The organism is Staphylococcus cohnii subsp. cohnii (genome assembly GCF_002902365.1).
GTDB lineage: Bacteria > Bacillota > Bacilli > Staphylococcales > Staphylococcaceae > Staphylococcus > Staphylococcus cohnii.
Genome location: NZ_PPQC01000024.1, coordinates 1 through 57,671, shown reverse-complemented (window position 1 = coordinate 57,671; position 57,671 = coordinate 1). Strand labels below are relative to the sequence as shown.

Annotated in this window: 62 protein-coding genes and 2 pseudogenes (1 of these 64 running past the window's edge); 44 read left to right on the top strand and 20 right to left on the bottom strand. The window is 32.5% G+C overall.

Going from position 1 to position 57,671, the window contains the following annotated elements:
- Positions 1-358, top strand: a pseudogene (locus tag CD032_RS04330) (TRAP transporter large permease); its annotated part reaches 542 nt to the left of the window's first position; the annotation flags it as partial.
- Here the strand turns inward: CD032_RS04330 and CD032_RS04325 are convergent.
- A pseudogene (locus CD032_RS04325) lies at positions 340-726 on the bottom strand (elongation factor G-binding protein); the annotation flags it as partial. The pseudogenes CD032_RS04330 and CD032_RS04325 sit on opposite strands and share 19 nt — an antisense overlap.
- Positions 727-1,131: 405 nt before the next feature.
- Between CD032_RS04325 and CD032_RS04320 the strand changes: the two are divergent.
- Both CD032_RS04320 and CD032_RS04315 read left to right on the top strand, forming a co-directional pair.
- Positions 1,132-2,088 (top strand): NAD-dependent epimerase/dehydratase family protein, encoded by a 957-nt coding sequence (locus CD032_RS04320; RefSeq protein ID WP_103211211.1) that lies wholly within the window; start codon positions 1,132-1,134, stop codon positions 2,086-2,088.
- A gap of 524 nt (positions 2,089-2,612) precedes the next feature.
- A complete protein-coding gene (locus CD032_RS04315; protein WP_019467887.1) occupies positions 2,613-3,689 on the top strand; it encodes a branched-chain amino acid aminotransferase in 1,077 nt (358 codons plus the stop codon).
- 136 nt (positions 3,690-3,825) lie between these two features.
- Here CD032_RS04315 and CD032_RS04310 read toward each other — a convergent pair whose 3' ends face one another.
- Positions 3,826-4,341, bottom strand: a complete 516-nt coding sequence (locus CD032_RS04310) for a cupin domain-containing protein (protein WP_307725471.1) — start codon at positions 4,339-4,341, stop codon at positions 3,826-3,828.
- 164 nt (positions 4,342-4,505) lie between these two features.
- Between CD032_RS04310 and CD032_RS04305 the strand changes: the two genes are divergently transcribed.
- Together CD032_RS04305 and CD032_RS04300 are read left to right on the top strand one after the other, a co-directional pair.
- Positions 4,506-5,192 carry an HAD family hydrolase gene (locus CD032_RS04305; RefSeq protein WP_019467889.1) on the top strand — a complete coding sequence of 229 codons (687 nt, stop codon included), beginning with the start codon at positions 4,506-4,508 and terminating at the stop codon, positions 5,190-5,192.
- Positions 5,193-5,409: 217 nt separating this feature from the next.
- Positions 5,410-5,799, top strand: coding sequence for a UCP033725 family protein (locus CD032_RS04300; RefSeq protein WP_019467890.1), 390 nt, complete (start codon positions 5,410-5,412; stop codon positions 5,797-5,799).
- A gap of 200 nt (positions 5,800-5,999) precedes the next feature.
- Here the strand turns inward: CD032_RS04300 and CD032_RS04295 are convergent, their stop codons facing one another.
- Together CD032_RS04295 and CD032_RS04290 are read right to left on the bottom strand one after the other, a co-directional pair.
- Positions 6,000-6,662 carry a deoxynucleoside kinase gene (locus tag CD032_RS04295; protein WP_019468228.1) on the bottom strand — a complete coding sequence of 221 codons (663 nt, stop codon included), beginning with the start codon at positions 6,660-6,662 and terminating at the stop codon, positions 6,000-6,002.
- A complete protein-coding gene (locus CD032_RS04290) occupies positions 6,655-7,272 on the bottom strand; it encodes a deoxynucleoside kinase (protein WP_103211209.1) in 618 nt (205 codons plus the stop codon). Before CD032_RS04290 ends, CD032_RS04295 begins: the two co-directional genes overlap by 8 nt.
- Positions 7,273-7,336: 64 nt before the next feature.
- Here CD032_RS04290 and tadA point away from each other — a divergent pair, with 64 nt between their 5' ends.
- The 3 genes from tadA to CD032_RS04275 all read left to right on the top strand — a co-directional run bounded on the left by tadA (position 7,337) and on the right by CD032_RS04275 (position 9,384).
- Positions 7,337-7,846 (top strand): tRNA adenosine(34) deaminase TadA, encoded by a 510-nt coding sequence (tadA, locus tag CD032_RS04285; RefSeq protein WP_019468226.1) that lies wholly within the window; start codon positions 7,337-7,339, stop codon positions 7,844-7,846.
- Between the two features lie 80 nt (positions 7,847-7,926).
- Positions 7,927-8,799, top strand: coding sequence for a Cof-type HAD-IIB family hydrolase (locus CD032_RS04280; RefSeq protein ID WP_103211208.1), 873 nt, complete (start codon positions 7,927-7,929; stop codon positions 8,797-8,799).
- Between the two features lie 18 nt (positions 8,800-8,817).
- On the top strand, positions 8,818-9,384 hold the full coding sequence (locus tag CD032_RS04275; RefSeq protein ID WP_103211207.1) for an NADPH-dependent FMN reductase: 567 nt from the start codon (positions 8,818-8,820) through the stop codon (positions 9,382-9,384).
- Positions 9,385-9,520: 136 nt separating this feature from the next.
- On the opposite strand, the gene CD032_RS04270 is transcribed toward CD032_RS04275, so the two are convergent.
- From CD032_RS04270 to CD032_RS04250, 5 genes are all read right to left on the bottom strand, one after another.
- Positions 9,521-9,859: a transcriptional regulator, SarA/Rot family gene (locus tag CD032_RS04270; RefSeq protein ID WP_019468223.1), complete on the bottom strand. Its 339-nt coding sequence runs from the start codon at positions 9,857-9,859 to the stop codon at positions 9,521-9,523.
- A 29-nt stretch (positions 9,860-9,888) separates the two neighbouring features.
- On the bottom strand, positions 9,889-10,602 hold the full coding sequence (locus tag CD032_RS04265; protein WP_126116899.1) for a helix-turn-helix transcriptional regulator: 714 nt from the start codon (positions 10,600-10,602) through the stop codon (positions 9,889-9,891).
- A gap of 485 nt (positions 10,603-11,087) precedes the next feature.
- A complete protein-coding gene (gene folE2 / locus CD032_RS04260) occupies positions 11,088-11,966 on the bottom strand; it encodes a GTP cyclohydrolase FolE2 (protein WP_019468221.1) in 879 nt (292 codons plus the stop codon).
- A 14-nt stretch (positions 11,967-11,980) separates the two neighbouring features.
- A complete protein-coding gene (bshB2, locus tag CD032_RS04255; protein WP_019468220.1) occupies positions 11,981-12,646 on the bottom strand; it encodes a bacillithiol biosynthesis deacetylase BshB2 in 666 nt (221 codons plus the stop codon).
- A gap of 12 nt (positions 12,647-12,658) precedes the next feature.
- A complete protein-coding gene (locus CD032_RS04250) occupies positions 12,659-13,018 on the bottom strand; it encodes a YojF family protein (RefSeq protein WP_019468219.1) in 360 nt (119 codons plus the stop codon).
- Positions 13,019-13,376: 358 nt separating this feature from the next.
- Here CD032_RS04250 and nagB point away from each other — a divergent pair, with 358 nt between their 5' ends.
- From nagB to CD032_RS04205, 9 genes are all read left to right on the top strand, one after another.
- A complete protein-coding gene (gene nagB / locus CD032_RS04245; RefSeq protein WP_019468218.1) occupies positions 13,377-14,105 on the top strand; it encodes a glucosamine-6-phosphate deaminase in 729 nt (242 codons plus the stop codon).
- 115 nt (positions 14,106-14,220) lie between these two features.
- Complete coding sequence (gene hxlA / locus CD032_RS04240; protein ID WP_019468217.1) at positions 14,221-14,853, top strand: 3-hexulose-6-phosphate synthase; 633 nt, start codon at positions 14,221-14,223, stop codon at positions 14,851-14,853.
- Between the two features lies 1 nt (position 14,854).
- Entirely contained in the window at positions 14,855-15,403 is a 549-nt protein-coding gene (gene hxlB / locus CD032_RS04235; protein ID WP_019468216.1) for a 6-phospho-3-hexuloisomerase, read from the top strand.
- A 590-nt stretch (positions 15,404-15,993) separates the two neighbouring features.
- Positions 15,994-17,358, top strand: a complete 1,365-nt coding sequence (locus tag CD032_RS04230) for an AMP-binding protein (protein WP_064263499.1) — start codon at positions 15,994-15,996, stop codon at positions 17,356-17,358.
- The gene (locus CD032_RS04225) at positions 17,359-18,501 is read left to right on the top strand and encodes a thiolase family protein (protein WP_019468214.1); all 1,143 of its coding nucleotides are present in this window, start codon (positions 17,359-17,361) and stop codon (positions 18,499-18,501) included.
- The gene (locus tag CD032_RS04220; RefSeq protein WP_103211206.1) at positions 18,473-18,844 is read left to right on the top strand and encodes a VraC family protein; all 372 of its coding nucleotides are present in this window, start codon (positions 18,473-18,475) and stop codon (positions 18,842-18,844) included. The genes CD032_RS04225 and CD032_RS04220 overlap by 29 nt, the downstream gene beginning before the upstream one ends.
- Position 18,845: 1 nt before the next feature.
- Complete coding sequence (locus CD032_RS04215) at positions 18,846-19,109, top strand: hypothetical protein (RefSeq protein WP_019468212.1); 264 nt, start codon at positions 18,846-18,848, stop codon at positions 19,107-19,109.
- Between the two features lie 190 nt (positions 19,110-19,299).
- Positions 19,300-20,712 carry an MFS transporter gene (locus CD032_RS04210; RefSeq protein WP_019468211.1) on the top strand — a complete coding sequence of 471 codons (1,413 nt, stop codon included), beginning with the start codon at positions 19,300-19,302 and terminating at the stop codon, positions 20,710-20,712.
- 306 nt (positions 20,713-21,018) lie between these two features.
- Complete coding sequence (locus CD032_RS04205) at positions 21,019-21,459, top strand: ASCH domain-containing protein (RefSeq protein ID WP_019468210.1); 441 nt, start codon at positions 21,019-21,021, stop codon at positions 21,457-21,459.
- Positions 21,460-21,706: 247 nt separating this feature from the next.
- Here the strand turns inward: CD032_RS04205 and vraX are convergent, their stop codons facing one another.
- Positions 21,707-21,877 carry a C1q-binding complement inhibitor VraX gene (gene vraX, locus CD032_RS13060; protein ID WP_019468209.1) on the bottom strand — a complete coding sequence of 57 codons (171 nt, stop codon included), beginning with the start codon at positions 21,875-21,877 and terminating at the stop codon, positions 21,707-21,709.
- 284 nt (positions 21,878-22,161) lie between these two features.
- On the opposite strand from vraX, the gene isaB reads away from it, so the two are divergent.
- Positions 22,162-22,689: an immunodominant staphylococcal antigen IsaB family protein gene (gene isaB / locus CD032_RS04200; RefSeq protein WP_019468208.1), complete on the top strand. Its 528-nt coding sequence runs from the start codon at positions 22,162-22,164 to the stop codon at positions 22,687-22,689.
- Between the two features lie 81 nt (positions 22,690-22,770).
- Here the strand turns inward: isaB and thiD are convergent, their stop codons facing one another.
- Positions 22,771-23,601, bottom strand: coding sequence for a bifunctional hydroxymethylpyrimidine kinase/phosphomethylpyrimidine kinase (gene thiD / locus CD032_RS04195; protein WP_040030110.1), 831 nt, complete (start codon positions 23,599-23,601; stop codon positions 22,771-22,773).
- A gap of 255 nt (positions 23,602-23,856) precedes the next feature.
- Between thiD and CD032_RS04190 the strand changes: the two genes are divergently transcribed.
- From CD032_RS04190 to CD032_RS04175, 4 genes are all read left to right on the top strand, one after another.
- Complete coding sequence (locus CD032_RS04190) at positions 23,857-24,513, top strand: uracil-DNA glycosylase (RefSeq protein ID WP_019468206.1); 657 nt, start codon at positions 23,857-23,859, stop codon at positions 24,511-24,513.
- A gap of 5 nt (positions 24,514-24,518) precedes the next feature.
- The gene (locus tag CD032_RS04185) at positions 24,519-24,890 is read left to right on the top strand and encodes a DUF5327 family protein (protein ID WP_019468205.1); all 372 of its coding nucleotides are present in this window, start codon (positions 24,519-24,521) and stop codon (positions 24,888-24,890) included.
- 24 nt (positions 24,891-24,914) lie between these two features.
- Entirely contained in the window at positions 24,915-25,277 is a 363-nt protein-coding gene (locus CD032_RS04180) for a DUF423 domain-containing protein (protein ID WP_019468204.1), read from the top strand.
- A 63-nt stretch (positions 25,278-25,340) separates the two neighbouring features.
- The gene (locus CD032_RS04175) at positions 25,341-26,831 is read left to right on the top strand and encodes an APC family permease (protein WP_103211205.1); all 1,491 of its coding nucleotides are present in this window, start codon (positions 25,341-25,343) and stop codon (positions 26,829-26,831) included.
- Positions 26,832-27,029: 198 nt separating this feature from the next.
- On the opposite strand, the gene CD032_RS04170 is transcribed toward CD032_RS04175, so the two are convergent.
- From CD032_RS04170 to hemQ, 3 genes are all read right to left on the bottom strand, one after another.
- The gene (locus CD032_RS04170; protein WP_103211204.1) at positions 27,030-27,482 is read right to left on the bottom strand and encodes a threonine/serine exporter family protein; all 453 of its coding nucleotides are present in this window, start codon (positions 27,480-27,482) and stop codon (positions 27,030-27,032) included.
- An 11-nt stretch (positions 27,483-27,493) separates the two neighbouring features.
- The gene (locus CD032_RS04165) at positions 27,494-28,267 is read right to left on the bottom strand and encodes a threonine/serine exporter family protein (protein WP_019468201.1); all 774 of its coding nucleotides are present in this window, start codon (positions 28,265-28,267) and stop codon (positions 27,494-27,496) included.
- 846 nt (positions 28,268-29,113) lie between these two features.
- Positions 29,114-29,863, bottom strand: a complete 750-nt coding sequence (hemQ, locus tag CD032_RS04160) for a hydrogen peroxide-dependent heme synthase (protein WP_019468200.1) — start codon at positions 29,861-29,863, stop codon at positions 29,114-29,116.
- A 172-nt stretch (positions 29,864-30,035) separates the two neighbouring features.
- Between hemQ and pta the strand changes: the two genes are divergently transcribed.
- From pta to CD032_RS04130, 6 genes are all read left to right on the top strand, one after another.
- The gene (pta, locus tag CD032_RS04155) at positions 30,036-31,022 is read left to right on the top strand and encodes a phosphate acetyltransferase (RefSeq protein WP_040030111.1); all 987 of its coding nucleotides are present in this window, start codon (positions 30,036-30,038) and stop codon (positions 31,020-31,022) included.
- Positions 31,022-31,861 carry a lipoate--protein ligase family protein gene (locus CD032_RS04150; protein ID WP_026034756.1) on the top strand — a complete coding sequence of 280 codons (840 nt, stop codon included), beginning with the start codon at positions 31,022-31,024 and terminating at the stop codon, positions 31,859-31,861. The genes pta and CD032_RS04150 overlap by 1 nt, the downstream gene beginning before the upstream one ends.
- 544 nt (positions 31,862-32,405) lie before the next feature.
- Positions 32,406-33,329 carry a mevalonate kinase gene (gene mvk, locus CD032_RS04145; protein WP_103211203.1) on the top strand — a complete coding sequence of 308 codons (924 nt, stop codon included), beginning with the start codon at positions 32,406-32,408 and terminating at the stop codon, positions 33,327-33,329.
- Between the two features lie 4 nt (positions 33,330-33,333).
- Positions 33,334-34,317, top strand: a complete 984-nt coding sequence (gene mvaD, locus CD032_RS04140; RefSeq protein ID WP_019468196.1) for a diphosphomevalonate decarboxylase — start codon at positions 33,334-33,336, stop codon at positions 34,315-34,317.
- A 12-nt stretch (positions 34,318-34,329) separates the two neighbouring features.
- A complete protein-coding gene (locus CD032_RS04135) occupies positions 34,330-35,406 on the top strand; it encodes a phosphomevalonate kinase (RefSeq protein WP_019468195.1) in 1,077 nt (358 codons plus the stop codon).
- Between the two features lie 439 nt (positions 35,407-35,845).
- Complete coding sequence (locus tag CD032_RS04130; protein ID WP_026034755.1) at positions 35,846-36,184, top strand: YuzB family protein; 339 nt, start codon at positions 35,846-35,848, stop codon at positions 36,182-36,184.
- A 171-nt stretch (positions 36,185-36,355) separates the two neighbouring features.
- On the opposite strand, the gene CD032_RS04125 is transcribed toward CD032_RS04130, so the two are convergent.
- Genes CD032_RS04125 through CD032_RS04115 form a run of 3 tightly spaced genes read right to left on the bottom strand, consistent with a single transcriptional unit; the run spans position 36,356 to position 40,050 of the window.
- Entirely contained in the window at positions 36,356-37,138 is a 783-nt protein-coding gene (locus CD032_RS04125) for a glucose 1-dehydrogenase (RefSeq protein WP_103211202.1), read from the bottom strand.
- A 19-nt stretch (positions 37,139-37,157) separates the two neighbouring features.
- The gene (locus CD032_RS04120) at positions 37,158-38,405 is read right to left on the bottom strand and encodes an MFS transporter (protein WP_019468192.1); all 1,248 of its coding nucleotides are present in this window, start codon (positions 38,403-38,405) and stop codon (positions 37,158-37,160) included.
- A gap of 49 nt (positions 38,406-38,454) precedes the next feature.
- Positions 38,455-40,050: a xylulokinase gene (locus CD032_RS04115; RefSeq protein ID WP_019468191.1), complete on the bottom strand. Its 1,596-nt coding sequence runs from the start codon at positions 40,048-40,050 to the stop codon at positions 38,455-38,457.
- Between the two features lie 275 nt (positions 40,051-40,325).
- Between CD032_RS04115 and CD032_RS04110 the strand changes: the two genes are divergently transcribed.
- The 16 genes from CD032_RS04110 to CD032_RS04035 all read left to right on the top strand — a co-directional run bounded on the left by CD032_RS04110 (position 40,326) and on the right by CD032_RS04035 (position 55,758).
- Positions 40,326-41,306: a ketoacyl-ACP synthase III gene (locus tag CD032_RS04110; RefSeq protein ID WP_040030114.1), complete on the top strand. Its 981-nt coding sequence runs from the start codon at positions 40,326-40,328 to the stop codon at positions 41,304-41,306.
- A 496-nt stretch (positions 41,307-41,802) separates the two neighbouring features.
- Positions 41,803-42,738, top strand: a complete 936-nt coding sequence (locus CD032_RS04105; protein WP_103211201.1) for an aldo/keto reductase — start codon at positions 41,803-41,805, stop codon at positions 42,736-42,738.
- Between the two features lie 470 nt (positions 42,739-43,208).
- Positions 43,209-43,748 (top strand): flavodoxin family protein, encoded by a 540-nt coding sequence (locus CD032_RS04100; RefSeq protein WP_019468435.1) that lies wholly within the window; start codon positions 43,209-43,211, stop codon positions 43,746-43,748.
- 132 nt (positions 43,749-43,880) lie between these two features.
- Entirely contained in the window at positions 43,881-44,360 is a 480-nt protein-coding gene (locus tag CD032_RS04095) for a GNAT family N-acetyltransferase (RefSeq protein ID WP_040029964.1), read from the top strand.
- Positions 44,361-44,377: 17 nt separating this feature from the next.
- Positions 44,378-45,694, top strand: coding sequence for an HD domain-containing protein (locus CD032_RS04090; RefSeq protein ID WP_172459304.1), 1,317 nt, complete (start codon positions 44,378-44,380; stop codon positions 45,692-45,694).
- Between the two features lie 117 nt (positions 45,695-45,811).
- Entirely contained in the window at positions 45,812-46,324 is a 513-nt protein-coding gene (locus tag CD032_RS04085; RefSeq protein ID WP_103211200.1) for a YwhD family protein, read from the top strand.
- Between the two features lie 299 nt (positions 46,325-46,623).
- Complete coding sequence (locus CD032_RS04080) at positions 46,624-47,037, top strand: YwiB family protein (protein WP_019468431.1); 414 nt, start codon at positions 46,624-46,626, stop codon at positions 47,035-47,037.
- Positions 47,038-48,705, top strand: coding sequence for an arginine--tRNA ligase (gene argS, locus CD032_RS04075; protein ID WP_019468430.1), 1,668 nt, complete (start codon positions 47,038-47,040; stop codon positions 48,703-48,705).
- A gap of 153 nt (positions 48,706-48,858) precedes the next feature.
- Positions 48,859-49,494 (top strand): endonuclease III domain-containing protein, encoded by a 636-nt coding sequence (locus tag CD032_RS04070; protein ID WP_103211199.1) that lies wholly within the window; start codon positions 48,859-48,861, stop codon positions 49,492-49,494.
- A gap of 76 nt (positions 49,495-49,570) precedes the next feature.
- Entirely contained in the window at positions 49,571-50,455 is an 885-nt protein-coding gene (locus CD032_RS04065) for an ABC transporter substrate-binding protein (protein ID WP_103211198.1), read from the top strand.
- 223 nt (positions 50,456-50,678) lie between these two features.
- On the top strand, positions 50,679-51,629 hold the full coding sequence (locus CD032_RS04060) for a FecCD family ABC transporter permease (protein ID WP_019468427.1): 951 nt from the start codon (positions 50,679-50,681) through the stop codon (positions 51,627-51,629).
- 102 nt (positions 51,630-51,731) lie between these two features.
- Entirely contained in the window at positions 51,732-52,430 is a 699-nt protein-coding gene (locus CD032_RS04055) for an HAD family hydrolase (protein WP_019468426.1), read from the top strand.
- A 3-nt stretch (positions 52,431-52,433) separates the two neighbouring features.
- The gene (locus tag CD032_RS04050) at positions 52,434-53,231 is read left to right on the top strand and encodes an alpha/beta fold hydrolase (RefSeq protein ID WP_019468425.1); all 798 of its coding nucleotides are present in this window, start codon (positions 52,434-52,436) and stop codon (positions 53,229-53,231) included.
- A 148-nt stretch (positions 53,232-53,379) separates the two neighbouring features.
- Positions 53,380-53,886, top strand: coding sequence for an SA0570 family protein (locus tag CD032_RS04045; RefSeq protein ID WP_019468424.1), 507 nt, complete (start codon positions 53,380-53,382; stop codon positions 53,884-53,886).
- 140 nt (positions 53,887-54,026) lie between these two features.
- Positions 54,027-54,737, top strand: coding sequence for a hypothetical protein (locus CD032_RS04040; protein ID WP_019468423.1), 711 nt, complete (start codon positions 54,027-54,029; stop codon positions 54,735-54,737).
- A gap of 217 nt (positions 54,738-54,954) precedes the next feature.
- On the top strand, positions 54,955-55,758 hold the full coding sequence (locus CD032_RS04035) for an alpha/beta fold hydrolase (RefSeq protein WP_019468422.1): 804 nt from the start codon (positions 54,955-54,957) through the stop codon (positions 55,756-55,758).
- Between the two features lie 117 nt (positions 55,759-55,875).
- Here the strand turns inward: CD032_RS04035 and sarA are convergent, their stop codons facing one another.
- The 3 genes from sarA to CD032_RS04020 all read right to left on the bottom strand — a co-directional run bounded on the left by sarA (position 55,876) and on the right by CD032_RS04020 (position 57,535).
- Positions 55,876-56,250 carry a global transcriptional regulator SarA gene (gene sarA, locus CD032_RS04030; RefSeq protein WP_019468421.1) on the bottom strand — a complete coding sequence of 125 codons (375 nt, stop codon included), beginning with the start codon at positions 56,248-56,250 and terminating at the stop codon, positions 55,876-55,878.
- 361 nt (positions 56,251-56,611) lie between these two features.
- Positions 56,612-57,076 carry an efflux RND transporter periplasmic adaptor subunit gene (locus CD032_RS04025; RefSeq protein ID WP_064264157.1) on the bottom strand — a complete coding sequence of 155 codons (465 nt, stop codon included), beginning with the start codon at positions 57,074-57,076 and terminating at the stop codon, positions 56,612-56,614.
- Between the two features lie 189 nt (positions 57,077-57,265).
- Entirely contained in the window at positions 57,266-57,535 is a 270-nt protein-coding gene (locus CD032_RS04020) for a hypothetical protein (protein ID WP_019468419.1), read from the bottom strand.
- Positions 57,536-57,671 lie beyond the last annotated feature (136 nt).

The window sequence follows — 57,671 nt, the reverse complement described above, 5'->3', positions numbered from 1 at the left end:
TATTGCTTGTATGATTGTTGCTTATGTAATGGCGAAAAAACAAGGTTATAAAGTATCAGAGAAAATAAGTTGGAAAGATAGATTATTCTTAACATTGGATGCCTTACCAAGTTTGTTTTTAATTGTAGTGGTTATCGGAGGTATTGTCGGAGGTATCTTTACAGCAACAGAAGGTGCAGCAGTCGCAGTTTTATATTCTGTAGTGCTTTCGTTGATTTATAAAAGTTTAAAAATCAAACAATTATCCAACGTTATCAAAGAAACAGCTGAAATTAGCGGTATGATTTTATTCTTAATCACTGCTTCGGCATTATTTTCACTTGTGATGAGTTATACCGGTTTACCAGAAGCGATATCGTTCCATCCAATATAAGTACTTTCCAAAAGAATTTCATCACTAATAAGTGGTGATTTAAGCTTTTTGATTTTACGAAAAGTTTTTTCAATCTGCTTCTTTGAAGGATGTTCAAATGGTCTGACATATGTTTGTAAAGTTGCTAATATCTTATCTACTTGAGTTTTAGAAATGCGTATATTCATTAATTTATCAATAGCTTCAATCAGCGTATCGTCTGTTTGATGAAATTGTTGATAAATGTCTTCTTTGGTTGTTTCTTTTATAGAAGTAATTGTATTTAAGTCATTTACAGATTTATAAGTATTCAGTAAATGTGCGATGCGTTCTTTGATATAGTTAAATTGATATGGATAAAGTTGTTTTTCCAATTTTTTAAATTCCTTTCACATTATAATTCTTAAAAGCAAAAGATGCTTTGTGAAAAGAAATTTTAAACAAAGCATCATACTATAGATAGTAATTGCTTTGTATTAATAATGAAGCATTGTTATGCAAAATATCATCATCTCCACGTAATGTATTTGTTTGATTTATATCAAATTCATAAGGAAATGTCAAAAGCAACATATGATAAAGTTTTCTCATGAATTGAGATAAAAACTTAACAATAATCAGTTTTTATCTATAATATCATTAAATTATAACAAATTGATTTATGTACACTCGTGGTATACAAAAAAGCGCTTTTATAGTACAATATTTATAAATTCTAGATGTTTGTCCACTACAAAAATACATTACATTTTCTGTAATAAACAAGGGAGTTTTTGATTATGAAAAAGATAATGATTACAGGTGCTTTAGGTCAAATTGGTACGGAGCTCGTCGTAAAATGTAGAGGGTTATATGGAAACGACAATGTGCTTGCTACAGATATTAGAGAGCCAGAAGCTGGTTCAGCTATTGCTGATGGCTCATTTGAAATTTTAGATGTTACAGATAAAAACAAAATGACGGAAATCCTTGAGTCCTTCAAACCGGATACTTTAATGCATATGGCCGCACTATTATCTGCAACGGCCGAAAAAAATCCGCAATTTGCATGGGATTTAAATATGGGTGGTCTTTTAAATGCTTTAGAAGTAGCTCGAGAATATGATTTACAGTTCTTTACACCAAGTTCAATTGGCGCATTTGGACCATCAACACCGAAAGTAAACACACCACAAGTTACGATTCAACGACCAACTTCTATGTATGGTGTTAACAAGGTTGCTGGTGAATTATTATGTCAATATTATTTTGATAAATTTGGTGTAGATACAAGAAGTGTTAGATTCCCTGGATTAATATCACATATTAAAGAGCCTGGTGGCGGTACAACAGATTATGCTGTAGATATTTATTTTAAAGCAGTTCGTGAAGGACAGTATACAAGCTATATTGCTAAAGATACATTTATGGATATGATGTATATGGAAGATGCGGTTGATGCAATTATCAAGCTAATGGAAGCAGATGGTGTGAAATTAATTAATCGTAATGCTTATAATTTGAGTGCAATGAGCATTGAACCAGAAATGGTCAAAGCGGCAATTCAAGAACATTACCCAGATTTTAAATTAAATTATGAAGTTGACCCAGACAGACAAGGTATTGCAGATAGTTGGCCAAATAGTATCGACACTAGTTGTGCTAGAGCAGAATGGGACTTTAATCCTAAATATGATTTGGCTAAAATGACAGAAGTGATGCTTAAAGAAATTTCGGAAAAAGATAAAGTTAGATAATTATTTTTGCAATGAATGATGAAGCAGTTATTAACACATAATAAACATTTCAAAATAAAAGCGCTAATCCATTTTGGTTAGCGCTTTTTGATACTTAAATTTTTACAATTTTGATTGGATATGCTTGTCTAGAGTTTGCTTTACATATTTTAAATCTATAATCTTTCACTTTCTTATTTCTGTAAAAGGTAGCACTGTGACAATTTAATGCAATTGATAAGCCTTAATCTTAAAAACAAGCCTACTTTCGCATTGTTCAATACATATGATCAATGAAAACTGTAAACTTAATTTTTATTAATAAATTACGGTATATAAATGCGAATGTTTAAAATACATGGACATTTTTACTTTAATCAGAGCCATTTATGTACTATTTTTTTATATGATGATACCCTTGATTTAATAAGTGTAGCTTAAAGATGTTGTTATTTTTTAAATTTTTTGAAAATTATTGAACGAAACTATTCTGATTGGTATAATTTAATGTATTACCTATTAATAGAACATTGGAGGAAACAGTCATGTCAGAAAAAATTAAATTGATACAGCGTGAAAGCCTAAAAGAAAAACCGGATCCAAGTAATTTAGGATTTGGAGAATATTTCACAGATTATATGCTCAGTTTCGATTATGATATTGATCAAGGATGGCATGATTTGAAAATTGTGCCTTATGGACCAATTGAACTTTCTCCAGCAGCCCAAGCGTTACATTATGGACAAGCAGTATTTGAAGGATTGAAAGCCTACAAACATGATGGTGAGGTAGATTTATTCCGCCCATCTGAAAATTTTAAACGTATTAATAATTCATTGGCACGTCTAGATATGCCTAAAGTTGATGAAGATACCTTGTTAGAAGGTTTAAAACAATTAGTAGATATCGAACGTGATTGGGTGCCAGAAGGGGAAGGTCAATCATTATACATAAGACCCTATGTATTTGCTACAGAAGGTATTTTAGGCGTACGACCTTCATATTCATATAAATTATTAATCATTCTATCACCTTCAGGTTCATATTACGGCGGTGACTCTTTAAATCCTACAAAAATTTATGTGGAAGATGAATATGTACGTGCAGTCCGTGGCGGCGTTGGTCATGCAAAAGTCGCTGGTAACTATGCAGCTAGCCTTTTAGCACAAACAAATGCTTCGGCACAAGGCTATGATCAAGTATTATGGCTAGATGGCGTAGAGCAGAAATATGTTGAAGAAGTCGGCAGTATGAATATCTTCTTTGTAGAAAATGGTAAAGTGGTTACACCAGAATTAAATGGTAGTATTTTACCAGGTATTACACGAAAAACAGTCATTGAATTAGCGCAAAACCTAGGTTATGAGGTAGAAGAACGTCGTGTATCTATCGATGAGCTGATTGAAGCACATCATAATGGAACATTAACTGAAGTCTTCGGTACTGGAACAGCAGCGGTTATTTCGCCAGTTGGTCAATTGAAATACGGCGATACTGAAATCGTTATCAATAATAATGAAACAGGGGAAGTAACTCAAAATTTATATGATAACTATGTTGGTATTCAAAGTGGTAAACTTGATGATCCGAACGGCTGGAGAGTAGTCGTACCAAGATATTAACTTCTATTAAAAATCGATAGCAATAGATATTACAATAAAAGGAGCAAGTCAGAAATCTAATTTAACAAAGATTTCAGCGTCTTGCTCCTTCTTTTTTGTTTGAAAACTATCAGCAGTAGGGCAGTGATGGTTTAACTTATTGCCAATATTGATATAGTGGGCCATCCTTGCCATATATTGGGTCTGTGTCAGGTAAGCTTGTGTTTTTGATGTTCTCTAAATTTTGCGGCCATTCCTCAGGTTTCCCTGTACAAAAATCATAATCATTACCATTTGGATAAGCACCTATGACTGCAAAAGCATGATGGCTATGAACAAGTTTATGGCCAAAACCAGCTGGTATGATAATGACATCACCCTGTTGTATATCTACAGTAGGACCAAGTTTACCACCTAGTTGTACGGTGGCCTTTCCTGAAACAACAATAAGTACTTCATGTGTATTGCTGTGATAATGATGTATTGGAAATATGCCGCCACGCCAAGCATTTGACCAATTGTTCTTAGATAAAATATCTAGAGGGCTTTCTTTTTGCTTGATTACATTTTTATATAGCAGTAATGCATATCTGGAGTTATTGGGAATCGAATCATCACTGTCGCAAGAAATGGTTTCTATTTGAATATTATGATTAGGTGCCAATATTTTCACCTCTTTTGTGGTATTACTATACGTCATAGCCTAAATATTAGTTTTTAAACAGTGTTCATAGTCAGTGTGTTAGTTGAGTTATTTGTTTTAAGAACGATTTTTATATTAAGATTAAGTAGTAAATTGAGTGATACATATTGTTTAACATAGGAGCTGTTGTAAACATGGAATGGATATTATTTGATAAAGACGGTACAATCATATACTTTGATCGCAGTTGGATGAAAATAGGACTGCAACTCGTTGATGACTTTATGGAAACATATAAGGATTCGATTGCTAATATAGATGAAAGCTACGCGTATTTAGGTATCATAGATGGTGAAATTCAACCAGGTACAATTATGGCGTCAGGAGCATTGGATGAAATGATTGAGGCATTTTGTAAAATTGCCAATCAAGATGTAACAAGTTGGGCACAACAAAGAAGTCAAACACTTGTTGATAATAGGGTGCCAGAAAATGTTTTAGTTGAAGGTATCAGCGAAACATTAGATACGTTAAAACAAAGAGGTTACAAATTAGGTATTGTGACAAGTGATTCTAAAAAAGGGGTAGAGCAATTTTTGGAATACACACAATTCGACCATTATTTCGATATTGTAATTTCTACCGAAGCGGATGCCGTTGAAAAACCAAATCCAGAAGTGTTGAATCCGCTTTTTTATAGATATAATGTAGAACCTGAAAATGTAGCAATTATAGGTGATACTGCGAATGATATCCAAACTGGCATCAATGCCAAGTTAGGGTTGAAAGTTGCAGTGTTAACAGGTGTTGGTTTAAAAGATTCTTTTGATCAAGCAGATTATATATTTGAAACTGCAAATAGTGTCGTCGATATATTATAATAATAGAAATGATGCACAAAATATGGGAGTGGAACAGAAATCTAATTATGTTAAATAGATTTTGTCGTCGCACGCCAGTAATGATGACTAGAATTGAAAAAAGTTTGATTTAAAGCGTATTTTCAGTTCAGTCATCTACTGGCAATATGAAATGAGGTTGGTACGAATCCATTATGTTTCAGCCTCTTTTTATATAAAAAGAAAATGGGGTGATTGAATGATTGATGGAAGATATGCAACTTATCGTGGAGAAACATATAAAGTGGTAGAAATTGTAAGTAATGAAGTATTGTTAGTTACTGAGGATGAACGAGCTACAGAACATGGTTTTGAAGCCCAAACATATCGTCACGCTACGCATACATTATATTATAAACATGTAGCCAGAGACGATGTTGATGAACTTTATGAATTATATCAAGAAGCAAGATATAGTGGTGCTATTTTTGATTTATATCAAGACGTAGAGGGTCAATTGTATATTGGAACTGAAGATGAAGATAAAGCAAGTACATTTGGTCTCGACCAAACAGATGAATATTATTATAGTAAATATGTAGATGAAGATGAGATAGAAAAGATTATATATCGTAAACATATTGAATAAAGTCCCACTTCCCAACTTGTTGGGTTAGTGGGACTTATGCATGAGCGACAGCTCAAGTAAATGGGTTAACTTGATGGTGCGTCCAGGAAAAAAAAGATTTCTTTCAAAAGAAATTGTTGTCCTGTATTTTTTCCACATTACAAAATCTGTTTTACACGGTAGTATTCTTGATCTTGCAAATGTTTTAAGCAATAAGCATATTATCGTTGATCTACATTGCGATAAGTTTCAATGATGTGACGGATTTTATCAATGACAGGATTTAAGGATTCTGGATCTGCATGTAAATCATATTCATTAATGTTTACTCTTACAACTGGACACGCATTGAATTCACTAATCCAGTCTTCATAACGTTTGAATAATTTTTGCCAATATTCTGGATCTGTTTCAATTTCCATTTGGCGACCACGTTGTTTGATGCGATCAATCACTTCATCATAATCACATTCTAAATAAATAAGTACATCTGGTTTTGGGAAGTAAGGCGTCATGACCATAGCATTAAATAGTTCAGAGTATGTGTTAAAGTCTTCTGGGCTCATTGTGCCTTGTTCTTCATGCATCTTAGCAAAAATATCTACATCTTCGTATATTGAGCGGTCTTGGATAAAACCACCACCGTATTCAAACATACGCTTTTGTTCTTTGAAACGCTCAGCTAAAAAATATATTTGTAAATGAAAGCTCCATCGTTCAAAATCACTATAAAACTTATCCAAATAAGGATTGTGATCTACATTTTCAAAAGATGTTTTGAAATTTAATCTTTGTGCTAAAGCTTTCGTTAATGTTGATTTTCCAACGCCGACTGTACCAGCGATTGTTATCACAGCATCTTGAGGGATACCGTATTTATTCATCATCTTTTCCTCCAATCAATGGTTGCACTAAATTTAAAATATAATTATAATCATTTTCTTGCTTCATGAAATCTAAATCAGTCGTATCTATTCGAATCACACTTTCACCATCTGCTTTTAATGAACGATAATATGCATTATAATCACGTTTTAAATTAAGTAAGTAGTAGTCTTCTATCTGATGTTCGAAGCTACGATTGCGTAATGCGATGCGCTTTTTCAATACTTCTAAATCTGCATCTAGAAAGATAATCGCATTTGGCATTTCCAAATCTTCAGTTAAAATATCGTAAATTCTAGAAAATTTATCGAATTCAGAAGGTGTTAAAGTATTATTTGCAAATATTTTATTTTTATAAATATGGTAATCGCTTACGATACCAGTTTGAATTGCTTCAAGATCTTGAAATTGTTTGTAACGATTACATAAAAAGAACATTTCTGTTTGGAAACTCCATTTGGAAATGTCTTCATAAAAATCGGATAAAAAAGGATTTTCATTTACAATTTCTTTTTCTTCATAATAATTAAAAGTTTGACTAAGCTTATGTGCTAGTGAAGATTTACCGACACCGATCGGTCCTTCAACAGCAATAAATTGTTTTTTCATGTTTTTACCGCTCCAATGTTAAAATAGACAATAAATATTGTACCATATGTGAGGTGATAGACACATGTATACTGACCAATTTTATATGAAAATTGCGCTAGAAGAAGCGCGAAAAGCTAGTGCTATTGGAGAAGTACCAATAGGCGCCATTGTTGTGAAAGATAATGAAGTCATTTCACGGGCGCACAATTTACGAGAATCCACCCAAGATCCTACTGCACACGCTGAACATATTGCGATTCAAAAGGCTGCCAAACAGCTTAATAGTTGGAGGTTAGCATCCTGCAAACTTTATGTTACTTTAGAGCCTTGTGTGATGTGTTCCGGCGCGATCGTCATGAGTCGTATTCCCGAAGTGATTTATGGGGCACAAGACTTAAAAGGTGGCTGTGCAGGTAGCTTGATGAATCTCTTGCAAGAATCGAGATTTAATCATCGCGCAAAAATTACTACAGGTGTATTAGCAGAGGAATGTAGCCATTTATTGAAAACATTTTTTAAAGATATTAGACAAAAGAAGAAAATCATACGAACAGAGGATAATACAAATAGTGAAACTTTTGGTAAAATATGAATGTGTTACAAAATTATGGCAAATGATGAATGTGTCATTAAATAGGTGTTATTGAGATAAAGTAGAAACGAGGTAAGCCAATGATAAATTTAATTGCAACAGATATGGATGGTACGTTATTGAACGCTGCACATGAAATATCAGAAGACAATATCCAAGCTATCAAATTTGCACAATCACAAGGCATCACAGTAGTAATTGCTACTGGACGTGCATTTTATGAAGCAAATGCACCAATCAATCAAACAGATTTAAAAGTGCCATATATTTGTTTGAACGGTGCAGAAGTAAGAGATGAAACATTTAATATTATGAGCACTTCAAATTTAAACAGAGAACTTATAAATCGAATTACTGAAGAATTAAATAAAGAAAACATTTTCTATCAAGTTTATACGAATTTAGGCATCTATACTGAAAATCCATTGCGGGACTTAGAAATTTATATTGATATTGCACAACGTGCAGGACAAGAAGCAGATGTAGAAAAAATAAAAAGTGGTATTCAAAAACGTATTGATAACGGTACGTTAAAAGTAGTTGATAATTATGACAAAATTCAAGATACGCCTGGTGAAATTGTAATGAAAATATTAGCTTTTGATAGTGATTTAGAAAAAATTGATCGAGTTAGTGAAACATTAGCAAAATCAGAAAGTTTGGCAGTTTCTTCTTCATCACGTGGAAATATAGAAATTACGCATTCAGATGCACAAAAAGGTATTGCTTTAAACACGATTGCAGAGCGTCTAAATATTGATATGAAAAATGTTATGGCAATCGGTGATAATATGAATGATGTTTCAATGTTGGAGCGCGTTGGCTATTCAGTCGCTATGGAAAATGCGGCACCAGAAGTTAAAGCAATCGCAAAATATGAAACAGATTCTAATGAACAAAGTGGTGTGGGTAAAGCGATAATGAAACTACTTAGAGAAAATAACAAATCATAGCATGAGGTGAAAGTATAGATGAAAGGATTAATCATAATAGGGAGTGCTAAAATGGGCTCGCATACGAATGCCTTAGCCCATTATTTAAAAGGTCATTTTGAAGACCAATATTTTGAGGTGGAAATTTTTGATTTAGCAGAACATCCAATTCATCAATTGGATGTTTCTGGCGTATCTTCGCCAAGTGAAGTATATAAAAATAATTTAACATTATTACAAACTAAAGCGCGAAATGCAGATTTCTTTGTATTAGGAACACCAAACTACCATGGTTCATATTCCGGTATTTTAAAAAATGCATTAGATCATTTAACGATGGATGATTTTAAAATGAAACCAGTGGGATTAATCGGCAACAGTGGTGGTATTGTAAGCTCTGAGCCATTGTCTCATTTACGTTTGATTGTACGTTCATTACTTGGAATCGCAGTACCAACGCAGATTGCGACACATGATACAGATTATAATAAATTAGATGATGGTACTTATTATTTGGATAATGAGGAGTTTCAATTACGTTCGAGATTATTTGTAGATCAAATTATTTCGTTTGTAAAAAATAGTCCGTATGAACATTTGAAATAATATGAAGTTATTTTTGATTAAAAGATTATTATAAAAGTTGTATCATACGACGTACTTAATCTAAAGGCTTTTGGAGCGCATATAAAATCAAACGTTAATTTGATTTTATATGCGCTCTTATGTTGTTGGTAATGAATTAAGCACTACTGTGAAGTATTGAATCAACAATTAAATGATATTGTTCAATCAGCTGTTTAATTTCTGCTAACTTGATATCATGCAAATAAATACATCTTTCATCAGATTGATCTCGAGACTTTTTTAAAAGATTAAGTTCGATAAAATGATTGATTTGTGAAGAAACAGGTGAATTTTGGACTTGCAATAACTTTTTCAATTCAATAGCATTTATTTTATTTTTATTGAGATAGAGTAATTTATCCAAAATGATTACTTCGGAAATAGTAAGATTCAAATTTTGTTTCACCACTTTATTAATCAACCCTCTTTTTTCTTCATAAATAATAGTATTCATGTTGTCACCACACTTTTAATATTTTACTTTTATGCGTTAGATTGAAATTGTTGATAAAAATCGAATTTTAAATGTTGAATTTCTGACCGTTTTTTTGAATGGGGTTGAATATTGGAAGGATGGCAACCAATAACATTGTTGAAAAGATAGCAATATTCATTTTGAGTACGAAAACCGTAACGTTGTTGTACGATATTTAAATGATCACCGTTAAGCAAATTGCATACGGAAGCATGAATTTTAGATGACGTAATATATTGAGATAATTTACAGTTCATCGATGTTGAAAATTCTCTTGATAGAAAGCTATTGTTTACAAAAAAGTAATTAGAGATTTGTTTGCAAGTTATTTTAGTAGTTAAATGTGTATTTACATATTGAACCACATCTTTAATTAAAGATGTTTTATAACTACATTGTATTTCAGAACTTTGCGAGTTATGGTACTCAGAATATTGAATGTTTTTAATCAAATGTTTAATGGCTTCGTTTAAGTTACTTATAGATTGATGTTGAATCGCATCAATTATATCTAAAAATTGGACGCGTCTCTCTTTTTTAATCGATATATGTTCAATAGCATCAAAATTTAGTTGCTGAAAGTATTGATAATAGTAAAAATTATTTAGTGAAAGACAAATTAAACTACCGTTAAAAGAGATTTGCTTAATGGATTCATAGTCATGGATATGAAATACGTCACCTACTTTAAAATGATGAAAAGTAGTGTTTTTCAAAGCCATAAATTCTCCTTCTGTTATTAAAAAAATATGCAGAAAATGTGGTCTGCTTAATTGACTTATAGGGACATGCTTCGCATGATATGTTTTTAAAGTATAATCCATTTTATTGATTTCACCACTTACATCAAAATAAAAATTAATTATAAACTACTACTGTCATTATTTTAATATGAAAATTGTATATAGAACATTAATAAAATTTAACAGTTAATATACATTATTTTATAATTAGTTGCAGATGGGGATATTTAGTGGTGGTATTTTTAAATGAACCATTAAAATTTTACTATTACAAATTTAAGTAATGAATTTGGAGAAAAATAACATTATTTAGTAACTATAGAAAGTTTAATTGTTGGGAAAATTTTTTGAAAATAAAACAAAGTTAGAAACAAAAATAATAGGCTACTAAACTTCTATATCATTTAGAAATTCAGTAGCCTAATTTTTTGATGACTAGCTATATTGGTTTGTAGCTATGAGTGCTATTTTCTATATTTTATTTTTGCAAAAGCATCATGTTGGTGAATAGATTCTTCGTTTCTGCATTCAATGTCAAAGCCTTCAATCCAATCAAAATCGACTAAATCTGCTGCGATAAGGCGAATTAAATCTTCAACAAACCTTGGATTTTCATAAGCACGTTCAGTGACACTTTTTTCATCTGGTCGTTTTAATATAGGATAAAGTATAGAACTTGCATTGGCTTCCATTGCATCTAAGATTTTTTCTTTGTAATCATCTGTTAAAATAGCTTCGTTGTTCAAAATAGCTTTAACTGTAATGATACCGCGCTGGTTATGGGCTGAATACTCACTGATTTCCTTTGAACAAGGGCACAATGTTGTAACTGCAGCTTGAAGAGTAATTTCTTTGCGTGTAATACTGTCTTTGTCTATCGCCATACCGTATGTCACATCAGCATGACCTACTGCTTTGATATTCGTGATCGGACTGTGACGGTCAAAGAACCATTTAGCTGAAACATCAACACCAGCAGCATTTTGTTCCATGCGCTCTTGTAAGCTACGCAAAAGACGATATAAAGAATCAAAATCTAATTCAATGCCATTATCGTAGTGTTTTTCAACACTTTCTAGGATGCGGCTCATATTTATACCTTTTTCATCTTGATTAAGGCTAGTTGAAAAACTGAAGTTTCCAGCTGTTTGGAAACGATCTACTAATACGGGGTACACAAGATTTTTAATGCCTACTTCTTCAATTTCAAATAAGTAGTTTTTATTCGTGCTTTGCAAATCTGTCATTTCTTCTTTAACGGTTGGTTTTGTACCTTCGATTGGATCAACTGAACCAAAATGCTTCCATCGACCTTCTCGAGTTGATAAATCAAATTCTGTCATGATATTGCCTCCACTTAAGATTCAAAGTTATAAGTCCAATAAGGTTCAACTTCTAAAAAGCTTTGCGCTTCTCCAGAAACATCAGGTGTAGCAAGTTGTTTCAAGAAGGGTCCTGTTTGAGATGCGTGTGCTTCAAAAGCACGAAGTTTTACCTCTTTATAATCACTGATCTCATTTAGAATGTCAGGTTCACCTAATTTTTCAGGCGCGTCATTACTAAATGCAACAAGTTGTAGACGGGGTCTTTCTGATGGCTTCATGCGTCCCACAGTTCTCACGACTGCTTCTGCTGTAGCTTCATGGTCTGGGTGTACTGCAAACTGAGGGTAGAACGATATGATGACGGATGGGTTTAATTCATCAATTAATGATTGCACCATCTCATCCATTTCGTCGTGAGGTTCAAATTCTACAGTTTTATCACGCAAGCCCATTTTGCGCAAATCAGTTATACCAATGGCTGCCATCGCAGCTTCTAATTCTTTTTCACGAATGTCCGGTAAAGATTCACGAGTGGCAAATGGTGGATTGCCTAAGTTACGTCCCATTTGACCTAATGTTAAACAAGCGTATGTGACTGGTACACCATTATCTATATAACGCGCCAATGTACCTGCAGATGAGAATGATTCATCATCTGGATGTGGAAATATAACTAATACATGGCTTTCCTCTGTCATGATTCATCCTCCTTATGCTTTAAATGGTTGAGTGCTTATTTCTAAAGCAGCTGCTAATTGACCTTCATAATTAAAACCAGCTAATAGAAACTCACCATGTTCATTTATTTCGTAGTGTGTTAAACCTTGAACGTAGACCCAACCGCCATCTTTGAGTTTTAAACCTACGCGATACGGATCTTTATTGCCACCTTTAAGCTGTGCATGCTCAAAAGTAACTTGAATATTTCTTAAAAAAGTGCCCGCGTTAAATACACGTTGATCAAAATGTGCAGCATATGCACCATTCGTCGTCTCTACATGTAAATACACGGGTTTATCTTCATATGAAGAAAGTAATGTTTGTACTTTTTCATCTATTATTGGTTCCAAACTTTTGCCTCCTTGATTCCAAAACCCTATACTTTTATGAAATAAATTGTACTATACAAGTGTTAATAAAAATAATTAGTCTAATCTTTAGTGTAAACTGACTTTGAAACATTTTCTACCTGAAAAGTGAATTTCAACTTAGATTTATACATAAAATTTGATTATCTATTTATTTTACTAAAAACAGCGATGAAAATGTATTAGTCTGCTCATTATACCTTTAGTCATTTTATATAATATTTGTATTTTATTAAATGGCTATTTTCTGTAAAAAAGATCAAAAGAACGTATAATAGAAGTATCATCAAATTTTGCTTATAACAAATCATAAATTCAATATATTGGGGAGGGCTATAACATGAAAATAACAAATTTAGGTTCTAGTGAATATGCTTCATTTTATGTTGCATGTGAATTGTTTAAACAAATGAGCCAACAACCGCATAGTAAATTAGGACTAGCTACCGGTGGGACAATGATCGAAGTTTATAAATTTCTAGTTAGTTTACTACAAAAGAATCAACTAGATGTATCTGGAATAGAAACATTTAACCTTGATGAATATGTCGGTTTATCAGCGACACATGAGCAAAGTTATCATCGATATATGAACGATATTCTATTTAATCGTTATCCACATTTCACAAAATCTTTGATACACATTCCAAATGGAGCCGCAGATAACTTAATGGCAGAAACGAAAAGATACGAAGATTTAATCAATCAAAAAGGGCCACTGGATATACAAATATTAGGTATAGGTGAAAATGGTCATATCGGCTTTAATGAACCAGGTACTGATATGAATAGCACAACTCAAGTTGTAGATTTAACAACTAGTACAATCAATGCAAATAGTCGTTATTTTGACAGTGAAAGTGAAGTGCCTAAACAAGCTGTATCTATGGGTTTGGCTTCAATTTTAAAAGCGAAAAGAATCATTTTGTTAGCATTTGGAGAGAAAAAAAGAGCCGCAATTGAACAATTAGCTAAGCATGAAGTAAATAAAGACGTGCCAGCTACAATATTGCTTGCACATCCAGATGTCGAAATTTACGTTGATGACGCTGCAGCACCACGCTTATAATCTCTCAGTTTAAATCATCATAGTAAGGGTAAATAGTTTATGTGTAAGTTTTTAAATAAAGTAAGTTAGGTCATGATTTCCATGCCTATCATTAAATCAAGAAGGGATGATCATTTTGGAATTACAACTAGCAATTGATTTATTAAATAAAGAGGAAGCGGCAGAACTTGCAAATAAAGTTAAAGACTATGTTGATATTGTAGAAATTGGTACACCTATCGTAATTAATGAAGGTTTACCGGCTGTACAACATTTAGATAATAATATAGATGGTGTGAAAGTACTTGCAGATTTAAAAATTATGGATGCGTCAGATTATGAAGTAAGCCAAGCTGTTAAATTTGGTGCAGATGTCGTTACAATTTTAGGTGTCGCAGAAGATGCTTCTATTAAAGCTGCAGTAGACGAAGCACATAAAAATAATAAAGAATTACTTGTAGACATGATTGCAGTACAAGACTTACAAAAACGTGCTAAAGAATTAGACGAATTAGGTGCAGATTACATCGCTGTTCATACTGGTTATGATTTACAAGCAGAAGGTGAATCTCCATTAGAAAGTTTAAGACAAGTTAAATCCGTAATTAACAATTCTAAAGTTGCTGTAATTGGTGGTATTAAACCAGATACAATTAAAGAAGTCGTAGCTGAGGATCCAGATTTAGTTGTAGTTGGTGGCGGTATTGCTAACGCGGATGATCCAGTTGAAGCAGCAAAACAATGTAGAGATGCGATTGAAGGTAGATAAGATGAGCGAAATTACAAATTATCGTTTGATTTTAGACGAGTTAGATCATACGTTATCTCATGTTAAAGATAGTGAAACACAAGCTTTTTTAGCACAAGTGACTAAAGCAAATCATGTTTTTGTAGCAGGTAAAGGACGTTCTGGATTTGTAGCAAATAGTTTTGCTATGCGTTTAAATCAACTTGGAAAATTTGCTTATGTTGTTGGTGAATCGACTACACCTTCAATTACTGAAAATGATTTATTTATTGTCATTTCGGGTTCAGGTTCAACGGAACATTTGAGATTATTAGTTGAAAAAGCAAAATCTGTCGATGCAGAAGTCGTGTTATTATCTACGAATCCGAATTCGGCAATTGGTGCATTGGCTAATACCGTTATAGAACTTCCTGCAGGTACAAAATATGATGCAGAAGGATCTGCACAACCTTTAGGCAGTTTGTTTGAACAAGCAGCACAAGTCTTTTTAGATAGTCTAGTACTAGATTTAATGAACGAACTTAAAGTCGATGAAGAAACGATGCAAAGTAATCATGCTAATTTAGAGTAATGTATTACAATAAAATGTATTGTCGTTGAGTATGTTAAATTGCATCTCATTCTCATAAAAAGAGAGCTAATCTTAAATGATTAGCTCTTTTTTTAATTAAAATTTTACGATTTTAGCCGTGCATATTTATCAGGGAGTAGGATTTACTTAATTCGAGTAGTTGTTGCTCACTTATGTAAGAAAGTTATATTTGTTTGTCGAATAGATGATAAGTTTTAATGTAGTGAAGTAGTGGTTTAGGTGAAATAAATACTGTTGGATTCGTATAGAAAGTGAAATTATACTAAATTTTTGTAGTAATAGTGATGAAATTTAAAGTATATCAGTGTTAATGCTAACGATGTTATTAATCAAAATAGAAATATGCAGTATACACGTTTGTTTAATAAAAAATGTATTAAATAATTTTAAAAATGGGAGAGTTCACCACGAATTGCTCATTTATTTGTTTTTTTAGGAATTATAATTCAAAATCACTCAATTTAAATTAAAAATATGGGATATTTATGGCATTAGAAACCAAATGTTTTCATTATATTATTCTCTACTTTAAATGTTAATATATTTTGTATAAAAGTTAACAAAGGGGGATGGATTTGAAAATTTTAGAAGAAATAGAAAATCACGCAAAACAACAACCGCATCAAGTTGCTTTGAGCTTTGATAAACAAGATTTAACCTATAGTGAATTAATTAAAGAATTGAACATTAAAAGCGGCTTGTTTTCTAATATACCTAAACATAGTTTTGTAGGAGTGGTAACACGACATCCACAAAAAACAATGATTTTATATTTAGCATTGTTAAAAAATGAATGTGTACCGTGTATTTTCGATGATAGATGGTCGAGTACGCAAACCTTTAATTTAATCGAAAAATATGGTGTTCAATATCTTATAGAAGAAGATGATTTAAGTATACATAATGTGGCCAAAAAGGATAAATTTAAGAACGATGAGGATTTGCTGCATATCGCTTTTACATCTGGAACAACGGGGTTACCTAAAGCATATTATAGAGGAACATTATCTTGGATAAAGTCTTTTTCAAAAAATGATGAATTATTTGACAGAATGATAAATACAATCGTTGCTCCAGGTCCGATGTCACATTCTTTGTCATTATATGCATGCATTTATGCTTTGTATACAGGTAGAACGTTTATAGGACAGCAATATTTTGAAGCAAAGCGTTTAATGCAAACACTCCAACAACATAAAGTGAACACAGCGAGCTTTATGGTACCAACAATGATACAAGCTTGTGTTTCGACTCAAATTTTAATAAAAGGAAAGCATTATATTTTAAGTACTGGAGATAAACTTGCCTTACACGTTCGTCAACGTATTCAACAGTGTTTTCCCGAAAGTGATTTAATTGAATTCTTTGGGACATCAGAGGCTAGCTTTATTAGTTATAACTTCAATAATAGTGCGCCACCAGAATCTGTTGGTAAATTGTTTCACAACGTGCACGTAAATATTGAACAGTCAGACGAATCAGAGATAGGTTTATTAAAGATACGAAGTGATATGTCATTTGATGGTTATGTCGATGAAGATGTCTGTAAGGATAGGTGGATTGAAACAGGGGATTTTGCTTCATGTGATACGCAGGGACATTTATTTTTACATGGTAGAAAACATGACCGCATGATTATTGGTGGACGTAATGTTTATCCGTTCGAAATTGAACAGAATGCCAATTGTATTGATTTATTCGATGAATTAGTCGTTATCAGTGAAAAACATTCTAGATTTGGAGAAATTGCTATTTTACTTTATACAAGTGATCGTACAGTTAGTTATAGCTATTTTAGAACGATAATGAAACATCATGTAGCGCGTTATCAAATACCATCGAAATTAGTTAAAGTAAAACGTATGATCTATACCTCGAGTGGAAAAATTGCGCGAGAACGTATGAAACAATGCTATTTAAAAGGAGAATTATAAATGAATGAAGCGGTTATAGTAGCAGCAAAACGGACTGCATTTGGTAAATATGGAGGGAAATTACGTCATTTAGAACCTGAATTATTATTACAGCCATTATTCAATTATTTGAAAACTAACTTTGCAGCAATAGTTAGTAATATAGATGATGTAATTTTAGGTAATGTTGTCGGAAATGGTGGTAACATTGCACGAAAAGCACTTTTAGAAGCTAGATTAAATCAACAAGTGCCAGGTGTGACGATTGATCGTCAATGCGGTTCAGGGTTAGAAGCTGTAAATCAAGCTTGTCGCATGATACAAGCAGGTGCTGGATCAATATATATCGCAGGTGGTGTGGAAAGTACAAGTAGAGCACCGTGGAAAATTAAACGACCGCAATCTGTATATGACACATATTTACCAGAATTTTATGAAAGAGCCTCGTTTGCACCCAGTGACCAAGATCCATCTATGATACAAGCAGCTGAAAATGTTGCTGAAAGATATGGTATCTCAAGAATTGAACAAGATGAATTCGCATGGCATAGCCATCAAAAAACGCTTGATGCTTATCAACATCATAATATTACCCAAGAAATAACGCCACTGACAATTAAGGGTGAAATATTTCAACAAGATGAAAGTATTAAAGCTAAATTAACGCAACAGACGTTAGGACGATTAAAGCCATTATTACCAAACGGAAGCATCACTGCTGGCAATTGTTGTATGAAAAATGATGGTGCTGTATTACTACTTGTCATGGAAAAATCAGTTGCGCAAGCATATGGTATACAAAGTGGATTATCATTCATTGATCAAGTAACCATAGGTGTTGATCCTAATATCCTCGGTATTGGTCCTGTGCCTGCTATTGAAAAATTATTAACAAAACAACAATTGTCTTTAAATGATGTCGATGCTGTAGAATTAAATGAAGCATTTGCATCTCAAGTTTTAGCAAGTCAACAAGCTTTAAACATACCAGCAGAGAAATTAAATATTTACGGTGGCGCTATAGCTACTGGACATCCTTATGGTGCAAGCGGTGCTGCACTTGTTACAAGGTTATTTTATATGGAACATAAATATAGAACAATCGCAACCATGGGTATTGGGGGAGGTATGGGTAATGCCACATTATTTGAAAGATGGTCATGAACAACAAGAAATGGTATTTCATAAAAAAGATGTAGAAGCTTATAATCAATTGTTTAAACGATCGAATAGCACTGATAGCACTGATGTTTCTCCGCTTTATTGTGCGAGTCTATGGCCCGAATTTGAATTGTTCAAACCTTTTATTTCTACTAATTTACTATTAAAATCCACGGAGATTGAGCAATATCATCCTTTAAAAATTGATGTCATATATCAAGTACGATTGACATTGATTGAACAGAAAAAAATTCGTCAATTTATCAAATATAGCTTTGAAATGAAAATAAATAAAAATAGGACTAATTGTATATATATTATGCAAACGTTTTTAGAGAAGGTGTAAAATGATACAGATATTACCCAACGATGTAGAGCAATATTTGCGTCTTGTCAAAGATGAAAATCCTTTGCATCGTCAGATTGTACCGGGACAAATGATTGTGCAACTTGCATTGATATACAATGAATTGAATTGGAAAAGTTATAAAATTAATTATGTTGAACCAGTTGATATATATGAATTTCTTCAATTTGATTTTGAAAGTGAATATAAATTAGTTGTGAAAAATAAGCACAATAAAGTTAAAGTTGCTATTTTGAAAAAATAAGTTGGTAATCAATGAAAATCGTCCGTAATTAGATAATAAATTTAAAAGAAAAATGAGTTTCTTCATATTTAAAACCAAATACAATTTTTGTATAAAAATTAAAAAACGAAAATTAAAAAATTTGAATCAGTTTGACATACACTCCGAACTCAGTATAATAAGTAAACATGTTAAGGGAGTGACTTAAATCGTGGATTATGAACAAGATTTTGATAAACGTAATATCAATAAGGTGAACCCGAGGACTGCGAAAAAAACTGTATTTGCAACCGGTATTGGTAATGCAATGGAATGGTTCGACTTTGGACTTTATTCTTATTTAGCAGTTATCTTAGGACAAAACTTTTTTAGTTCGGTAGAAAATGACCAACTGAAAACGATATTTACATTTGCAACATTTGCAATTGCATTTTTATTAAGACCAGTAGGTGGCATTATTTTTGGTATAATTGGTGATAAATTTGGAAGGAAAGTCGTTTTGACAACAACCATTATCATGATGGCATTTTCTACTTTGTTAATTGGTTTATTACCTACATACGATCAAATAGGTGTATGGGCGCCAATTTTACTATTATTAGGTAGAGTACTTCAAGGTTTTTCAACCGGTGGAGAGTATGCAGGCGCGATGGTTTATGTTGCCGAATCCTCACCAGATAAATCTAGAAATGGTCTAGGTTCAGGTTTGGAAATTGGAACATTATCAGGTTATATCGCTGCATCAGTAATCAGCGGCTTACTATTTTTCTTTTTAAATGAGGAACAAATGGCTACATGGGGATGGAGAATACCATTTATTTTGGGTCTTTTCTTAGGTATATTTGGTTTTTATTTAAGAAGAAAATTAGAGGAATCGCCAGTATTTGAAAATGAAATAGCTACGCAACCTAAACGAGATAACATCGGATTTTTCACAATTGTTCGATATTACTACAAAGATATTATTGTATGTTTTGTAGCTGTAGCATTCTTTAATTGTACGAATTATATGGTAACTTCATATATGCCATCTTATTTACAACAAATAATTAAATTAGATAGCACAACGGTTTCTGTACTTATCACGGTTGTCATGGCAGTAATGATTCCATTGGCATTAATGTTTGGTAGAGTTGCAGATCGCATCGGAGAGAAAAAAGTCTTTTTAATCGGACTATGTGGTACAGCTATCTTTAGTACTGTGGCATTTGCGTTATTCCAATCAGGTTCGTTGGTTTTAATAATTGTAGGTATATTTACGTTAGGATTTTTCTTGTCTACTTATGAAGCAACAATGCCAGGTTCATTACCAACGATGTTTTATACGCATATCCGTTATCGAACATTAGCGGTAACATTCAATGTGTCAGTATCATTATTTGGTGGAACAACACCGTTAATTGCATCTTCATTAGTTGCGAAAACGGGAGATCCACTTTCACCGGCTTATTATTTAGCGGCAATGAGTGTCATAGGGATTATCGTTATTTCATTGTTACATGTAAGTACAGCAGGTAAATCACTGAAAGGTTCATATCCAAATGTTCAAAGTGATGAAGAATATGATTATTATACAAAAAATCCTGATAGAGCTTTATGGTGGGCAGACGATAAACGCGTATAAGCCGAATGACATTACAAACGACTATTAAGAAAAAAGTATTCTAGCTGTCGATACTAAAACTGAATAGTAGAAATTTAAAAATAGGTTATTCATTTCCTTTTAGAGTTAGGAAGTGAGTACCTATTTTTTTAGTAAATTTCACTATTATTGCAAGAAAGAATAGATTTCTTGCAATATTCCAGATATTTTTATTTTAGTGTAAAGCCTCATTTTGGTAGTAGAATAACATAGGATAGCAATGGTTATATCATTTATTTATGTTATGTTTAAAAAGGAAAAGGACATACATAGTTTGGAGGAAAAATGATGACAGTAGAACAATATTGGGAGAAATTTGTACAATTGTGTCCATCATATAAGAATAAAACATATGAAGCATGGTCGTTTGGTGTAGATGAGGATGAATTAGCAGAATTAGTAAAACAAGGTGAAAAAACGGCTACGACAAGTGGTTATGAAACTTATCAAGTAGATCATGAACCACTACCTCAAGTGGGAGATGTGAGCGTGATTTTAAATAAAAAAGGGGAGCCGCAATGTGTGATAGAAACAACATGTGTTTATCAAACGCCGTTTAGTTCAGTCACTGAACATCACGCTTATTTAGAAGGTGAAGGCGATAAGTCACTCGCTTACTGGCGTAAAGCACATATTGATTTCTTTGAACCTTACTATGCATCTCTAGGATTGGCATTTAACGAATCTACTATTGTAGTGTGTGAGGAATTTAAAGTTTTATATAAATAAGTAAAGTGGTACATAAGTTAGGATCGCTTCGAGTGTGCTCTCCAAGCAAACAAAGGGGACAATCTTTGCCTAACTATGTACCACTTAGGGTGAGTGTTTATAAGGGATGTGTTATACCATGTATATATAATGGGACAGTTACATATACATGGCGCATATTTCTAAAGGGGAATTCTTTGTTCTGTTTCTTCTAATTTTAGTCTTGGAACTTACGCTTCTGTTTTTTCATCGATGTATTGAAGTGTAGCTAATAACTTACATTTAAGTTATCAACATCACTTTCAAGTAGAGAGAGTAATGTATATAATTCATTCTTGCTGAAATTTTCATCGCATTTAACAGAAATCGTTTTGAACGTCTTGGTGATAATTTCATAGATAGGGTTACCATTCTCAAAAGATTGTTCGTAGATAATCATGATGTCATACCTCCTTGTCTCTCTACACTTATTATAATAATAGATATGTATGCGAAATACATGAGTCTACAGTATCAACTTTTTATCAGTCGAACGTCGTATAATCATAAAATACTTTATTTCAATTTTTGTTGTATTAATACTATCACTTAAATTTTTACGCTATTAAAAAACAAAAATAATATATTGTGTATTTGGTTTATATTTGCACTTTTTGAAACATTTATGTAACATTGTAATTGAATCGTAATGCGATTCCAAAATTTTAAATGGAGTGATACAGAATGAATAAGATTGCAAAGACTTTTGTAGCTGGAAGCATTGTATTTGGAACTACATTAGGCATAAGCGTTTCTGATGAAGGCGTATCACATAGCGAAGCACAAGCAGCAACAACACCTTATTATCAATATGAAGGAAATGCTGGTAACGACCCTAGCTTTTTATTAAATGAACAATTTAAAAATGGAATCAAATATGGCAAGGTTACTTTTAATGGCGTGAATGTAAGTGCAAGAACAGTAGAGGGTGGCAAGACAACTCAGAAATATGACCAAACTTTCTCAGACTATTCAAAAGATGATAATATAGCAAGTAACGTTAATTTTTCTATAAAAGGGAACTTAACTTATGAGCAAGTCAAAGATGCTTATGGAAAAGATTTAAGTAAGATTAAAACACCAGATAAACAACCTAAAGGTACAGGTGTATACGCATATCAATCTCAAAATAATGGCCCAACCGTTTTCTTTGAAATGAAAGATGGTCAAGTCAATGAAGTGAATATTGGGTATGGCGGATACGGTGGTTAAATAAAAACATAAATGAGTAAATTAACTTAAAAAGGCGCACGTTCATCATCAGAAATGGACGTGCGCTTAGTTTATATTTGATTAAACTTCTGTAACTTCAACATCTATATGTTCAATACGATTGTATGCACCATGATCTACAGGACCAACGAAGTCGTTCATTTTCCAGCCGTTTTTAATTGCAGATGCAACAAATGCTTTGGCAGCAATTAAGGCTTCTTTTGGAGATTTACCATTTGCTAAATATGCAGTAGTTGCTGCAGCAAATGTACAACCAGCACCGTGATTATAGCTTTGCTGGAACATGTCAGTAGTTAATTGATAGAAGTTCTTTCCATCATAGTATAAGTCATAAGATTTATCTTGATCTAATGCTTTACCACCTTTAATAATAACGTGCTTAGCACCTTGTTGGTGAATAATTTCAGCTGCTTTTTTCATATCGTCTATTGATTTTAAAGTGCCAAGGTTAGCAAGTTGACCAGCTTCAAATAAATTTGGTGTTACGACTGTAGCTTTTGGTAACAAATATTCAATCATTGCATCAGTATTGCCAGGATTTAAAACTTCGTTTTCTCCTTTACATACCATTACTGGATCAACTACAAAATAGTTCGCACCTGATTCTACGTATGCTTCGCCGGCACGTTTAATAATTTCTTGTGTCCCTAGCATGCCTGTTTTTACTGCATCTGGACCGATTGATATTGCTGTTTCTAATTGTTTTTCAAATACATCGAATGGAATTGGTGTAACATCATGAGACCAAGATGCTTTATCCATTGTTACAATAGATGTTAAGGCAACAATGCCGTATGTTCCTAACTCTTGGAATGTTTTTAAGTCTGCCTGCATGCCTGCACCAGCACTTGTATCTGAACCGGCAATGGTTAATGTTTTTTTCAATGCCATGAATTTTCACTCCTATATATGCTTTTGTATATATCATACCACGTTTGTCGACTATTCTAAATAATGACGTTTACAATGTAATAAGGTTACAATATTGAATAAATCAGTATATCATTTTGATTCATTTACTGATACATATTAAAATGAAATTAAATATATACATTATAATTGTGTTTATAATTAAGCTAACACTACTAAATCTCTCAAGCGAGAAAGTAGCGCTTTATGTTAATATATTAATCGAGGTGAACGTGTATGGAATGGTCTGATGTTTTTCATAAAATAACTGCGGAGCATGATTTTACTGAAATGCATAATTTTTTAGAAAATGAATATACGACAAAGGTAATCTATCCAGATAGGGAAAACATTTATCAAGCTTTTGATTTAACACCTTTTGAAAAAGTGAAAGTTGTTATCTTGGGACAAGATCCTTATCATGGACCAAATCAAGCACATGGTTTAGCATTTTCTGTGCAACCGAATGCTAAATTTCCGCCTTCATTAAGAAATATGTATAAAGAACTTGAAGACGATATCGGTTGTGTCAGAAAATCACCACATTTACAAGATTGGGCAAGAGAAGGCGTTTTATTGTTAAATACTGTTTTGACAGTACGACAAGGAGAAGCGCATTCTCACAGAGATATAGGCTGGGAAACATTTACTGATGAAGTGATTAAAACAGTTTCCGAAAATTTGAATAATGTTGTATTTATTTTGTGGGGTAAACCCGCACAGCAAAAAATGAAACTGATTGACACATCTAAACATCACGTTATTAAATCACCACATCCAAGTCCACTATCTGCATATCGCGGGTTCTTTGGTTCAAAACCGTATTCATTAACAAATGCATATTTACAAAAAAATGGTATTGAACCTATAAATTGGTGTGAAAGTGGGTTATAAAATAAATGGAAAAAGAGAAAATTATTCAACTTATTGAACAAGAATTAGTTCAAGCAGATGAAGCTAAGAATGATGCAGAATTTGAAAAGCATATCTATGCCATTCATACACTAACGTCTTTAGTAAATAGTTCAAATGATAAACAGCATGTTAAAGATAATACGTACTCAGTGTCTACTTCATTCAAATCATCACAAAATGTAAAACACGCTACAACTCGTGAGAAACAAGGTATCTCTCCTGAAGAAATTCAAGCAATGGGAGGGGAAATACCTGCTTCTTCGACAAAATATACAAATACAAATACTTCGCCAAATTCTAATAAATTAGTAACAGACGATGAAATTGGTAATGGAGATTCAATTTTTGATTTTTAAATAAAGAAAGAGAGGTTTATTTATATGAAAGTATTTATTATTCTCGGTGCTTTAAACGCTTTAATGGCTGTAGGTACCGGCGCATTTGGTGCACATGGTTTGGAAGGTAAGTTATCGGATAAATATTTATCTGTATGGGAAAAAGCAACCACTTATCAAATGTACCACGGGCTTGGTTTACTTTTAATTGGAATTATAAGTGGTACAACGTCAATTAATGTGAATTGGGCAGGATGGCTTTTATTCTTAGGTATTGTATTTTTCAGTGGTTCGCTTTATATCTTAGCATTAACACAAATTCGCATACTTGGTGCAATTACACCAATCGGAGGTATTTTATTTATTATAGGTTGGTTAATGTTAGTGATTGGTACGATTAAATTATAATTTTATAATTGTTATAGAATTCATCTTATGGGTATAATACATCTCATGAGGTGAATTTTATTTATGGGAAAAAATGATAGGAAAGTAGATAGAGGAGATTTAAAACAAAACTTATCTGAGAAATTTGTTTGGGCAATTGCTTATGGTTCGTGTATCGGTTGGGGTGCATTTATTTTACCAGGTGATTGGATTGGCCAATCTGGACCTATTCCAGCAGCTATTGGTATTGTAATTGGCGCACTGTTAATGATTTTAATTGCAGTAAGCTACGGCGCTCTTGTTGAACGGTTCCCAGTTTCTGGTGGGGCTTTCGCGTTTAGCTTTTTAGGCTTTGGCAGATACGTAAGTTTTTTCTCATCTTGGTTTTTAACTTTTGGTTATATATGTGTAGTGGCTTTAAATGCAACAGCATTTAGTTTATTAATTAAATTTTTATTACCTGATGTTTTAGAAACAGGTAAACTATATACCATCGCAGGATGGGATGTTTATATTACTGAAATATTAATTGCATCATTGTTATTGATTGTATTTATGTTTATAGCTATTAAAGGTACGAGTGTTTCAGGCTCGCTACAATTTTATTTCTGTGTGGCAATGGTCATTACAATCTTATTGCTATTTTTCGGTTCGTTCTTTGGTAGTAATTTCTCATTAGAAAATTTACAACCATTAGCAAACAAAGAAAAAGGTTGGCTTACATCAATTGTAATGATAGTTGCAGTAGCACCGTGGGCTTATGTAGGTTTTGACAACATTCCACAAACTGCAGAAGAATTTGATTTTGCTCCTAATAAAACATTTAAACTTATTGTATATAGTTTATTAGCAGCAGCATTTACGTATGTGCTAATGATTTTGTATACTGGTTGGCTAAGTAGTTCAGAGACTGATTTAAACGGTCAATTATGGTTAACAGGTGCTGTTACAAGTGGTGCATTTGGCTATATAGGTTTGGCAATTTTAGCGATAGCTATTATCATGGGCATTTTTACTGGTTTGAACGGATTTTTAATGAGTTCAAGTCGTCTATTGTTCTCAATGGGACGCTCAGGTATTATGCCTTCAGTATTTAGTAAATTGCATAATAGATATAAAACACCTTATGTAGCAATTATATTCCTTGTAGCTATCACATTGATTGCACCTTGGTTAGGTCGTACGGCATTGACATGGATTGTTGATATGTCGTCTACGGGTGTTTCGATAGCATACTTTATTACATGTTTATCAGCAGCGCGTTTATTTAGTTACGACAAAACAAGTAACACATATGGTCCAGTATATAAAACATTTGCGATTATAGGTACAATAGTATCGTTTGTTTTCTTATTACTATTATTAATTCCTGCTTCACCAGCTGGATTATCAACGCCATCTTATATTGCATTGTTAGGTTGGTTAATTATAGGATTAGTCTTTTTCGTAATTCGTTATCCTAAATTAAAACAAATGGATAATGATAAATTAAGTAAATTGATATTAAATCGTTCAGAAGATGAAGTAGTGAACCTTATTAATGAAAATAAAGTGCCAAACCAAACGCATAAATAGATGACATTCATTAATTATTTATGATATAAACATATAGATAATTAGATATGTAATTCTTACAATGTTTTGAGTATGAAAAAACGCCTATCAATAGCAACAGATTTTAACTGCATATTGATAGGCGTTTTGAAAAATTATTATGTCTTATACAAAAAATCTGAGGACTTTAATGAGCCTCAGATTTTTTGTGTTCAATTATTAAATGTGCTTTTTGCTAAATTTTGTGCCGGAAACGATGAGTTTAGATATTTGATCAGCGAATAATAAACCTAAAGCGATTGCGCCTGCAATCAGTGTTACTTCTAGCATCGTGTTAATAGCTTTACTAAAGTCTAACAAAATAAGATTTTTCGTAGCGTCAAAGGCCAAACCTCCAGGTACCAAAGGTATAATACCTGGCACCATAAATAGAATAACTGGTTCTTTTTTTAAGCGAGCCATTATATGACTAAGTAAACCCAATGCTAAACTTCCAAAGAAGCTTGAATAAATGGTGTGAAGTTGGAAACCATAATAAAATAATGTATAGACCATCCAACCACACGCCCCAACAATTCCAACAGCATTATATAAATATTTTGGAACATCAAATATAATACCGAAGAATAATGAAGCGGTATAACTAAATATTAAATTTAAAATCCAAAACATAAGCATTGCTCCTAAGAAATAATAAGTATTGTACCGACACCTGCCCCGATGCCAAAGGCAGTTACTAATGCTTCTAATGATTTAGTTGTAAACATTAACATGTGGCCACTGAATAAATCTTGAATAGCATTAGTGATTAAAACACCTGGTACAATTGGCATCACTGCTGAAATAATAATTGTGGAAATAGAGCCACCCTGTATAAGCGTATTTCCCAATACTGCCACTGCGCCTATAACGAGGGCACCCATAAATTCAGGAATGAATTTAGTGTGTAAGTTTCTATTTAAAAGTTCTACAACGAGGTAACCTAAAGCGCCCGCAACGAGCGCAGTGAATACATCAACTAAGTATCCACCTTGTAAATATAGAAAACTGATAGAGATAATCGCGGCGGCAATAAATTTAAAAAATAGATCGTGATTAATGCTTTGTTCATGATATATTTTTTGTAATTCTTGATAAGCATCTTCAACTGAAAGTGTGCCTTCGGAAAGTTGTCTAGAAACGCGATTAGTTCTTGATATACGATGTAGGTTGGTGTCTCTTGTTCTTATTCTGTAAATTCTTGGATAAGATTCATTATGTAACATAAAATTAATGACTGTATTCGTAACAAAACTATTACTTTCTGTATAACCTAATGTGAAAGCAATACGAGTCATTGTATCTTCTACACGAGATCCTTCTGCTCCAGATTCAAGTAAAATTCTGCCGGCTAGAATTATGACATCTTTTGCTATTTTTTCTTCATAATTTTCTGAGTATTGAACATTTATTGTCATCTAATCACCAATTATATTTTATTTAACTAAACCATTTGTAACTGTATTTTCATGGGATATATTTAGTAAGTTAATATTTTTTATTGTAACACTTTATCCAAATAATATGTTGGGCAAAAAAACACATATTGTATTTTAAAAAATTGAATTTTATACAATTTTAGCAATGCAAATATGTTTCAAATATTTCAAACAGGTTAAAATAGTATTAGTTGACTGTTACAAAATATTGAGTAGCGACAATATTTAACAGTTAACCCTTAAATTAAGTAGTGATTAAAGTTCTCCCAAACACACTACATTCAGACAGGCACACTTGGAATAAAACAAGTGTGCCTTTTTAGTCGCTCTTCTTTCTACGAAGTAGAAAGTTAGAGCGACTTATGCATGCGAAGCGCAGGCGAACCAGACGAAACGAAGTAGAAAGATAGAGCGATTGATGCATGCGAATCGCAGGCGAACCAAACAAAACGGAGTAGAAAGATAGAACGATTGATGCATGCGAAGCGTAGGCGAACCAAACAAAACGAAGTAGAAAGTTAGAGCGACTTATGCATGCGAAGCGCAGGCGAACCAAACGAAACGAAGTAGAAAGTTAGAGTGATTGATGCATACATATTATCGGAACATTTGTATTCAGAGAGGCTCAGTTTTCAAATTTAAATGTAGTCATTGTATTATATGATTATTGTAAATGTATTAAGCATGAAAAATAAAATGGCAGTATGATTGGAAAACTTAGATTTGAGGCACAATGCTAGTTATATATGAACGAAAAATAAAAAATGATATATATAAACCCCTCCATTTTAAATGGAGGGGTTTGATGATAGAATATAACAATATTTATATTTCAAAAAGTGTTGGTAAACTATCTTTTGTAATAATGTTACCTACATAGAAACTACCAAAATCACCGTAACGTGCTGTCGTTTCGTCAAATCTCATTTCAGAAACAATTTTTTTGAATTGAAGTGGATCATCTGCAAATAGAGTAACACCCCATTCGAAATCATCAAAGCCCATAGAACCTGTGATAAATTGTTTGATTTTACCAGCATATTGGCGACCGATTTTACCGTGATTGTACATAAGTTCTTGTCGATCTTCTAGTGACAACATGTACCAGTTATAAGTTTCATTACGACGTTTGTCCATAGGATAGAAACAAATATATTCGGATTGTGGTAATTCTGGGTACAATCTTGCTTTGATATGTGGATTTTCGTATGGATCTTCGTCAGATTTTCCTGCTAAATAATTGCCTAATTCAATAATCGAAACAAATGAATATGTCGGAATTAAAAAGTCTGTGATTTTCAATTTATTGAATTCATTTTCAAAAGCATTTAAATCTTTTAATTCAGGACGCAATGCCCATAAAAGAATATCTGCTTTTTGACCAGTGATATTATAAAATGCATGATCGCCTACATGGTTAGTACGCGTTTCTTCGTGTTTATCTAAAAATGCTTGTAACTCTTCAACTAATGTTTGACGTTCGTTTTCTGGGACTAAACGTAAACTAGCCCAGTCTATAGCATATAATAAATGTAAACTATACCAACCATCTAAAGTTTCTGGCGCTTGTGGCATATTGAATCGCTCCTTTATGAAATAATTCTATCTCTACACTGAAAATTCTATCATAAAGGTAACTATAAAACATAAGTAAATGATTACAAATTGGTGACATGGAATTCTATAAAAAAATGACGTATAATAGTAATGGAAAAAATAATAGTATTAAAAATTTGAGGAGGCCCATATGTCTTTATTAGATGTATTACAAGAGAAATTGTCAGGAAAAAATGTGAAAATTGTTTTACCTGAAGGAGAAGATGAACGCGTATTAACTGCGGCAACACAATTACAAAGTACGGATTATGTAACACCGGTACTATTAGGTAATGAAACAAATGTTAATGCGTTAGCTAAAGACAAAGGTTTAGATATTTCGAACTTAGAAATTATCGATCCTGAAACGAGTGAGTTGAAGCAAGAGTTAGTGACAGCTTTTGTTGAACGTCGTAAAGGGAAAGCAACTGAAGCCCAAGCTCAAGAAATGTTAAAAGACGTTAATTACTTTGGTACGATGCTAGTATATACTGGTAAGGCTGAAGGTTTAGTAAGTGGTGCTGCACATTCTACAGGCGATACAGTTCGTCCGGCACTACAAATTATTAAAACAAAACCAGGTGTAACTAAAACATCAGGTATATTCTTTATGATTAAAGGTGAAGAACAATATATCTTTGGTGATTGTGCAATCAATCCTACATTAGAAGCACAAGATTTAGCTGAGATTGCAGTAGAAAGTGCAAAATCTGCACAAAGTTTTGGCATGTCACCACGTGTAGCAATGTTAAGTTTCTCAACAAAAGGTTCTGCAAAATCAGATGATGTTGAAAAAGTTTCAAATGCTGTAGCGTTGGCACAAGAAAAAGTTGAAACTGATCAACTTAAAGATGTAGTTATTGATGGAGAATTCCAATTTGATGCTGCAATTGTACCGGAAGTTGCTAAGAAAAAAGCACCAGATGCACAAATTCAAGGCGATGCAAATGTATTTATTTTCCCAAGTTTAGAAGCGGGTAATATTGGATACAAAATTGCGCAACGTCTTGGTGGCTATGATGCAGTAGGCCCAGTATTACAAGGTCTTAATTCACCAGTGAATGATTTATCTCGTGGTTGCTCAATAGAAGACGTGTATAATTTATCAATCATCACTGCTGCACAAACATTACAATAATGGATCTAGCAAGTAAGTATTTTAATAGTGCCACTTGGCGTTATGTGGACCATTCTTCTGGTTTAGCACCGATGCAGTCATTTGCATTTGATGATACTTTGTCGGAAAGTGTCGGAAAAGACTTATCAAGTAGTGTGGTACGTACGTGGATACACCAACATACAATCATTTTGGGTATCCATGATTCAAGGTTACCGCATTTGCAAGATGGTATTCGCTATTTAACCGAAGAACGAGGGTATAATGCGATTGTGAGAAACTCAGGTGGTCTAGGTGTCGTACTAGACCAAGGTGTACTCAATATATCACTTATTTTTAAAGGCAAACATGACGTTACGATTGATGAAGCATTTTCAGTCATGTACTTATTAGTGGCAAAAATGTTTGAAGATGATGATGTTGAAATTGAGACCTATGAGATTGAACAATCATATTGTCCAGGGAAATTTGATTTAAGTATTAACGGGAAGAAATTTGCCGGTATTTCTCAAAGACGTGTTCGAGGTGGCATAGCTGTCCAAGTATATCTATGCGTTGAAGGAGATGGCAGTGAACGTGCTGCATTAATGAAAGCATTTTATGAACGCGCATTACAAGGTGAAAGTACTAAATTTGAATACCCTGATATTGACCCTCAATGTATGGCGTCTTTATCGCAATTATTAGGCAGAACGATAACAGTTCAAGACGTGATGTTTCAGTTGTTATATGCGTTAAAAGATTTAGGCGCTAATTTGACAATGGATGATATTACGGATGATGAATGGCAGCGATATGAAGGTTATTTTGACAAGATGATTGAACGCAATGCTAAAGTTAATCAAAAAATGGACGAATGAGACAAAGACTAGAAACGATACATAGTATTCGTTTTTAGTCTTTTTATTTATAATTATATAATGGAAGAGATTACTATTATTTGTTGAATTATAGTAATTAAATAAGTAATATAGTGAAAGTATACGTTAAATATCAAAAATAAATTAATAAAATAAAGTGAAGTTTTTGAATAATAGTTCATCGCGTTTTATAATAAATAAGTATTGTTTATAATTAGTAGCTGGTATTAACTTTTTGCTCATTTTGTTCAATTTTAATACAAATTTTAAAAAAACTATGGCTCGAGTCGTATGTCAATATATGAAATTTGTGAGATAATATAATTTGATTTGTGTAAAATTGATTGAGTTGTGTTAAAAAAGCGCGTAATTGCTTCTTGATTAAAAATGAAAAGATATAAATACGCTAGCTAAATACCATTAAACACAGAATTTCCTGGGAAATGTTAAGATAACTAGGAATGAAATTAAAATTAACAAAAAAATCGCGGTGCAAAGCATATATTATTTAAATTTAAAGAAAATACTAAAGGTGATTGAAAATATGGCACAACAAGGTTATGGGGAAGCAAATGGCAAGGTGATTTTAATAGGTGAGCACGCGGTGACATTTGGAGAGCCTGCAATTGCGATTCCATTTACGACAGGAAGAGTGAGTGCATTAATTGAATCATTAAATGTGACTCAATCTTCCTATATCAAAAGTGAAGTTTATGACGGTGAATTGGCTTACGCACCGGAACACTTAAAATCAGTAATAACGAGATTTATTGATAAATATGATATCGAAACTCCGATAAAAGTTTCTATAGATACGAACTTGCCACCATCGAGAGGTTTAGGATCTAGTGCAGCAATGGCAGTTGCATTTGTTCGTGCGAGTTTTGATTATATAAATAAACCTTTAACAGATGCAGTATTGATAGAAGAAGCAAATTGGGCAGAACGTATTGCGCACGGCAAGCCAAGTGGCATAGATACACAAACCATAGTATCCAACAAGCCAGTTTGGTTTCAAAAAGGTGAAGTTACTACCTTGCAACCATTAGATTTAAATGGATATATGGTTGTAATAGACACTGGTATTCGTGGTTCAACGAAACAAGCAGTAGAAGATGTACATAATTTATGTAAAGCAGATAGCGGGTATCTTAGCTTTGTCGAACATATCGGCAAATTGGTACATGAAGCGCGAGATTCTATAGAACACCATAACTTTGAACAGCTTGCTACTGTTTTTAATTTGTGCCAAGAGAATTTAAGAACACTCACTGTTAGTCACGAAAAAATTGAACAGTTGTTAGAAGTAAGTAAAAAACAAGGTGCGATTGCTGGTAAATTAACTGGAGGAGGTAGAGGCGGAAGTATGATCGTTCTTGCTTCTACTTTAGAAACGGCGGAAAAAATTGTGGAAAGTGCGCAATCATTGGGTGCACATCATACTTGGATTGAATATTTAGGAGGTTAGTAAGGTGGTTAGTAGTGGCAAAGCACGTGCACATACAAATATTGCACTGATTAAATATTGGGGGAAAGCTGATGAAGCCTATATTATTCCGATGAATAATAGCTTGTCGGTAACATTAGATCGTTTTTATACAGAGACTAAGGTAACTTTTTCTGAACAATATACTAAAGATATATTGATTTTAAATGGACAAACAGTAGATGATTCTGAAGCAACTAAAATACGTCGTTTTATGGATATTGTTAGAGATCTGGGTAAAACATCTATGTATGCACATATCGAAAGTGATAATTTCGTACCAACAGCTGCAGGTTTAGCTTCATCAGCAAGTGCTTATGCCGCGTTAGCAGCAGCATGTAATGAAGCTTTAAAACTTGGTTTATCGGGTAAAGGATTATCTAGACTTGCTCGAAGAGGGTCTGGATCAGCCTCTAGAAGTATTTATGGAGGTTTTGTAGAATGGGAAAAAGGTTATGATGATGCAACATCATACAGTTTCCCGATTGATGCAGATCACTGGGAAGATGATTTATCTATGATATTTGTAGTAATCAATAATAAAACAAAAAAAGTTTCTAGTCGTGCCGGTATGTCACATACACGTGATACATCTCGTTTTTACCAATACTGGTTAGATCACGTAGATGAAGACATAGCGTCAGTTAAACATGCGATTAATGACAAGAATTTTAAGTATTTAGGAGAAGTTATCGAAGAGAATGGTTTGAGGATGCATGCAACAAATTTAGGTTCACAGCCTCCTTTTACATACATGGTAGAAGATAGTTATTTAGCTATGGATATTGTACATCAATGTCGTGAAGCTGGTTACCCTTGTTATTTTACAATGGATGCAGGGCCTAATGTTAAAATTTTAGTAGAAAAGAAAAATCAACAGGCAGTCATTGATGCACTACAAAAATCATTTAATGATGATCAAATTATTGCAAGTGACATTACACGTACAGGTGTTGAAATTATTGAGTAAGGAAGAGATAACATGATTCAAGTAAAAGCGCCAGGTAAGCTCTATATTGCAGGTGAATATGCTGTTACTGAACCTGGATATAAATCTGTATTAATAGCTGTTAATAGATTTGTAACAGCTTCAATTGAGGATTCTAATGCTCCAGAGGGTACAATCCATTCAAAAACGTTACATCATGAGCCAGTTACCTTTCAAAGGGAAGAAGATAAGATAGTCGTATCTGATTTACATGCAGCAAAACAATTAAAATACGTTATCACAGCTATAGAAGTTTTTGAGCAATTTGTGAGTAGCAGTCACATTGACTTAAAACATTTTAATTTAACGATAGATAGTAATTTAGATGATGCTAATGGTCATAAATATGGTTTGGGTTCAAGTGCAGCGGTACTAGTATCTGTAGTAAAAGCTTTAAATGAATTTTATGAAATGCAGTTATCAAATCTTTATATTTATAAACTTGCAGTGATTGCAAATATGAAATTACAAAGTTTGAGTTCTTGTGGGGATATCGCTGTCAGTGTGTACACAGGTTGGCTTGCTTATAGTACTTTTGATCATGAGTGGGTATCACAACAAATTGAAGATACATCTGTTAACGAAGTATTAAATAAAAACTGGCCAGGTTTACATATTGAGCCACTACAACCACCAGAAAATATGGAAGTTTTAATTGGATGGACAGGATCACCTGCTTCTTCGCACCATTTAGTTAGTGAAGTGAAACGTTTAAAATCCGATCCTACGTTTTATGGAAAATTTTTAGAACGTTCTCATGCTTGTGTAGAGAAATTGATTCATGCCTTTAAAACCAATCATATCAAAGGTGTACAGCAAATGATCCGTATGAATCGTGAAATTATTCAATCTATGGATAATGAGGCGACAATCGATATTGAAACTGCGCATTTGAAAGTGTTATGCTCTGTAGCTGAAAAATATGGTGGCGCTGCTAAAACATCAGGTGCAGGTGGCGGCGATTGCGGTATCACAATCATTAATAATGAAGTAGATAAACAATCAATTTATAAAGAATGGTTAGAAAATGAAGTGAAACCGTTAGAGTTTAGTATTTATCATGGGCAATAAGCTTGAAGGAAAAGGATAAGACAGAAATCCGATTTTTAAATAGTTACGTTGTCTTAAACAGACATGGATGATTAGAGTTGATGCTTTACTGAGCTGAATCTCATGTTCAGGACCTACTAACTCAATAAGTTGAGAAGTACAACGGCTGTGACAATTAATTTGTCCAGCCTCTTTTTGGTTTGATTTTTATAATAAATGACAGAAAAGCAGATAATAAAAGTATGTATCATAAACGTTTAATTATATGATTCATGATCAAGTTATATACTTTTGAGGTAGAACTTGAAAAAATTCTTAAATAGAGTAAAATAATTAGAGTTGTATTTATCAATATAAACGTATTAATGTGGCTTTAGATAGGCAATTAAGCGCATATTTTACATAGAATAATAAAAAATGTGTAAATCATTTATGAATAGAAAGGTGAGGGTGATTGATTTTGCAAAATAAATTTTTAATCTGCGATGATTGTCAGGCAGTTAATTGTAAATCTTTGGAGAAAAAACTAACAAAATTAGATCCTAATGCAAAAATAGAAATTGGTTGTCAATCGTATTGTGGACCTGGACGACGTAAAACTTTTGCATTTGTTAATAATCGCCCATTAGCAGCCTTATCTGAAGAAGAGCTCATGGAAAAAATTGAAAAACAATTGCAAAAACCAAGAGACCCAGAAGAGGAAGAGCGCCTTAGAAAACGCAATGAGGAACGTAAAAGACGTAAGGAAGAACAAGATCGAAAGCTGAAAGAAAAATTAGCTAAGAAGAAAAACAAATGATAGACACTCAAATACTCACATGTGAAATGATTGAACTGCGCGATGTAGTTCAATCATTTGTTTGTATTACTGAATAAAAAACACTTTCGTTCATTTCATCATAAAATATGAGTGTTGAACAAAAGTGTTTTTTGATTTTATTGAAATCAAGGTCATATATGTTATTGATTTTTAAAGTGCTGTATAACCACCGTCGATTGTGAAGACACTACCTTGGGCAAATGAAGAAGCGTCTGAAGCAAGGTATACAACGATGCCACCGAGTTCATTTGGTGTGCCTGGTCTACCCATAGGTGTGAATCCCATCCAGTCTTCTATCATTTCTCCACCTTGATCAAAGAATGGTTTTGTAAGTTCTGTTTTCATATAACCTGGAGCTATTGTATTGACTTTAATATTATATTTTGACCATTCCATAGCTAAGCTTTTCGTCAACATAATGACACCTGCTTTGGAAGCATTATATGAACATTGTTCTTGTGGTTTGTTGGCAATTAGTCCTGACATAGAGGATGTATTAATAATAGAGCCATAGCCTTGTTTAATCATTACGCGTCCAACAGATTGGGCAACTAAGAAAATGCCATTCAGGTTTAAATTAATAACTTTATTCCAATCTTCAAATGACATTTCTTCAGCTTTTGCGTTAATTGTCATGCCAGCGTTATTAACTAAAATATCAATTTTAGTAAATTGTTTTGTAACTTCTTCAACCATTTGATTTACAGCATCTGGATTTGTAACATCCACTTTTAGAGCAATCGCTTTTACATTTTCAGTTTCACTAATTTCTTTAGCGGTATTATTAGCTATCTCTTCATTAATATCTGCAATAACGATATTAGCACCAGCTTGGGCCAATGCGGTAGCCATAGCTTTGCCTAAACCCATAGCACCTCCTGTTACAATTGCTACTTTTCCATCTAATTTGAATTGTTCTAATATATTTGTCATGTTCAAACACCTGTCCTTTTTAATGATTTGGTTGGTTAACTTTCATAAAGAAAGTCAGTATAAATCCTATAAAATAAATGATTGCATAAGTCCAAATAGTTAGTACAGGGCCTCCTATTGGTACTGTTAAGGTTGCGATTGCTGGACCAACAAAGTTACTTAAGCCAGCGGATAAGTTATGAATAGAAACGGCGGCGCCTTTATGATTCGGTTCTAAAATAGGGAAAATGGCTGACATCGGAACAAATGCAGCGACAGCAAAACCGAATACAATCGCCACTGCACCGGCAACCCAAATGTTGGGACCAGTCCAGATTGGTAAATAGTAAAATGCTAATGTAGAAATCACCATTCCTATACAACCAAACCAACGAACTTGACGTACCCATCCAATCTTATCTCCAACCACACCCCAAAATAGGTTAGTGAATATGGTTACGATATACATTAAGCCCCAAATTCTCAACCATTCTGATGTAGTGAATCCTACAGTATCAGTGAATACGATTGGCATGATAACTACAAGTCCAAACAATGCTAATTGGTTAATAATTCTAACCACACAAGCAATAGCAACTTGCGGGTTCTTTAAAATTGTTATACCTTTAGCGAATTCAAGCAATATCTCTTTTGATGTTAGTTTATCAGTTTCTTTCTCAGAACCTTTCCTATCTTTAACTAGGAACATAGCCATTAAACCACCGATTAAAATGAATATTATGGATGACCATAATGTCCCCATAAATCCAATCCAAGGTATTGTAAAACTAGGTAGATAGGTTCCTAAAAATCCGATACCTACGGAATACATTGCCCAAAACCAACCCATAGCTGAAGCTAGACGATGTTTTGGAGCCGAATATGTAATCCAGACGACAAAGCTATAGATAAACATCGGATAGGCAAATCCTCTAATACCATACATAATTAACATCATCGGATAACTATGTTGCTCTAGTCCTAAGGTTAAAAATCCTACATGAAAAATAATCCAAATGATAAACGCAAGCGCCATTATTTTTCTAGGACTAAATATTTCAGCTAAAATACCAGAAAGCCAGGATGCAACTGCAACAATGAGACCGTAAAGTGTTAAGACTGCAGATGCTTGCTGTGATTCAAATCCAATACTAACAATATATTTTGATAAAAAAGCTTGTTCAATACCATCGCCAGTCATGAAAATAGCAACTGCGATATAACCCCAAATTAAAGTTATCGGTAAGCCTAAAAATTGCTTAGCGTTATTTGTACTTAGTGTATTCACAAAAATCTCTCCTAATCTTTAAATATGATTTTTAAAATGTTAATCGTGTTTAAATATATTCATCTATCTGTCTTTGGAGAGGTAATAATGCTTTAAATTTTTGAATATAATTTCTAAAACTTTCAATATCCTGTGGTTTGGGATTTAAAGTGATTTGATCAGTGTTATCAAAAGCTTTAACGTTTAAGTAATTGGACAAATTTGTATATTGACTTTCTAATAAATAACGGGATAATATTGCGATACCCCATGCGCCTCCTTCACTAGCAGTCCTCATAACACTGACTGGCGATTCTAATGCTGCAGCTAGGTAGGATTGTGCGATGTTGTCTGTTTTAAAAATGCCACCATGACCTAACATGCTGTCAATTTGAATATCCTCTTTTTCTTTTAATAAATCTATGCCAATTTTCAAAGTGCTAAAGGCACTGAAAATATGTGTCTTCATAAAGTTTTCAATATTAAATGCACTATCAACATGACGTAGAAACATCGGATAACCTTGATTGACATCTGTTATGAATTCTCCAGAAATATAGCCATAGGATAATAACTTTCCTAAGTCTTCATCTCCGTTAAAAGCGCTTTCAAATAACTTTGTGAAAAGTTCGTTTTTATCATACTTTACATTCATGAGTTGCAAAACTCCCTCAAACAAATGAATCCAAGCATTGATATCAGATGTACAGTTATTAGCATGTATCATTGCAACATCATAACCATCAGGTGTTGTTACAATATCAACTTCGGGGTATACATTGACAATCGGTTTTTCTAGTACAATCATTGAAAATATACTCGTTCCAGCTGAAACATTTCCTGTTTTTGGTGCCACACTATTGGTTGCTACCATGCCTGTAGCAGCATCTGATTCTGGTGCACACATTGGACATCCTGACTCTAATTCACCATTTGGATCGATGAGTTTAGCGCCTGTTTCTGTTAAATAACCAGCAATTTCTCCAGCTACAATCACATTTGGTAACATATCGCTAATGTCTTGTGAATAACCTAATTTTTGAAATAATGAATTAAAGCGCTTTAATAAATCTTGACGAAAATGCTTGCGTTCGCTGTTAATTGGGAACATGCCAGACGCGTCTCCTATGCCTAATACCTTTTTATCTGTTAAATACCAATGAACATATCCAGCAAGGGTAGTTAGATAACTAACTTGTTTGACATGCGCTTCGCCATCTATTGCTGATTGGAATAGCTGAGCGATACTCCAACGTTCTGGTATATTAACTTTAAAATCTTCGCGTAATTGTTGTGCAGCTTTGTTCGCATTGTTATTGCGCCAAGTTCTGAATGGTACTAACAAATCATCGTTGTCATCAAAAGCTAAGTAACCATGCATCATACCACTAATGCCTAGAGAAGCTAAGGATTTAAGTTGAGTATGATAGTTGTCTTTAATTGATTGTGACATTTCAGCATAACTTTTTTGGATGCCTACCCATACATCATTAATGGAATAAGTCCAATAGCCATTTTCATATTTGTTCTCCCATTCAAAAGAACCTGTTGCAATTGTTTCACAATTAGGTGCGATAGCAATTGTTTTTATACGCGTAGAGCCTAATTCAATGCCTACAGATAGTTGACCAGATTCAACCAAGTGCTTGATATCATCACTTTCCATTTTCTTGCTCCTTTATTTAAAATAATGTAAACGCTAACATGAATGAATAATAATTCAAAAATTATGAAAAGTCAATTAAAGATTATTTTACTTTTAGTTCATATAATAAATTATAAATGATGATTTAAAATGTTATTTATATTGATTTTACTTAGGAATTTATTATTGTTTATATAGGTGTTGGATTGATTGTGTTATCATTCATTGTAAGATGAGTATGATTAAAACAAGATTTTGAAATTTCAAAGTTACAGAATGATAAAAGGAGTTATGATATGAATTCATTTGCAAAAATTACTGCGCAAGGTGCTTATGTACCAGAGAAAATAATGGATAATCAAGATTTCGAGAAGATTGTTGATACGTCTGATGCATGGATCCAACAGAGAACTGGAATTGTTGAAAGAAGAATCGTAGCTGAAGATGAATATACGAGTGATATAAGTTATAAAGCAGTGTTAGATTTACAAGAGAAATATCAAGTGGAATTAAATGATGTTGATATGATCATCAATGCTACGTTGACACCAGACTATAAAACACCTAGTGTTGCATCTTATGTGCAAGCAAAATTAGGTTTGAAAAATGCAGGGGCTATTGATATTAATGCAGCTTGTGCAGGTTTTGCTTATGGTTTGAATATCGCTAATGGTCTGATTACATCAGGTCAAAATAAAAAAGTGTTAGTCATTGGCGCAGAAACATTATCACAAATTACAGATTACACAGACCGCAATACGTGTATATTATTTGGAGATGGTGCAGGAGTATTTTTAGTAGAATACAGTGAAGATGAAACGAGCTTTATATCTAGTAGTGCTGGCTCAGATGGCGACAAAGGACATCATTTATATTGTTCGGAACTTTCTCATACAATGTTTGGCGAAGATTTACAAAATCCTGGCCATATTGTACAAAATGGCCGTGGGGTATATAAATGGGCTGTCGGCAATGTCCCAAATATTATTGAAGATACAATGCGTGATACGAATTATAAAAAAGAAGATATAGATTGGTTTGCACCACACAGTGCTAATGCCAGAATGATAGAATCAATATGTGAAAAAGCAAATCTATCAAAAGATAAAGCACTAATGAGTCTTAAATATTATGGTAATACGTCATCGGCAACGATTCCATTATCGATTGACTTAGCTGTTCAAGCACATCAACTCAAAAAAGGTGATCTCATGTTGTTAGTTGGGTTTGGTGGCGGATTGTCATATGCATCTACATTAATTAAATGGACACTTTAAAAATGTAACACAACAATCAAATAAACCATGATTCAAAAGTAGGATGTACATGTATTGCATCCTGCTTTTTTTAATTGTACTCATACTTAATTAGGTAAGCGATGAAATCTTTTTAATAAAATTCGGTTTCTGTCCTGCTTCCAATAATGGTTAAATTTTTGCAATGTAATTTTCAAGCATTTTACTTCAAGGTTTCATCGAAAGCATGCTAAATTTTGAGTAGAGGTTGAAAAGTTATTCAACGACTTAATATAGTTATTTCATCATGATGACTTATGAAGTGGATCTGAATATTTAGGTTATGTACATTTATACTATGTGATAACCACGTTATTAAACTAAATGAAAAAGGGTAGAGATATATTATAGTGTTCAGCAGTTCATACGTTTGTTGATTGTATGGTCATACTCTCTTTCAAACAAATATATACCAAAACACTTTGAGCCAGAGATTTTATAAATATTTCAAAATTAAAATATAAGGAGTTGGATTGTTTTGACGGAAAAAGTTCAATTAGGAAAATCAAATGTAACAGTATCACCGATTGCTTTAGGTACAAACGCTGTTGGTGGACATAACTTTTATAATGATTTAGATGAAGAAAAAGGTAAAGAAACAGTTCGTACTGCAGTTAGAAATGGTATTACATTATTAGACACAGCATATATCTATGGTCCAGAGCGTTCTGAAGAATTGGTTGGAGAAGCGGTAAAAGAATTTGCTAGAGACGAGTTTGCAATTGCCACAAAAGGTGCACATTATTTTGATGAAGATGGTAATGTGAAAATGTCTAATGACCCAGAATTTCTTAAAGATCAGGTAGAAAAAAGCTTAAAACGTCTTCAAGTAGATTATATTGATTTGTATTATATTCATTTTCCAGACGACACAACACCTAAAGATCAAGCGGTTGCCGCATTAAAAGATTTAAAAGATGAAGGCAAGATTAAAGCTATAGGGGTTTCTAACTTTACATTAGATCAATTAAAAGAAGCGAATAAAGATGGCTATGTTGATGTTGTACAAATGGAATACAATTTGCTAAATCGTGAAAATGAAGATGTGTTTGAATATACAAAAGAAAATCAAATTACATTTATTCCGTATTTTCCTTTAGTATCAGGTCTTTTAGCCGGTAAGTATACCGAAAATACACAATTTGATGATACTCGTGCTAAGAATCCAGAATTCCAAGGAGAAAAATTCAAAGAAAACTTAGCGAAAATTGATGAGTTAAGAGGTATTGCAGATAATCATAATGTAGATGTTGCACATATTGTACTTGCATTCTATTTAACTCAACCTTCATTGGATGTCGTGATTCCTGGTGCAAAACAACCACATCAAGTCGTGGATAATTTAACGACGTTAGAGGTTAATTTAACTAAAGAAGAAATTGAAAAAATAAACGAATTATTTCCTAGAAAATAATACAATGTCTTTGGAAAGAATCAATGATGTCCAGACTATTTCAAATTGTCAGTAGATGACTTAATTGAAAATTTTACTCCCACTTCACAATTTATTGGGTTAGTGGGAGTTATGCATGAGCTATAGCTCAGGTAAACCTTAAACCACTTCACAATTTATTGGGTAAGTGGGAGTTATGCATGAGCTTTAACTTAGTTGATGTCTTTATACGTTTTCAATGTCTAGTCATCTTTGTCGGGGGTGGGACGACGAAGTCTTTTTAATAAAATTAGATTGCTGTCCTACTCCCATTTTATAGACTTTTAAAATTTTAATTGAAATATATAAATTTATAAATTTTCCTTCAAATCATTTAATGCTATAATATAATGTTGTAAGCGCATGTTATATTTATGAACTTTTGTGTAAGATTATTAAGATATCTCTAATGAAATATTTTAATATATGAAAAGGATTAAAAGGAGATTATTATGATTACAGTTTTGTTCGGGGGCAGTCGTCCGGAGGGGAATACTGCTCGATTGACTAAAATGACCTTATCAGGACACGACTACAAATGGTTTGACTTAACACAGTATCAATTGAATCCAGTGAGAGATGTAAGGCATGACGGGACAACAATAGATGCTTATGAAGATGATTATAAAAAAATTATAGACCAAGTGTTAGCCAGTGATACAATTATCTTTGCATCACCTGTTTATTGGTATAGTTTGTCTGCTTCTTTGAAAGCTTTCATTGATCATTGGTCTGAAACTTTAATGGATCCTAATTATAAAGATTTCAAAGCGAAAATGGCTGAGAAAGATTTTCGACTCATTATTGTCGGTGGAGATTTTCCAAAAGTAAAAGCAAAACCATGTATCACTCAAATGAAATATAGCTTAGAGTTTTTAGGCGCTACGCTATCTGGTTATATCATTGGAACTGCTGAAAAACCAGGAGATATTGATAAAGACTCATACGCATTAAACCGCGCACAAGAATGGCAAGATACATTAAATAAATAATGTTTAGAGGTAGTTTGGGCAATTGTTATCTATTGTCCAAGCTATTTTCATATGAATAGATTAAGTATTTGGAACACTAAAATTATGTTATAATAAGCGTATTATTACCTACTATAAATAGGGGGAACCAACATGCACAAAGTTAGGAAAGCAGCGCCAGAAGATGTTGTAGGCATCAGAGATGTAGCAACAAAAGCTTGGTATAATACTTATTTAAATATCTATGCAGCTAAAACTGTAAATGAATTATTAGCTGCTTCATATAATGAACAACATTTACTTAAAAGATTAGAAGAACAATTATTCTTAGTCATTGAAGAAGATGATCAGATTATTGGTTTCGCTAATTTTATATATGGCACTGAATTATTCTTATCAGCCCATTATGTGAGACCCTCATGGCAACATCATGGGTATGGTACTGATTTACTGAAAGAAGGCTTAGCGTATTTCCAAGATGAATATAATGAAGTGTTTTTAGAAGTTGATAAAAAGAATGATGAAGCTGTATCTTTTTATGAACAAAAAGGGTTTGAACGTGTGCGTTCATATATGCATGTGATGTATGGGGAAGAAATGGATTTGGCATTGATGCGAAAAACTTTAAAGTAATTGCACATTAACAAGGTATGAATAGGAGGACGACATTGACTTTTACAACTTATGCTACACAAAAGTTACCTGAAGAAAAAGTATTTAAAGACCCCATTCATAGGTATATTCATGTAAGAGACCAAGTGATTTGGGACTTGATTAAAACGAAGGAATTTCAACGTTTACGACGTATAAAGCAGTTGGGTACATTATACTTATCATTTCATACCGCTGAACACAGTAGATTCGGACATTCTTTAGGCGTATATGAAATTGTTCGAAGATTAATTGATGATTCGTTTGACGGTCGTGAAGCATGGAATAATGATGATCGTCCACTTGCATTATGTGCTGCATTATTACACGACTTAGGTCATGGACCATTTTCGCATAGCTTTGAGAAGATTTTTAATACAGATCATGAGCAATTTACGCAAAAAATCATTACTGGCCCGACAGAAGTAAACAGTGTATTACGACGTGTTTCTGAAGATTTCCCGCAACAAGTAGCTGATGTTATTAACAAAACACATGAAAATAAATTGGTCATATCTATGATTTCTTCACAAATAGATGCTGATAGAATGGATTATTTGCAACGTGATGCATATTTTACAGGCGTTACTTATGGGCAATTTGACATGGAACGTATATTGAGATTAATGAGACCTTCAAAAGATGAAGTGCTTATTAAGGAAAGTGGTATGCATGCAGTAGAGAACTTCATTATGAGCCGTTATCAAATGTATTGGCAAGTATACTTCCATCCAGTTAGTCGAGGTGGAGAAGTGTTGCTTAACAATTGCTTAAAACGAGCAAAGCAACTTTATAATGAAGGCTACACATTTAAAAAATATCCTGCTGATTTTATTCCTTTCTTTGAAGAATCTATGACGATTGAACAATATGTAGATTTAGATGAAGCGGTTGTAGTTTATTACTTAAAAGCATGGATTAATGAAGATGATGCTATATTAAGTGATTTGTCACGCAGGTTTATTAATCGTGACTTGTTTAAATATATGCCGTTTGATGGTTCTATCATTACAATTACAGAATTAACCGATTTGTTTATACAAGCAGGTATAGATCCGAATTATTATTTTGTAAGTGAATCATTTTCTGACTTGCCTTATGATTATGATCGTCCAGGATCAGATAGACAGCCGATTCATTTGTTGAGACGTAATGGTAAAATAAGAGAGATCAGTAGTCAATCCTTAGTTATTCATAGTATTACAGGCATTAATAGACAAGACTATAAGTTATATTATCCAAAAGAATTTATTTCTGATATAGAAGATGACCAAGTTAGAAATGCTATTAATAGCATATTAGATGAATTGAATTAAACATTGATTACTTTTATCGCTTTGTCAAATATGGCAAAATTTTAATAGAGACAACTTATGTATGATGAAAATTTAATAATCACATAACTACTTGTTTTAATATGGAGGTGGACACTGATGGCTGAAAATAAGGGATTTAAATTTAATATTATTAAAAATGATCCACTGGATGGGCACAAAGGTACCAATATTGGCTCTATAAGTTTAGATAACGTAGCACCTGTGTTTATCGATGTTGCAAATGAAGAGGCGTTTATTGATATTGCAGGTATGCATGCACGTTCCAGTGTTGAAAAAGGTGTCAAATGGATTAAAGATAAAGAGACTGTTGAAGGTGAAGAAGCAAAAGAGTATTGGTTGTGTTGGGTTACGACAGAACGTGGCGAAAACGGACCGTTTTATGCTGGATTGACAGCTTGCTATTTATTAGTAAATAGAAGTATTCGCAGAGGTTACAAAAGCATGCCTGAACATGTGAATATGATGGATAAATCAATGAAACATTATATTGAAATTGACCAAATTGGCGACCACAATAAAAAAATATTAGCGGCGTTTCTTAAATCACATGATATAGATATGTGGAATAACTCTGACGCTTCATTACGCGAAGCTTTGGAGACGGAGTAACATCATCTAGTTTTTAATGATTATATGATATGAACTGCACATAAGGTATCTAATGGTTTTATAATACACAGTTTGATATTTGTGTGAATTGAAAAGAGTAGAAATACGAAATCAAATTGAAATTTTGATTTTGTTTTCTACTCTTTTATTATGTGTGATTTTAGAATAAAGTGAATGTGTTGTCATATTAACTATAAAAATATAGATTATGTATTTAAATTAATTTTAGCAACTGTTTTGCATATTTCAAGTATGCTATAATGGTTTGTATTATTTTAAAGATTAGGGTGAAACTTACATTGGAAAACAATGTTGAAATCCAAACGAAACAAGTTGTTAAGCAATTCGATAACAAGGAAAAATTCTCATTATCTACTACAGGATCTTGGCAAAAGCGTAAAGCCGATTTTATTCGTTATCAAGAAGAGATAGACGGAGCAACAGTTAACGTGACGGTAAAAATTGAAACTTCAGGAGTAAAGATTATCCGTAATGGTGACATTAAGTTAAACCTTCATTTTGTAGAAGGCGAGGATACGATTACTTTGTATGAAATTAGTGGCGGGCGCATACCGCTTACCGTTTATACACATTCTATTTTACATTTTGTAAATGATAACGGTGGAAAATTGAAAGTGCATTATGATTTAATTCAAGATGAAGAGAAAATGGGGTCTTATCAATATGAAATTACTTACAAGGAGATGCCGTAAATGAACATAATCGAACAAGTCAAGCAAACGTTAGTTGAAGAAATTAAGAAAAGTATTCAACAAGCACAACTTGCTGATATAAACGAAATGCCTGAAATTAAAATTGAAATACCAAAAGATAATAAAAATGGTGATTATTCAACAAATATAGCAATGGTTTTAACAAAAATAGCGAAACGTAATCCACGCGAAATCGCAACAGCAATTGTTGATAATTTGGACACAACGGCTGCACAAGTAGAAAAAGTTGATATTGCAGGGCCTGGTTTTATCAATTTTTATTTAGATAGTGCTTATTTGACTGCGATTATTACTGAAGCAATAAATAAAGGCAACCAATTTGGCCATAAAGCAGAAAAAAATGGTGAAAATATTCTATTAGAATATGTATCTGCTAATCCTACGGGTGATTTACATATAGGACATGCGCGTAATGCGGCAGTTGGCGACACATTGGCTAATATATTAGAAGCAGCTGGTTATAATGTAACAAGAGAATATTATATTAATGATGCTGGTAATCAAATTACTAATTTAGCACGCTCGATAGAGGCACGTTATTTTGAAGCGCTTGGTGATAATTCTTTTGAAATGCCAGAGGGTGGTTATCATGGGAAAGACATCATTAATATTGGTAAAGATTTGGCAGAGAAACAACCTGAGATAAAAGATTTAGACGAAGAAGAACGTATTAAAACATTTAGACAACTTGGTGTTGATTATGAAATGCAAAAACTAAGAAAAGACTTAGATGATTTTAATACACACTATGATAGTTGGTTTAGCGAAACAACACTTTATGAATCAGGTGAAATCAAACAAGTACTTAATAAAATGACTAAACTTGGTTATACTTATGAAGAAGATGGTGCAACATGGTTACGTACCACTGACTTCTCAGACGATAAAGACCGCGTATTAATTAAAAAAGATGGTAACTATACTTACTTTTTACCAGATATTGCTTACCATTTTGATAAAATCGAACGTGGTAATGATATATTAATAAACTTATTTGGTGCAGATCATCATGGTTATATACAGCGTTTGAAAGCATCGATGGAAACATTTGGTGTCGATAGTGAACGCCTTGAAATTCAAATTATGCAAATGGTCCGTTTAATGCAAGATGGCCAAGAAGTAAAAATGAGTAAACGTACCGGAAATGCAATTACTTTACGTGAAATCATGGATGAAGTAGGCGTGGATGCTGCCCGTTATTTCTTAACAATGCGTAGTCCTGATACCCATTTTGATTTTGACATGGAATTAGCAAAACAAGAATCGCAAGATAATCCGGTGTATTATGCACAATATGCACACGCACGTATTTGTTCAATATTAAAACAAGCTAAAGAAAAGGGTGTTGAACCTTCAACTGATGCAGATTATTCGTTTATCACAAACGACAAAGCGATTGAACTCATGAAAAAAATTGCAGAATTTGAATCAACAATTGAAAATGCCGCAGCACACAGAGCACCACATAGAATGACAAACTATATTCAAGATTTGGCGGCACATTTCCATAAGTTTTACAACGATGAAAAAGTCTTAACAGATGATTTAGAAAAAACAAAAGCGTTAATTGCATTAATTGATGCAGTGAGAATTACGCTACATAATGCATTGAACCTTGTTGGCGTAACAGCGCCAGAGTCGATGTAATTATTATTTAATTAAAATAATCGTTTATTTAAGAGCAAGTTTAGGTTTGTTAATTATAGTTTGATGTGATTTCATCAGTACTATCACCAAACCTTACTTGTTCTTTTTTGATATTTGTTATTTCATTTTGACCACTGGGAGGGTAGCGCTTATATGTTAGATACTCAGTCGTTATATAAAATATTATTTTCACATATGGGTTCGCAACATTGGTGGCCTGCTGAGTCGAAAATCGAAGTGATATTAGGAGCGATTTTAGTACAAAATACCAATTGGAGAAATGCAGCTTATGCGCTTGAACAATTAAAAGTGAAAACTGAATTTGATCCTGAGCAGATTTTAAATTTGGATTGGGAATCTTTACAAACGCTCATAAAATCTAGTGGGTTTTATAAAAATAAAGCTCGAACGATTTTGAATCTACTTGCTTGGCTGGAATGTTTTGATTTTGATTATCACGCTGTAAAATTATATTATCAACATCAGTTGCGTAATGCTTTATTAGAGGTTAACGGTATTGGTAGTGAAACGGCAGATGTTTTATTAGTTTATATTTTTGAAGAAGTCGCTTTTATTCCAGATAGTTATACTAGAAGAATTTATAAAAAATTAGGTTATGCAAATACGGAAAGTTATGAAAAATTGAAGCAGCATATTCAACTACCTGAAACATTTACGAATGCAGATGCAAACGAATTTCATGCATTATTAGATAATTTTGGAAAAAATTATTTTAATGGGAAAAATGAAAAGAAATATACATTTTTAGATACTTATTTTGAAGAATAAATTTCATAAAATAGACTTAACGATTGAGATTAGAGTTTGGTAATATAGAATAAAACAACTATTAGGAGATTAAGGTATGAAAAAAAGAACTAAATTGTTATGTAAGTTGCTTGTTTTTATAGTAATCTTAAGTGCTTGTGGCACTAAGTCAGACCAGAATCATGATGATGGCCAATCTGAAAGTCGCAATTATAAACGTATTATTTCTCTAATGCCAAGTAATACTGAAATATTATATGAACTCGGTTTGGGTGATGATGTGATAGGTGTTTCAACCGTAGATGATTACCCTAAAGAAGTGAAAGATAAAAAACAATTTGATGCGATGAAACTTAATAAAGAATCATTGATGAAAGCCAAACCAGATTTAATCTTAGCGCATGAATCTCAAAAAGCGACGAATGATAAAGTACTTAAAGGATTAAAAGATAACGGTGTGAAAGTGGTTTATGTGAAAGATGCACAATCTATTGATGAAATGTATGAATCATTTATGCAAATTGGTAAGGTTACGCATAAAGAAAAAGCATCTAAAAAACTTGTTAAAGAAACAAAGCAAAATATTGAACGTGTAAAAAATTCAGTGCCCAATGATGCAAAAGGACAAAAAGTGTTCATGGAAATTTCATCTGAACCTGAAATATATACTGCAGGAAAACAAACATTTTTTGATGATATGTTGACACAATTAAAAGCAGAAAATAGTTTTTCTAATTTAACCGGTTGGCAAAAGGTCAGTAAAGAAGATATTATTAAGCAAAATCCAGATTTGATGATATCGACAATGGGCGTTTCATCGTCTGAATATCAAAAAATGATTCGCAAACGCGGTGGTTTTAGTCAAATTAAAGCTGTACAGCAAAATAAAATTAAAGCTGTTAATGGTGATGAAATATCAAGACCAGGTCCACGTATCGATGATGGATTGAAAAAATTGAAAGAAGCGATTTATGAACAATAATACACTAAATACAGAGTTAGATTAACCTAAGATTTAAATATTTTTGGCTAACAATGCAACGTCAATTACTATAGAAACTATATAGAATTGACGTTTTTTTATGAATAATTTGTAATGCAATATTTACTTTTATCATAAAAATATATACCATTTTAGTAATGAACGATAATTATTTTTATAATTCATAATTTCTGAACGATTTTATTGAAAGTGTGGCAAGGACATGAAATATAATAAAGCACTCATTATTTGTATCGTCATACTCATTATCAGTATGTTGCTAAGCATGCTTTGGAATATCGGAAATATTAACGAAACATTGTCACAATCGATATTATTTCAAGTTAGAGTGCCTAGGACACTACAAGCATTATTAGCTGGTATAGGTTTAACATTGGCAGGTCATATGTTTCAAACATTATTAAATAATCCTTTAGCTGATAGTTTTACATTGGGCTTAGCAAGTGGCGCAACTTTTGGGTCTGGTATAGCGGTCGTATTAGGATTGTCATTTTTATGGTTACCGGTCTTTTCAGTCATTTTTAGTGTTATAACATTAATCACAGTGATTTCGCTTACTACTGCTATGTCTAAAGGCTATCCAATAAGAACACTCATCTTATCTGGTATTATGATAGGCGCGTTGTTTAACGCATTTCTTTATGTGTTGATTATTTTTAATCAACAGAAGATGAATAATATTGTGAATTATATGTTTGGCGGTTTTTCATCTGCAGAGTATAACGAGGTAATTTATATAGGCATTACGTTATTAATTGGTATCATTGTTTTATGTAGTGTAATATCAAAAATTAAGATATTACAGCTAGGGTATTTGAAAGGCACGTCTTTGGGTTTAAATGTGCAACTATTAACATATGGCGTGTTATTGATTGCATCATTGATTACTGCAGTTATTGTTGCATATGTGGGGATAATTGGCTTTATAGGCATGATTATTCCTCAACTTGTACGTCGTCAGGGTCAGCATTTCGATCTTGGACAACAAATGGTATTAAATATGTTGATTGGTGGTATAGTAATGGTAATGTCAGATTGGTTAGGGAGTACATTATTAAGCCCCTTTGAAATTCCAGCTAGTATTATCTTAGCTTTATTAGGCATACCGGTATTATTTTACCTCATGATTACTCAACCACGGAGCATAGAATAAACTTAAAAATCACTATCGTCTTGAAACGGTTTATACTATATAATGATATTTATTAATTAAGGTTAAGTAAAAGGTAAACCTAAGATTGAAGAGGTTATGATTATGGATTTAACTCAAGTTAAAGCAATTGTGTTTGATTTAGAAGGAACATTATTAGATAGAAAAAAATCTAGGGAAAAATTTATAGAAGAGCAATTTGAAAGATTTCATGACTATTTTGTACGCATACAATTGGAAGACTTCAAACGTAAGTTTATAGCATTAGATGATGATGAAGATCATGACAAACCTGAATTATATAAGGTGCTCATTAAAGATTTTCACGTAGACCGCCTAACTTGGAAAGATTTGTTTAATGATTTTGAAATGCATTTTTACAGATATGTATTCCCATATTATGATACACAGTATACTTTAGAAAAATTAACCGAAAATGGTTACTTGACTGGTGTTATTGCAAATGGTAAGTCTAAAATCAAACAATTCCGACTGCATGCACTAGGCATTGAAGATAGTATCAATTATTTATCTACATCTGAAACCGTAGGCTACCGCAAACCACACCCTAAAATTTTTGAAGATATGCTATCACAATTAGGGACTAAACCTGAAGAAACAATTTATGTTGGTGATGATCCACTCAATGATGTCGCACCTGCAAGAGCAATGGGTATGATTAGCATTTGGTTTAACGAAGATAATGAAAATGATTTAACACCTTTACCAGAAGAAGTAGATTTTACGATTAAAACTACGGAAGAACTACTTTCCATTTTATCAATTAATAAGAAAGGGAGATAAAGGATGAACCTATTTACAACAAGTGATGGTATCGCATTAAATTACAAGACGAGTGGAGAAGGTAAAGCAATTGTCATGATTCATACTGCTTTTGATAACTTTTCAGTGTTTAATGATTTAGAACCTAAATTTAATAAAGATTATCAGGTAGTACTTATCGATTTAAGAGGTCATGGCTATTCCGATAAACCGAATGAAATCAATTTCAAAACATATGCAAAAGACATTAAGGAATTATTAGATTATTTATATATTCATGAATGTTCTGTCATAGCTCACGAATTAGGCGGTTCAATTGCTGCATTATTTGCAACACAATATCCGGAAATAGTGTCATCATTAACGATGGTGAATCCTACACTATTGAATGACATCACGCCTGAAGAGCGTTTATATAGAAAATATTCAGATAAAATTAGAAATTGGGATGATGAAACACAACAAAAATTCCTTGATAAACAATTATATTATTCTAAAAGAAAAGCAAAAAAATTCTTAAAACAAGTTGAAAATACGAATAGTTTGTCTACGAAATCAGAAATCGAAGCGGTAAAACAATCATTTATTGATAATAATGTTATGCATTATTTGAAATCATTAGATTTACCCACATTAATTATTGTTGGACAACACGGAGAAAGAACAACAATATTTGAAGCAAAAGAAGTTGCAGATTATATCGGAAATACCCAATTCGAAGTTTTCGAAGCGTCTGGATTATATCCGTTTGTAGAAGAAAAAGATAAATTTATCAGTGATGTGAGCAGATTTATAGAACAACATCTACAAATAGCATCTTAATTTTAACGGATGGATAGATTTCTTGAGATATTACAATGCTACACTGTTTTGTAATCGTTTTGTAACATCACTGTTATTTTAGTAATGTTTATAGTACAATGTGAATAAGCACAATGAAGGTAAGTTAAATATAAAGGAGAGAGTGCTTATGAAAAAAATATGTGCAGCAGTTTTAGTTACAGGTTTGGCATTTTCTGGTATTTCTGCAGGAAGTGTTGAAGCAGCATCAGGGAACTCTATCCAAAGTGTTAATGAATTGCAACATGGTGATCAATCCTTAGAAGGCGCGAAATTAGGAAGTTCTATTCAATCAGTATTAAAAAATAATAAAAAACCAGTTTATTCATATAAACCTGATGGCTCAGAACATTATTATGAATTTAAAAAAGATAATGGTGTCCTTGTGGTAACTGCAGATGGCAAGAAAAATAATGGTAAGATTATACGTGTATCAATGAGTTACAACGATACAAATGGACCATCATATAAAGAAGTTAAAAAGGCTGTAAGCAATGAAGCAGTTGCTCGTGAACATTATAATAAAGTAACAGGCAACTTTGGATATGTTCAAGACAATCAAGTATCTTATCAATTTAGTTCTCCATCACCGAGTGATAAAAATATTAAACTTTATCGCATTGATATTGGTAAATAATCTTCACTTGTAATTATTAAAATGGATAATAACCGACAAGTTTAAAGCTATATACTTGTCGGTTATTTTATTGTTACAATAAGTGAAAGTCTAATTTTATTAATAAATAAAATACTTATTTAACAAAAAAGGAGCCTATCATGAGAGTCAATGACAAAGTATTAATAGAAAATATCAATGATTATTTTACTCATAAAGGTCTTTCTCCCAATCTTATAGATGATATTAAAGGAAAATTGAAAAAAGAGTTAAAGAAATCAGAAGCACAAGATTTGGATTATATAGAATACAGAAAGAAATCACCAGCTGAAATAATTTTAACGATTCAGCGCAATTTATTTACATTACAATTAAATCCAATTGTATTTTTTATTATCAATTTTATTTTATTATCTTACTTGTATGATAAACAATACGTGCCGTTCCAAGCAGCGACTGGCTTATCAATTTTTTATTGTTTAATTATTTTACCTATTTCAATCTTCATTTATTTGAGAATTGATTGGAAAAATTATCTCTATAGTAATAAATTTGAAAGAGTGATAGGGCTCAGTGTTGCAGCAGCAGCGCTTATCTTGGTATTTGCGCATGCTTTTGGATTTAATTTAGGTATCGTAGCTGTCTCGTTATACGCGCATCAATTTATCTTTTTTGTAGGTATTATATTTAGTATTTCAGGTGTCTACTTTAAAAGATTAGAATTTACTGGAATTGGCTTATTATTTTGCCAAAAAACAATAGATGCGATGGTTAGCAATCCAGTGATTACGCAAATTGCATCTATTGTGATTTGGGTATTATTATTAATTGTCATAATTTATTATACAATTAGAATATCTTCAAGAAATTAAAGTTTCGTAATTACTTGGTGGTGTTGTAATATAATAAGTTGCATATACTCAACTTACATTTAATGTGCCAAAAACATTAAGTGCAGGTTGAGTATTTTTATCTTTAAAGCCCAATACTATAAGGTCATAGTAAAAAAACGTTGCAGTTAAATATTTTAAAATGAGCATATGCATCATAAATCGAGGGTATATAAATCATATAAGGAGGTGGCCCACAATGGAAAAAGTAGAAATTAGTTGTAATACTAAATTGGCATACATCCGTGAGGGTCTAGGCTTTCCTATAATTTTAATTCATGGTTTAGATGGTAATCTAGCTTCTCTATGTAGTTTAAAAGATGAATTAAAACATAATTATGATGTCATTACTTATGATGTTAGAGGACATGGTAAGTCTTCAAAACCTAATGCATATCATTTAAAAGACCACGTAGAAGATTTGAAATTATTAATGAAAAAGTTAAATATTGAAAAAGCGCATATAATTGGTCATGATATGGGTGGACTTATTGCTAAACATTTTGGTGATAAATATGAATATATGGTTGCGTCATTAACTTTAATTGCATGTAATCTTATTGATAGTGTATTGGAGTTAAACAAATTAATGATTGAACATGACGACGAAATAGAAGGATTTGATAAATCTGAATCTCTGATTTTATTATTACCTTATATGTATAAAGAACAAGAAAAAGCTAAAAAATGGTTTCAATCACAGTTGATTTATAATAGGCAATCGGCTGAAGAAAGCGCGATAGCTACAAGAGCACTAATGGAATTTCCTGTATATAATCAAAACATTGTACTTGAACAAACGAATATTCCCACACTAATTGTAAATGGTAATTATGATCCATTAATTACTAAAGAAATGAAGCGCGAATACGATCAGGTATTTCATAATTTGAAAATAGTTAATTTTAACCAATCAGGGCACGCACCTCATATTGAAGAACCAAACCACTTTTTAGACGTTTTTTTAGCATTTATAAAAACAAATGCATACTCAGAAGGATAATATTGTTAAAACATATGATGCTTATTTTTTGATATATAAAAAAACCACTTCACCAAATTAATTCGGCGAAGTGGTTTTTTATGTTGCTAGATATTTTAAGTGGGAAGCTAAAGTTAGTTATACTTCTTTTTCATCATTTGCTTCTTGAATACGCTTGTTCACACGTGATAATAATTCATTAATTTTTTTACGTTGTTTTGAATCAACTAATATTAAAACTGTTCTTTCATCGTGTTCATTACGCTTTTTATCAAAATAATCTTCTTGAGATAAGTTTTTAACCGCTTTAACAACTTGAGGTTGTTTATAATTTAAATGATTAATAATATCTTTTAGATAATACTCTTCACTTTCATGTTCACTAATATATGTTAATACAGCGAATTCTTCGAAACTTACTGAAAACTCTTTTTTGATAATACTTTTTAATTTATCAGCGTACGTTACCATTGCTAATAGTTCAAAACAGTCATTTATTTTGGTGATAGCCATTTTTAATTCCTCCCTAATTTATATGCCCAATCTAATATACATATTAAAAATGTTTTGTATAATAATTTGTCTTAATTCAAAGTTGAATACAAAGTTTTTATCATAATTTACAGCTCTGATATATTTGGGTAAAATATATTAAAACTAGCATTATTTAGTTTATTATAACTAAATTAAAATAGCAAGTAAACATAAAACTGATTAAACGGTACGGTAATGTTTAAATTTATTAATTCAATTATTTAAACACCAATCATTTAATTATAATAATTTCTCTAAATTTACAATTTACCACTATTTGATAAAAACAGTAAAAAACAAATTATATTTTAAAGATTTATTGTATTTATACTGTGCACATCTAATTTTTGGACCGCACAGTATCAACATTTCTAGCTATGATATCTCCAGGTTTTAAACCTTCAATGATAAGCATAGCTTTTCTATTACCCGATTTTTCTGATTTAATAACTTTTTTAATGAATTTTTTATTTCTTAGTAAATAAACAAATTGTTCATTATCTATTGCAGTACGTGTTATTTCTATCAGAGTAGTTGGTTTTTCAATTTTTACATGTTCACCAAAAAAATGATCAGCATTTGGTGAAATTTCAAGTAAATATTTAGATGGTTTAGCTAAATTTTTTTGATTGATTGGAAGTTTAGATATATGCGTAATTGTACCAAAACTATTATTTGTAATATCACTACTTATCTTTACTTTGTCCTTGATACGTAAGTCGTTTTTTTCTTTCTCAGAAATCTCTGCTCTTATGACAGGCTTAGGATCATAGATTTGGATAAAGGGTAGGTTTTGTGAAAGCATATGCGAGGGGTTTATGATAACTGTACCAGAAATCGGTGAGAAAATTGTAGTACGCAGTTTAGATTGTAAATGGGAAATTTCAGTTTTTAAGTTAATAAGTTCAGCTGAAGTAGATTTATTAGTTTTAATGAGTTGCGCTAATAACTTTTGTTTTTGAGCGATGTTTTGTTCAATGTGCGGATTATAATACTAAAAAAGTGGTTGGTTTTGTGTTACTTTTGTTTCGGTTTGTACAAACCAGTCGTGAATAGCACCTTGAGAAGTATCATAATTGATCGATACTAACTGAGAAGGCTCTTGTCTTCCTATAAAGTATGGTAATTTTTTATAAGAAATTTTAACTGTTTCGATATGCTTTTCATAGTTACTACTATGTGTTTTTAAATAAAACCATAAGGATATGGCGATTGTGCTAAAAAGGGTTAATAACGTGGTTAATATGATAAAGATACGTTTCAAAATTTGTCACCTCTAGATGTTTTATTGTACTGATTATACTGCTTTTATAACTACTGCGCTACAGAAAAAAGAAGCTAAGACAAATTTGAACTGCACCCTGTCAAGTAGACAGTGAAAAAAACAAAATGTTTATGGC

Coding starts and splice junctions, on each gene's coding strand:
- CD032_RS04220 (WP_103211206.1), top strand. CDS start 18,473: ATGCCACATTATTTGAAAGATGGTCATGAACAACAAGAAATGGTATTT.
- CD032_RS04215 (WP_019468212.1), top strand. CDS start 18,846: ATGATACAGATATTACCCAACGATGTAGAGCAATATTTGCGTCTTGTC.
- CD032_RS04190 (WP_019468206.1), top strand. CDS start 23,857: ATGGAATGGTCTGATGTTTTTCATAAAATAACTGCGGAGCATGATTTT.
- CD032_RS04085 (WP_103211200.1), top strand. CDS start 45,812: ATGGCTGAAAATAAGGGATTTAAATTTAATATTATTAAAAATGATCCA.
- thiD (WP_040030110.1), bottom strand. CDS start 23,601: ATGGCATTGAAAAAAACATTAACCATTGCCGGTTCAGATACAAGTGCT.
- hemQ (WP_019468200.1), bottom strand. CDS start 29,863: ATGCCACAAGCGCCAGAAACTTTAGATGGTTGGTATAGTTTACATTTA.
- argS (WP_019468430.1), top strand. CDS start 47,038: ATGAACATAATCGAACAAGTCAAGCAAACGTTAGTTGAAGAAATTAAG.
- CD032_RS04295 (WP_019468228.1), bottom strand. CDS start 6,662: ATGAATAAATACGGTATCCCTCAAGATGCTGTGATAACAATCGCTGGT.
- vraX (WP_019468209.1), bottom strand. CDS start 21,877: ATGATTATCTACGAACAATCTTTTGAGAATGGTAACCCTATCTATGAA.
- CD032_RS04300 (WP_019467890.1), top strand. CDS start 5,410: ATGATTGATGGAAGATATGCAACTTATCGTGGAGAAACATATAAAGTG.
- bshB2 (WP_019468220.1), bottom strand. CDS start 12,646: ATGACAGAGGAAAGCCATGTATTAGTTATATTTCCACATCCAGATGAT.
- folE2 (WP_019468221.1), bottom strand. CDS start 11,966: ATGACAGAATTTGATTTATCAACTCGAGAAGGTCGATGGAAGCATTTT.
- CD032_RS04315 (WP_019467887.1), top strand. CDS start 2,613: ATGTCAGAAAAAATTAAATTGATACAGCGTGAAAGCCTAAAAGAAAAA.
- CD032_RS04170 (WP_103211204.1), bottom strand. CDS start 27,482: ATGTTTTGGATTTTAAATTTAATATTTAGTTATACCGCTTCATTATTC.
- CD032_RS04150 (WP_026034756.1), top strand. CDS start 31,022: ATGGATCTAGCAAGTAAGTATTTTAATAGTGCCACTTGGCGTTATGTG.
- CD032_RS04165 (WP_019468201.1), bottom strand. CDS start 28,267: ATGACAATAAATGTTCAATACTCAGAAAATTATGAAGAAAAAATAGCA.
- CD032_RS04275 (WP_103211207.1), top strand. CDS start 8,818: ATGAAAGGATTAATCATAATAGGGAGTGCTAAAATGGGCTCGCATACG.
- CD032_RS04280 (WP_103211208.1), top strand. CDS start 7,927: ATGATAAATTTAATTGCAACAGATATGGATGGTACGTTATTGAACGCT.
- CD032_RS04055 (WP_019468426.1), top strand. CDS start 51,732: ATGGATTTAACTCAAGTTAAAGCAATTGTGTTTGATTTAGAAGGAACA.
- CD032_RS04070 (WP_103211199.1), top strand. CDS start 48,859: ATGTTAGATACTCAGTCGTTATATAAAATATTATTTTCACATATGGGT.
- sarA (WP_019468421.1), bottom strand. CDS start 56,250: ATGGCTATCACCAAAATAAATGACTGTTTTGAACTATTAGCAATGGTA.
- mvk (WP_103211203.1), top strand. CDS start 32,406: ATGGCACAACAAGGTTATGGGGAAGCAAATGGCAAGGTGATTTTAATA.
- CD032_RS04305 (WP_019467889.1), top strand. CDS start 4,506: ATGGAATGGATATTATTTGATAAAGACGGTACAATCATATACTTTGAT.
- CD032_RS04110 (WP_040030114.1), top strand. CDS start 40,326: ATGAATTCATTTGCAAAAATTACTGCGCAAGGTGCTTATGTACCAGAG.
- CD032_RS04050 (WP_019468425.1), top strand. CDS start 52,434: ATGAACCTATTTACAACAAGTGATGGTATCGCATTAAATTACAAGACG.
- CD032_RS04320 (WP_103211211.1), top strand. CDS start 1,132: ATGAAAAAGATAATGATTACAGGTGCTTTAGGTCAAATTGGTACGGAG.
- pta (WP_040030111.1), top strand. CDS start 30,036: ATGTCTTTATTAGATGTATTACAAGAGAAATTGTCAGGAAAAAATGTG.
- CD032_RS04065 (WP_103211198.1), top strand. CDS start 49,571: ATGAAAAAAAGAACTAAATTGTTATGTAAGTTGCTTGTTTTTATAGTA.
- CD032_RS04270 (WP_019468223.1), bottom strand. CDS start 9,859: ATGAATACTATTATTTATGAAGAAAAAAGAGGGTTGATTAATAAAGTG.
- CD032_RS04185 (WP_019468205.1), top strand. CDS start 24,519: ATGGAAAAAGAGAAAATTATTCAACTTATTGAACAAGAATTAGTTCAA.
- CD032_RS04095 (WP_040029964.1), top strand. CDS start 43,881: ATGCACAAAGTTAGGAAAGCAGCGCCAGAAGATGTTGTAGGCATCAGA.
- CD032_RS04045 (WP_019468424.1), top strand. CDS start 53,380: ATGAAAAAAATATGTGCAGCAGTTTTAGTTACAGGTTTGGCATTTTCT.
- CD032_RS04125 (WP_103211202.1), bottom strand. CDS start 37,138: ATGACAAATATATTAGAACAATTCAAATTAGATGGAAAAGTAGCAATT.
- CD032_RS04100 (WP_019468435.1), top strand. CDS start 43,209: ATGATTACAGTTTTGTTCGGGGGCAGTCGTCCGGAGGGGAATACTGCT.
- CD032_RS04225 (WP_019468214.1), top strand. CDS start 17,359: ATGAATGAAGCGGTTATAGTAGCAGCAAAACGGACTGCATTTGGTAAA.
- CD032_RS04180 (WP_019468204.1), top strand. CDS start 24,915: ATGAAAGTATTTATTATTCTCGGTGCTTTAAACGCTTTAATGGCTGTA.
- nagB (WP_019468218.1), top strand. CDS start 13,377: ATGAAAATAACAAATTTAGGTTCTAGTGAATATGCTTCATTTTATGTT.
- CD032_RS04265 (WP_126116899.1), bottom strand. CDS start 10,602: ATGGCTTTGAAAAACACTACTTTTCATCATTTTAAAGTAGGTGACGTA.
- CD032_RS04035 (WP_019468422.1), top strand. CDS start 54,955: ATGGAAAAAGTAGAAATTAGTTGTAATACTAAATTGGCATACATCCGT.
- CD032_RS04025 (WP_064264157.1), bottom strand. CDS start 57,076: ATGCTTTCACAAAACCTACCCTTTATCCAAATCTATGATCCTAAGCCT.
- CD032_RS04060 (WP_019468427.1), top strand. CDS start 50,679: ATGAAATATAATAAAGCACTCATTATTTGTATCGTCATACTCATTATC.
- CD032_RS04205 (WP_019468210.1), top strand. CDS start 21,019: ATGACAGTAGAACAATATTGGGAGAAATTTGTACAATTGTGTCCATCA.
- CD032_RS04115 (WP_019468191.1), bottom strand. CDS start 40,050: ATGGAAAGTGATGATATCAAGCACTTGGTTGAATCTGGTCAACTATCT.
- CD032_RS04230 (WP_064263499.1), top strand. CDS start 15,994: ATGGATTTGAAAATTTTAGAAGAAATAGAAAATCACGCAAAACAACAA.
- CD032_RS04290 (WP_103211209.1), bottom strand. CDS start 7,272: ATGAAAAAACAATTTATTGCTGTTGAAGGACCGATCGGTGTCGGTAAA.
- isaB (WP_019468208.1), top strand. CDS start 22,162: ATGAATAAGATTGCAAAGACTTTTGTAGCTGGAAGCATTGTATTTGGA.
- CD032_RS04040 (WP_019468423.1), top strand. CDS start 54,027: ATGAGAGTCAATGACAAAGTATTAATAGAAAATATCAATGATTATTTT.
- hxlB (WP_019468216.1), top strand. CDS start 14,855: ATGAGCGAAATTACAAATTATCGTTTGATTTTAGACGAGTTAGATCAT.
- tadA (WP_019468226.1), top strand. CDS start 7,337: ATGTATACTGACCAATTTTATATGAAAATTGCGCTAGAAGAAGCGCGA.
- CD032_RS04135 (WP_019468195.1), top strand. CDS start 34,330: ATGATTCAAGTAAAAGCGCCAGGTAAGCTCTATATTGCAGGTGAATAT.
- CD032_RS04090 (WP_172459304.1), top strand. CDS start 44,378: ATGAATAGGAGGACGACATTGACTTTTACAACTTATGCTACACAAAAG.
- CD032_RS04175 (WP_103211205.1), top strand. CDS start 25,341: ATGGGAAAAAATGATAGGAAAGTAGATAGAGGAGATTTAAAACAAAAC.